This is a genomic window from Pseudomonas sp. GL-R-19, assembly GCF_019956375.1.
In the GTDB taxonomy this organism is placed as follows: domain Bacteria; phylum Pseudomonadota; class Gammaproteobacteria; order Pseudomonadales; family Pseudomonadaceae; genus Aquipseudomonas.
Genome location: NZ_JAHBDJ010000002.1, coordinates 115,343 through 157,253 on the forward strand (window position 1 = coordinate 115,343; position 41,911 = coordinate 157,253).

Consider the following 41,911-nt stretch of genomic DNA (forward strand, 5'->3'; position numbering starts at 1 on the left):
TGTCACGGCGCTCGCCCTTGGCCGAGCGCATGCCCGAGATCAACGCGCAATTGCAGCGCATGGTCGATGCCGGCGACATCGAGCGCTGGCTCAACGAAAGCGAAGTGACCTACCGCGACATGATCAACCTGCCGGTGGATGCGCAATGATTCGCGCCCGCCCCGGTGGACTGTTGCGACGCCTGTTGCTGTTCATTCTGTTGTTCAGCCTGTGCTTCACCGTACTGGCCAGCAGCGTGCAACTGTACATCGAGTATCGACGGGAAATGCGCGACATCGATTCGCGCATGGAGCTGATCCGCGCCGGCTACCTGGCCAGCCTGGAACGCAGCCTCTGGGATTTGAACCAGGAGCAGTTGAACGTGCAGTTGCGCGGGCTGGTGGACTTCTCCGACGTCGCGCGGGTGCACTTGACCAGCGCCGATTTCGACCTGGTACAAGGCAATCCGACCCCGGCGGGACCGCTGCGTATCGAGCGCTTTGCCCTGGACTATCAGCCGCCGTCCGGCCCGCTGCGCAACCTTGGCGAGCTGGAAGTGAGCACGGATCTGGGGGCGGTGTACCAGCGTCTCTATGCCACCGGTTTGACCAGCCTGTTGTGGATGGCGGTGTTCCTCTGCGGTCTGGCCGTTGCCTTGTCGGGGCTGTTTTATCGTCTGGTGACCCGTCACCTGAAAGTCATGGCCGAGTTCGCCCGGCGCATTGCCGCCGGTGAATGGCACGAGCCCCTGTATTTGGACAAGCGCCGCGGCAGCGACGAAATCGACACCGTGGCCCACGCACTGGACGACATGCGCCGGGCGATCCTGCGGGACATCGAGCGCCGGGAAACCGATCGCCTGGCCTTGCAGGACAACCGTGACGAGCTGCTGAAAATGGTTGAGCGCCGCACCGCCAGCCTGATGCGGGCCAAGGACGAGGCGGAAGCGGCCAACCTTGCCAAGTCGCGGTTTCTGGCGACCATGAGCCACGAACTGCGCACGCCCCTCAATGGCATCCTCGGCATGGCCGAACTGTTGCGCGGCGCGCGCCTGGATGCCCGGGACGGCAAACGCCTGGATGCCTTGCACAAGGCCGGTGAAGGCTTGCTGACGATCCTCAACGAAGTGCTGTATTTCGCCAAGCTGGAGGAGGGCGTCAGCCATCCCGAGCCGGTGGATTTCTCGCTGCGCCAGTTGCTCGACGAGGTGCTGACATTGTTGGAACCGCGAGCGCTGAACAACGACACGATCCTCACTTGCCGCATCGATCAGCGGGTTGCCGAGTATCACCACGGCGCCGAGCAGTTCCTGCGTCAGGTGCTGAGCAACCTGCTGGCGAACGCGATCAAGTTCACCGAAGGCGGCGAAGTCAGCGTCGAGGTGGCGCTTCTCAGCGAAACCGGCGAACAGACCGGGCAGCGGCTGCGGGTCAGTGTCACGGACGACGGCATCGGCATTGCCCCGGCGATGCAGGCGAAGATTTTCGAGCGTTTCACCCAGGCCAGCGAAGAAGTGGCCCAGCGTTTTGGTGGCACTGGATTGGGGTTGGCGATCTGCAAACATCTGGTGGAGCAGATGGGCGGCTGCATCGGCGTGGAGAGTGAAGTGGGGCGCGGCAGTTGTTTCTGGTTCGAGCTGTCCTTGCAGCCGGCCAGCGGCGTGGCTGAGGCTCCGCCGGTACGCGCGGTGGGGCCGGCACTGAACATCCTGGTGGTCGAAGACGTGGCGCTCAACCGCGAAGTGGCCAAGGGTTTATTGCAGCGGGACGGCCACCGGGTATGGCTCGCCGAAGAAGCGGATCAGGCGCTGGAACACTGCGCGGCGCGGGTTTTCGATCTGCTGCTGCTCGACGTGCATCTGCCGGGCATCAGCGGTGTCGAGTTATGCCGGCAGATCCGCAACAGCGACGGGCCGAATCGCCACACCCGGATTTTCGCCTTGACCGCCAGCGTGCAACCGGCGCTGGTGCGCGGTTATCTGGAGGCCGGCATGGACGGTGTCCTGGCCAAGCCCTTGAAGCTGGAAAACCTGCGCCAGGTGCTGGAAGGGCATGCGCCCGTCGCCGAGTCGCTGCTGAGCGATGAGGCAATGGACTGGCCGTTGCTGCAGACCCATCGCAACCTGCTCGGCGAGCAAAAGGTCCAGAGTCTGCTGGCGGTGCTGCGCGACTCGATTCTCCAGCACCGCGATGCACTGCATGAAGCCATGGCCGCCGATGACTGCACAGAGGTTGCGCAACTGGCGCACCGTCTGGCCGGCAGCTGCGACTCCCTGGGTTTTCGGGCCTTGGCCGCCACCCTAAGGGCGCTGGAGACCTTGGCGCTGGCAAACGATGAATCGGCGATCCAGCGGCTGAGCCCCACGCTCAATGAGCAATTGCTGCGCTCGCTTGATACCCTCAAAGGCCTGTTGCAGAGCTGACGTACAAGTTTGTTACGACTTTGTACAACTTCGATCTTTACGGTCAACGCGAACTTACATGGCTTTCCAATAATCGACGCAACCGCCGCAGCGCGGTCTTCGAAGCTTATTGGAGATAATAATAATGAATTGCCGTAAAGCCGATCCCACCCTGCGCCGCGACGTCCTGTCGCGCGCTGCACACCTCACCGATTGCTGAGGTGCCGACATGAACGAAAATACTGATCGTAAAGGCATACAGCTGACCCGCGCCCTGAAGAGCCGGCACATTTTCATGCTGTCTTTGGGCGGCGTCATCGGCACCGGGTTGTTCATGGGCTCCGGCGTTACCATCAACCAGGGCGGCCCGGTGGGGGCGATCCTGGCTTACCTGGTCGCGGGTTTCCTGATGTACCTGGTGATGGTCTGCCTGGGTGAACTGTCGGTACAGATGCCGGTCTCCGGTTCGTTCCAGGCCCACGCCACCAAATACATCGGCCCGGCCACCGGGTTCATGATCGGTTGGGTGTACTGGATGAGTTGGGCCACCACCGTGGGCCTGGAGTTCACCGCCGCTGGCATGCTGATGACCCGCTGGTTCCCGGCGGTGCCGATCTGGTACTGGTCGGCGCTGTTCGTGGTGGTGCTGTTCGGTATCAATGCCATGGCCACCCGCGCTTTCGGTGAGGCGGAATACTGGTTCTCGGGGATCAAGGTCGCGGCGATTCTCGGTTTCATCGTGGTCGGCGTGCTGGTGATCTTCGGTGTAATACCCCTGAGCAGTGGCGCACCGGCGCCGATGGCGACCAACCTGATCGGCGATACGCTGTTCCCCAACGGCCTGTCGGCGGTGTTCGCGGTGATGATGACCGTGGTCTATGCGTTCCAGGGTTGCGAGATCATGGGCGTGGCCGCCGGTGAAACCGATCAGCCGGAAAAGAGCATTCCCCGCGCCGTACGCAACGTGGTGTTCCGCGTGCTGATCTTCTACGTGCTGGCGATCATCGTGCTGTCGGCCATCGTGCCGTGGCAGCAGGCCGGCCTGATGGAAAGCCCGTTCGTGCAGGTGTTCGACATGGTCGGCATTCCCTACGCCGCCGACCTGATGAACTTCGTGATCCTCACGGCGATCCTGTCGGTGGGAAACTCCGGCCTGTATGCCTCGACACGCATCCTGTGGGCGATGTCGAAAACCGGCATGGCGCCGAAAAGTCTGTCGCCATTGAGCAAGCGTGGCGTGCCGCTGCGCGCCTTGAGCATCACCTTGTGCTTCGCGCTGGTGTCGCTGATGACCAGCTTCGTCGCCGCCGACACCTTGTTCATGGTGCTGATGGCGGTGAGCGGCATGTCCGGCACCGTGACCTGGATTGTCATTGCGCTGGCGCAGTACAAGTTCCGCAAGGCTTATCTGCGTGACGGCGGCAAACTCAGCGACCTGAAGTACCGCGCACCGTGGTTCCCGGTATTGCCGCTGATGTGCATCACGCTGTGCTGCTCGCTGTTCGTGTTCCTGGCCCTGGATGAGACCCAGCGTCCGTCGCTGTATTGGGGCTTTGGCTTCATTGCGCTGTGCTATGGCGCGTACTTCCTGATCCATCGCAAGCGTCAGGGCGCGTTGGCGCCGAGCTTGCCGACTGCCTGACACCTCCAGATAACCGTTTCCCCTGTAGGAGCGAGCCTGCTCGCGATGGTCGTCAACGATAACGCTGGGTACCTGACACTCCGCGGCGTTTTCAAGTTCATCGCGAGCAAGCTCGCTCCTACAGTTGTTTTGTGCTGGGCGTAGGCAGTTGTTCGAAGTTGTAACAGCGCCAACGGCTTACGCTCGCCCATCTATAAATAATTCAATAAAACCAATGTGTTACATGATTTTTGAGCTTGTTACAGCCCATTTCTCCGCCGATTGCCGCCTTACTGAACACTCGTTTAGTATGGCCTCAAGTCGCATCACCTCAGACCCATCAAAATAATTCGAGGATTCCCATGACCACTCAATCGTCGCTGCTCAGCCAGGTTGAAGCAGGCGTTGCCTGGATCACCCTCAACCGCACTGCCCAGCGCAATGCGCTGGACATTCCGACGCTGAAAAACCTGCACGGCTTGCTCGACGCTTTCAACGCCGATCCGGCGGTGCGCGTGGTGGTATTGACCGGTAGCGGCCGCAGTTTCTGCGCCGGCGCGGACCTCGATGAATGGGCCGATGCCGAAGCCCGGGGCGCCCTGGAAACCTACGGCTGGACCGAAACCGCCCACGCCTTGATGACCCGCCTGCACAGTCTGGAAAAACCCACCATCGCCGCCATCAACGGCACCGCCGTCGGTGCAGGGATGGACCTGACCCTGTGCTGCGACCTGCGCATCGCCGGGCAATCGGCACGCTTCAAGGCCGGCTACACCAGCATGGCGTACTCGCCGGACGCCGGCGCCAGTTGGCACCTGCCGCGCTTGATCGGCAGCGAACAGGCCAAGCGCCTGTTGTTCCTCGACGAAATGTGGGGCGCCGACCGTGCCCTGGCCGCCGGTCTGGTCGGCGAAGTGTGCGCCGACGATCAATTGCTGACCGTTACCAGTGAACTCGCTGCACGCCTGGCCAGTGGCCCGACCTTCGCCTTCGCCCAGACCAAAAAGCTCATGCGTGAAGGCGCGGAACGCAGCCTGGCGGAGCAACTGCAAGCCGAACTCGCCGCCGGCCTGCTCTGCGGTCGCAGCGAAGACGGCAACGAAGCCCTGCGCGCCGCCATGGAAAAACGCCCGGCAACTTTTATCGGCCGCTAATCCGCTAGCACACCCATCTGTAGGCGCTGGCTTGCCAGCGAAGGCTTTTAGCATCTCCCCATTTCGCCGTTAACGAACAACAGGTAGCACCATGAATTTCCAACTGACCCAAGAACAAGAAATGTTGGTGGACTCGGTACGCAGCTTCGTCGAGAAGGAACTGCTGCCCTATGAAGAGCAGGTCGACCGCGCCGACGAGGTGTCCCCGGAACTGGCGGCACAGATTCGCGGCAAGGCGATTGCCGCCGGTTTCTACGCCTTCAACATGCCTGAGGAAGTGGGCGGTGGTGGCCTGGACTATCTGTCCCAGGCGCTGATCGAACGTGAGCTGTCCAAGGTGTCCTGGGCGCTGCACGTGTTTGTCGCGCGGCCGTCGAAAATCCTCATGGCCTGTACCGGCGACCAGATCAACGACTACCTGTTGCCGTGCATCCAGGGTGAAAAGATCGACTGTTTCGCCCTGACCGAACCGGGTGCCGGCTCCGACGCCAATGCGATCAAGACCCGCGCCGTGCGTGAGGGCGACGACTTCATTCTCAACGGCAGCAAGCATTTCATCAGCCACGCCGGCCATGCCGATTTCGCCATCGTCTTCGCTGTGACCGACACTTACGAGCACAACGGCAAAAAGCGTAACGCCGTGACCTCGTTCCTGGTCGACCGCAACACCCCGGGCATGACCATTCGCCGTGGGCCCAAGTGCGTGAGCAACCGCGGTTACCACACCTTCGAAATGTTCTTCGACGACTGCCGGGTGCTGGCCAGCAAAGTGCTGGGCGAAGTCGGCAAGGGTTGGGAGGTGGCCAACGCCTGGCTGACTGCCGGGCGGGTGATGGTCGCGGCCAACTGCGTCGGTCAGGCCCAGCGCGCACTGGATGTGTCCTTGCAATGGGCGGCGGACCGCAAGCAATTCGGCCAGCCGATCGGCACCTACCAGGGCGTGTCGTTCAAGCTCGCGGACATGGCCACGCAAATCCGCGCCGCGGAACTGCTGACCCTGCACACGGCCTGGAAAATGGACCAGGGCACCATGACCGATGGCGAGGCCGGCATGGCCAAGCTGTTCGCCAGTGAAGTGCTCGGTCGTGCCGCCGACGAGGCGGTGCAGATTTTCGGCGGCATGGGCCTGATGGACGAAGGTCCGGTGGAGCGCATCTGGCGTAACGCGCGGATCGAGCGGATCTGGGAAGGCACCTCGGAAATCCAGCGCCACATCATTTCCCGCGAGCTGCTGCGGCCGCTGCTGCGCTGATCGGCCCGGAGAATTCCCATGTCCCAAACCATTCGTGACAACCTCAAACGCATGCTCGCGCCGCAACACGTGGCGTTCGTCGGCGGCCGTAGCATGGCGCGCGCCCTCAAGCGTTGCGCCGAGGGCGGCTACCAAGGGCAAATGTGGCTGGTCAATCCGCAGCACGACAGCCTCGAAGGCGTGCCGTGTGTACGCAACATCGCCGACCTGCCATGCGGGCCCGATGCGGTATTCATCGCCACCAACCGCGAACTGACCCTGACTTGCGTCGCCGAACTGGCCGCCATCGGCGCGGGCGGGGCGATCTGCTACGCCTCAGGCTTCGCCGAGACCGGTGCCGAAGGCCAGGCCCTGCAACAGCGACTGCTCAAGGCCGCTGGCGACATGGCCTTGCTCGGCCCCAACTGCTATGGCCTGCTCGACTACCTGCACAGCTGCGCGCTGTGGCCGGTGGCCCATGGCGGCAAAGCGGTGGAGAAGGGCGTGGCGGTGCTGACCCAGAGCGGCAACTTCGCCTACAACCTGTCCATGAGCGATCGTTCGCTGCCAGTGGCCTACATGGCCTCGGTCGGCAATCAGGCGCAACTGGGAATCGCTGAACTGATGGACGTGTTGCTCGACGAGCCGCGCGTCACCGCCATCGGCCTGCATCTGGAAGGCCTGAAGAACGTGCCGGGTTTTGCCCGCGCCGCGCACAAGGCACTGGAGAAGGGCGTCCCGATCATTGCCCTGAAAACCGGCGTGTCGCAGATCGGCGCCGAACTGGCCTTGAGTCACACCAGTTCGCTGTCCGGTTCCGATGCGCTGTACGACGCGTTGTTCGACCGTCTCGGGGTGATCCGCGTCAGCGGCCCGGTGAGCTTTGTCGAAACCCTGAAGGCCGCTGCCTGCGGCAACCTGCCGGCGGGTCACAGCCTGATTGCGCTGGCCTGTTCCGGCGGCGACGCCGGGCTGATTGCCGACTACGCCGAACGCAACGACCTGGGCCTGCCGAAACTCGATCAAGGGCAGGTCGGCGAACTCGCGCAAGTGCTGCCGACCTACGCCAACCTGGTCAACCCGCTGGATTTCACCACGGCGATCTGGGGCGACGGCGAAGCCTTGAACCGCATGCTCGACAGCGCGCTGCGCACCGAGGCCGACGCGGCGATGCTGGTGCTCGACTACCCGTCGGAGTTCACCGGCGAGCGCAAGGAATGCGACCTGCTGCTGGAGTTGTACTGCGCGGCACTGCAACGCCACGGCAAGACCGGTTTTGTCACCTCGGCCTTCCCCGAGTTGTTGCCGGCCCATGCCCGCGAGCGTCTCCACGCCCAAGGCGTCGCGGCCTTGCAAGGTGTCGAAGATGGCTTGGCCGCGTGGGGCCGCATTGCCGGTTATCAGCGCAACCGCCAGGCCTTGTTGGCTTTGGGTGAATCGGCACTGGTACCGCTGTGCCCGCACGCGCTGGAAGGTGAGGGGCGTTTGCTCAATGAGTGGAACTCCAAACAGGCGTTGAAAGCCTTTGGCCTGCCAACGCCCAACGGCGTATTGAGCACCCCGGACAAGGCCCTGAAGGACGCCGAAACCCTGGGCTATCCGCTGGTACTTAAAGCGGTCAGCGCACAGCTGCCGCACAAGACCGAGGCTGGCGCCGTGGCGCTCAATCTCAAGGATGGCGCGGCGCTAAGCGCTGCACTGGAGAAGATGCGCGGCAGCATTGCCGCTTACGCCCCGGGCGTACCCCTCGATCAATTGTTGCTCGAACCCATGGCCAAGCCGCCACTGGCTGAGCTGATCGTCGGCATCAAACGCGAAAACGATTTCGGCCTCGCGCTGGTGATCGGTGCCGGCGGCATTCTGGTGGAGTTGCTCAAGGACAGTCGCAGCCTGTTGCTGCCGACCACTGACGGCGCGATCCGCAATGCCTTGCTCAGCTTGCGCAGCGCCCCGTTGCTGCAAGGTTTCCGTGGTCGCGAGCCTGCTGACCTGGACGCCTTGGTGAGCGCGATCCGCGCCGTGGCCGACTACGCCTGCGAGAACGCCGCGCAACTGCTCGAACTCGATGTGAACCCTTTGTTGGTCGGTGCCCATGGCACAACTGCGGTCGATGCGTTGATTCGCCTCGGCCAGGAGTGAGGACATGAATATGCAAAGCAAAACCTTGACCGGTGGCCAGGCCCTGGTGCGTCTGTTGGCCAACTACGGCGTCGATACCGTGTTCGGCATCCCCGGCGTACACACCCTGGAGCTGTATCGCGGCTTGCCCGGCAGCGGTATTCGCCACGTGCTGACCCGCCATGAGCAGGGCGCCAGTTTCATGGCCGACGGCTATGCCCGGGTCAGCGGAAAACCCGGCGTGTGCTTCGTCATCACCGGCCCCGGCGTGACCAACGCCGCCACCGGCATTGGCCAGGCCTACGCTGACTCGATTCCGATGCTGGTGATTTCCAGCGTCAACCACAGCGCCAGCCTGGGCAACGGCTGGGGCAGCCTGCACGAGTGCCAGGATCAACGGGCGATGACCGCGCCGATCACCGCGTTCTCCGCCGTGGCGCTGACCGCCGAAGACCTGCCGGAACTGATCGCCCGTGCCTACGCGGTGTTCGACAGCGAACGGCCGCGCCCGGTGCACATCTCGGTGCCGCTGGACGTGTTGTCGGCGCCGATTGCCCGAGACTGGAGCAATGAGGTGGTGCGTCGCCCGGGTCGCGGCCCGGCGTCCGCCAACGCCATCGATCAAGCTGTGGCCAAACTGAAGGCTGCCAAGCGGCCGATGATCATCGCCGGTGGCGGTGCGCTCAATGCCACTTCAGAACTGCAAGCCATCAGCACCCGGCTCGCTGCGCCGCTATTCACCAGCGTCGCCGGCAAAGGCCTGCTGCCACCGGATGCGCCGCTCAACGCCGGTTCATCCCTGTGTGTGGAGCCGGGCTGGAAGCTGATCGCCGAGGCCGACGTGGTGCTGGCGGTCGGCACCGAAATGGCCGACACCGACTACTGGCGCGAACGCCTGCCGCTGACCGCCGAACTGCTGCGTGTCGACATCGATCCGCGCAAGTTCAACGACTTCTACCCGTGCGCGGTGGCATTGCATGGCGATGCACAACAAACCCTCAGTGGGTTGCTTGAGCGTTTGCCGACCGACGTGCGCGACGCTGGCGCCGCCACGGCCTCGGTCGCGGCCCTGCGCGAAGCGGTCAAGGCCAGCCATGGCCCATTGCAGTCGATCCATCAATCGATTCTCGACCGTATCGCCGTGGAGCTGCCGGAAAACGCCTTCATCAGCACCGACATGACCCAACTGGCCTACACCGGCAACTACGCCTTCGACAGCCTGGCCATCCGCAGTTGGCTGCACCCGACCGGCTACGGCACCTTGGGATACGGCCTGCCGGCAGGCATCGGCGCCAAGTTCGGCGCGCCGCAACGGCCTGGCCTGGTGTTGGTGGGTGACGGAGGTTTCCTCTACACCGCCCAGGAGTTGGCCACGGCTGTTGAAGAACTGGACAGCCCGCTGGTGGTGCTGCTGTGGAACAACGACGCACTGGGGCAGATTCGCGACGACATGCTCGGCCTGGATATCGAGCCCATCGGCGTGCTGCCACGCAACCCGGATTTCGCCGCCCTCGCGCGTGCCTTCGGTTGCACCGTGACCCAGCCGCAAAGCCTCGCCGAGTTGCAGACTGACTTGCACCAAGGCTTCAAGCGTAACGGCGTGACTTTGATCGAACTCAAGCATGCCTGCGCGCATTGATCTGCATTTCAAGGGGATGAAGCCATGCGCTTTTCCGATCTGACTCAACGAATCGCCGGTGACGGCGCCGCCGCGTGGGATATCCACTACCGCGCCCTGGCACTGCGCGAACAGGGTGAAGACATTCTGCTGTTGTCCGTGGGCGACCCGGATTTCGACACGCCACAGCCCATCGTGCAGGGCGCCATCGACAGCCTGCTGAGCGGCAACACCCACTACGCCGAGGTGCGCGGCAAGCGTGCCCTGCGTGAGGCCATTGCCAGGCGCCATCAACAACGCAGCGGCCAATCGGTTTCGGCGGATCAGGTCACCGTGCTCGCCGGGGCGCAATGTGCGCTGTTCAGCGTGGCCCAATGCGTGCTCAATCCCGGTGACGAGGTGATCGTCGCCGAACCGATGTACGTCACCTACGAAGCCGTGTTCGGGGCTTGCGGCGCCGTGGTGGTGCCGGTGCCGGTGCGCTCGGAAAACGGCTTCCGCGTGCTGCCCGAAGACGTCGCTGCGCGCATTACCCCGCGCACCCGGGCACTGGCCCTGAACAGCCCGCACAATCCGTCCGGCGCCAGTCTGCCGCGCAGCACCTGGGCTGCCTTGGCTGAGTTGTGCATCGGCCACGACCTGTGGCTGATTTCCGATGAGGTCTACAGCGAATTGCTGTTCGAAGGCGAGCACGTCAGCCCGGCGAGCCTGCCGGGCATGGCCGAGCGCACCGCGACCCTCAACAGCCTGTCGAAATCCCACGCCATGACCGGGTGGCGCGTCGGCTGGGTGGTGGCACCGCCATCCCTGGCCGCGCACCTGGAAAACCTCGCGCTGTGCATGCTCTACGGCTCGCCGGATTTCATTCAGGACGCCGCCGTGGTGGCCTTGGAAAGCAACTTGCCAGAGCTCGAAGCCATGCGCGAAGCCTATCGCCAGCGTCGCGACCTGGTGTGCGACAGCCTGGCCGATTGCCCCGGCGTGCGGGCGTTGAAACCCGATGGCGGGATGTTCGTGATGCTCGATATCCGCCAGACCGGGCTCAGCGCCCAGGCGTTTGCCGACCGTCTGCTGGATCGCCACGGCGTGTCGGTATTGGCTGGCGAGGCCTTTGGTCCGAGCGCGGCGGGGCATATTCGCCTCGGTCTGGTGGTCGGCGCCGAACCCCTGCGCGATGCCTGCCAGCGCATCGCCCGTTGTGCTCAAGAATTGATGGAGGCCCAGGTTCATGCTTAACCACAAGGCGTTGTTTATTGATGGTCGCTGGCAGAAACCTTCGGGGCAGGGCATCGCCGAGGTGATCAACCCAGCCACCGAGGAGGTGTGCGGCAGTGTTCCGCTGGGTGATGAGCTCGATGTCGAAAACGCGGTGGCGGCTGCACGTCGGGCCTTCGCCTCATGGTCGCGCACGCCGTCCAGCGTGCGGGCCGGTTACATCCGCGCACTGGCCGATCAACTGCGTAATCGTGCTGATGAAATGGCTTCTGTCATTACCACTGAATTGGGCATGCCGGTGCAATGGTGCCGCTCGGTGCAGGTCGACGGGCCGATCGCTGGCCTTGAGCAATACGTCGAATTGGCTCATCTCATGGACGAGGTGCGTGAAGTCGGCAATTCGCTGGTGATCCGCGAGGCCGTGGGTGTCTGCGCGTTCATCAACCCGTGGAATTACCCGCTGCACCAGTTGATCGGCAAACTCGCCCCGGCCCTGGCCGCCGGTTGCACAGTGGTGGTCAAACCGAGCCAGGAAACCCCGCTGCATGCCTTCCTGTTGGCGCAAATGATCGAGGACATCGGCCTGCCGGCCGGGGTGTTCAACCTGGTCAGCGGCCCGGGCTCGAAAGTCGGCGAAGCGCTGGCCAAACATCCGGACGTGGACATGGTGTCGTTCACCGGCTCCACCGGCGCCGGCGTTCGCGTTGCGCAAGCGGCGGCGCCTTCGGTGAAACGGGTGTGCCTGGAACTGGGCGGCAAGTCGCCGCTGCTGATCGCCGAAGATGCCGACCTGGCAGCGGCCGTGCGCTACGGCGTGCAGGACGTGATGATCAACTCCGGCCAGACCTGCACCGCGTTGACCCGCATGCTGCTGCCGGCCAGCCGTTACGCCGAGGCCGTGGAACTGGCGCTGGCGGAAACCCTGAGCCTGCGCATGGGCGATCCCCTCGACCCGCAAAGCTTCCTCGGTCCGATGTGTTCGGCCGGGCAAAAACGCACCGTGCTCGATTACATCAAGGTCGGCCAACAGGAAGGCGCACGACTGCTGTGCGGCGGTGACACGCCGTCAATGTTCGAGCGCGGCTTTTATGTCAGCCCGACGCTGTTCGCCGATGTCGACAACCGCATGCGCATTGCCCAGGAAGAAATCTTCGGCCCGGTGCTGTGCCTGATTCCCTACACCGATGAGGCACAAGCGATCCAGATCGCCAACGACTCGCCGTTCGGCCTGTCCAGCGGCGTCTGGGCCGGCAGTGCCGAGCGCGCCTTGCATTTGGGTCGCCAACTGCGTGCAGGCCAGTGCTTCCTCAACGGCGCGGCATTCAATTATCAGGCGCCGTTTGGTGGCTACAAACAGTCGGGTAACGGTCGCGAATGGGGTGAGGAGGGGTTGAACGAATTCGTCGAAGTGAAGGCGATCCAGGTGTGACGATTGGTGACTCGAACTGTTCATCAACCACTGCTCCACACCTTCAATCGATACGCTGGGAAAAGTCTAAGGAATCACCATGAAAGTACTGATCGTCCACGCCCACCCGGAACCGCAATCCTTCACCGCCGCCCTGCGGGACCAGGCCGTCGCGACCCTCGAAGCCCAGGGCCACGAAGTGCAGGTCAGCGACCTGTACAAAATGAACTGGAACCCGGTGGCCAGCGACGCGGACTTCTCGAATCGGGAAAACCCCGAGTACCTGGTCTATGCCCTGGAACAACGCCTGGGTGTGAAGAGCCAGTCGCTGGCGGCGGACATTCAGGCCGAACTGGACAAATTGTTGTGGGCCGACCTGCTGATCCTCAATTTCCCGATCTTCTGGTTCTCCGCCCCGGCGATGCTCAAGGGCTGGATCGACCGGGTGCTGGTGTCGGGCATCTGCTACGGCGGCAAGCGTTTCTATGATCAGGGCGGATTGGCTGGGAAGAAGGCACTGGTGACCGTGACCCTGGGCGGGCGCGAACACATGTTCGGCGAAGGCGCGATTCATGGCCCGCTGGAGGACATGCTGCGGCCGATCCTGCGTGGCACCCTGGCTTACGTCGGGTTCGATGTGCTGGAACCGTTCGTGGCCTGGCATGTGCCGTACATCAGTGACGAGGCGCGCCAGCAATTTCTGGTTGATTACAGCCAGCGTTTGCAGCACTTGAGCGACGACCAACCACTGGTATTTCCGAAGTTGGCGCAGTTCGATGACAAGCTCTATCCACTGACCACCAATGCCTGACTAACACCATATACCCTGTAGGAGCGAGCCTGCTCGCGATGGTGGCTCAGCCAACATGGATGTTGAAGCTGATACCCTCATCGCGAGCAGGCTCGCTCCTACAGTTCTTTGTATTGGCTGTCCTATTGGTGTGTGTTTAAGGGGGTTGCTTAGCGGCTGTCAGCGTTACTTCCCGCAAGCTACAACGGCTTGCGTCATTGCCTACAGCTACGCCAGAATCCGCCGGCTTGTGCGTCTTGGGGGCGGGTTCTATCGTTGACCGGTCGCTGCAAAACAGCAGCGATCGGGTTTGGTAGCCCGTTTTCCACATACGCGTAGCATCACCTATGGACAGGCGCCTTTTTGGCAATTGTTTTAATGGTGTCCATGCGTAGGGCGCTCTCGGGCGCGCCGGTTTTTCCATGTGGGCCGGTCTACCAACCTTCGTATGGCCACCACCCATCGTTTGGTAGCGAGAGTGATGGCTCCATTTATCACATATGGAGTTTCACTATGTTCAAAGTCACACCCAACCCGCCGGACACTGATCCGATATCCCCGCACGAAACCCTCGACTCCCAGAAACTCCACGAAGCCGCCGAGCGCGCCCTCGATCATTACCTCAACCCCGGCCCCGGCATCATGGCCACGCCGCGAAAGCCCAGCTCCATGTTCATCGTCAATCCCGAACTCAATGTCGAAACCTTACTGGTGCACGCCTGTGAATCGCTGGCGTCGGCCCATGTCATGGCCAACGACCTGGTGGATCACCTGCAAGGAACAAATCGCAATGCGCTGCTGGGCATTGCGCAAGTGATCATGCTCGGCGAACTGGCCGTGAACCGGGCGCTGGATCAGCTCGATCCGCCTGAATAACCACAAATCTCCAGATCACCGATAGACCTGTAGGAGCGAGCCTGCTCGCGATTGCGTAGTGTCAGTCGACGTCTATTTTGTCTGACACGCCGCCATCGCGAGCAGGCTCGCTCCTACACGACTCCAACCGCTTGTTCGGAAGTCTTTCTCTGAGGGGCCGTTGAACTACACTTTTCAGTTGCTCCACCCGATCGGCAGGCGACGCATGGCGTCGCTTGCCGCCGCCAGTCGACCCAAAGGCTTGCCCGTTGTGGCAAACCTGCCGGAGGTCATCATGAAAAGGTTTTCACCGGTCAGCCTGTGTATCGCATTGTCGATTTTGAGTAGCCCGGGATGGGCGCAATCGGTGGTGCCGATGAAAGGGCAGAGTTCGCAACAAACCCAGGCCGACATCAACGAATGCAACAGCATCGCCGCCAGCCAAAGCGCCTCGACGGCTTCCACGCCTACCGGCGGGAGGGTCAAGGGCGCCGCTGTAGGGGCCGCCGCCGGCGCAACGGCGGCCCAGGTGCGCGGCAACCAGCACGACGAGGCTTATGACCGCGTCGATAGTGATGTGCAACAGGACTATCGCCAGAACCGCGCCAAGTCGACGGCAGCGGCCGGCGCTGTGGTCGGTGGTTCACGTCAGCGCCAGGAGCGCCGGGCGGACGCGAAAACCACGCAGGCGAACACCACGACGGCTTACACCAGCTGTTTGCAGGGCAAGGGTTATCAGGTCAATCCTTGAGTCAGGTACGCAACACACTGTAGGAGCGAGCTTGCTCGCGAATAACCTGAGGGCGCCGCGGACTATCAGGTGCCCAGTGTCATCGTTTACGACCATCGCGAGCAAGCTTGCTCCTACAAGGATCTTCAGTGTTTCGAGAATTCGGTCAGGAGCACAATTTCAGAGGCTTGAGTTCGCTGTTTCAAGGAACGAGACGGGTAAGGAAACTGCCTGTAGCTCCAATCTGACAACCGTTCATCGGTGAACTACGCTGCGATACGTACCCTCGATCTGAATTTCGTGACGTAAGGATCCGACACATGCGGAGCAGGCTGCTCGCTGTAATGTTTACTGTCTTCGGGATGTTTGTGTCGGTGCAATTGTGGGCCGAAGACGCACCGAAAGTGGTCGATGCTCCCGTAGAATTGAAAGTGGCCAACCGCACCATCATGGCGTTTCACGCGACCACCCTCGGTGAAGCCCCGGCCTCGCGGGTCAAACGGGCGAAAGCGGTGATCGGTGAGGCGCTGGATGATGCCGACGATCTCAATGTCGCCATCGACCCGATCATGGAAAGCTACATGGTGCTGCTGGGTAGCCGGCGCGCCTTTATTGTTTCGCCCAAGGATATCGACGGGACCGAATACGACTCGGTACAGCAGGCCGCCGAAGCCGCGGCTGCCAAGCTGCGTCAGGTCATTGCCGAAACCCGGGAAGCCCGCAACCTGCAATTGATTCTGCGCTCCGCAGTCGCCGCGTTGATCGCCACCGGCGTTTATATAGGTTTGCTGTTCGGTATGTTGTTTGTGCGGCGCAAAGTGCTGAAGAAACTGCCCGAACTGATGCATCGGCACACCCAGGCCCTGAAGGTCGGACGGGTTCCGCTGGTCGACGCCAATTTCCTGTATCCGCTGGCCAGTCGCCTGTTGGAGCTGGTGCGCTGGATCGTCGTGATGCTGTTTACCTACGAATGGCTGGGCTTTGTCCTGTCACGCTTTCCCTATACCCGTCCCTGGGGCGAAAGCCTCAATAACTATCTGCTGGAGCTCGGCGGTTATCTGCTGCAAGGGATTGTCGGCGCCATACCCGGGCTGGGCGTGGCGCTGGCGATCTTCTTTATCGCCCGCGGCGCAACCGCCTTCATGCGGCGGATACTGCGGCGCATGGCTGTACCGGGAACCCTGAGCTGGCTGAACCATGAAACCCTGCAACCCACCCAACGCCTGACGTCCCTGGCGATCTGGCTGTTTGCCCTGGCCATGGCCTATCCGTACCTGCCGGGTGCGGGCACCGATGCCTTCAAAGGCTTGTCGGTGTTGATCGGCCTGATGATTTCCCTGGGCGCCACCAGCGTGGTGGGCCAGGCAGCGGCGGGTTTGATCCTGACCTACACCCGAACCCTGCGCCCCGGCGAATTCGTGCGCATTGGCGACTACGAAGGCACGGTGACCGAATTGGGCATGTTTACCACCAGCATTCGCACCGGCCTGGGTGAGGTGCTGACCCTGCCCAACTCGATGATCACCGGCACCGTCACCAAGAACTATTCGCGAGTGGTACAAGGCCCCGGCTACGTGGTCGACACCGTCGTGACCATCGGCTACGACACGCCGTGGCGGCAGGTGGAGGCGATGTTGCTGGAGGCCGCAAAACGCACGCCGGGAGTTCTCGAAGTGCCGCCGGCCCAGGTATTCCAGACAGCATTGTCGGACTTCTACCCGGAATACCGATTGGTGGCCCAGGCCATCCCCAGCCAGCCACGGCCGCGCGCTGTGCTGCTGAGCATGCTGCACGCCAACATCCAGGATGTGTTCAATGAGTATGGTGTGCAGATCATGTCGCCGCACTATCTGGGCGATCCACAACAGGAGAAATGGGTGCCCAGGGACAAGTGGTACCCGGCCCCCGCGCAGGAATCGAAGGAATCCTGATTACGTCTGAAAGGGAGTTCGCAACATGATCGAGCTTGGGCTGCATGCTATGCGCGATGACCACCTATCGTGCTTGACCACCCTGGGTTATCAGATGTGATTTAATCTGGTTCATATTGAAGCAATCTGAATAACGTTAACCGGTATCTGCTGCATCTCGCGGCACTGGAGCAAATGTCATGGCTACTACCGTCAAAACCCGCTCAGTGACGGCACACGTCCCGGTTGACCTGGCCGAACGGGTTGATCAGCTCGCTGAGCGTCTGGATCGCTCTAGAAACTGGATCGTGAAGCAGGCCCTGTCGGCGTGGCTGGATCAGGAAGAAGAACGCAGTCGCCTGACCCGTGAAGCCTTGGCCGATGTGGATGCCGGTCGTGTTATCGACCATCAGGCTGTCCAGGCATGGGCCGAAAGTCTCGGCACAGAATCTCCGTTACCGGTGCCGCGCTGATGGAGTTGAAGTGGACTGGCAAGGCGCTTTCTGATGTAGCCCGTTTGTACGAGTTTCTAGCCACCGTCAATCAACCTGCCGCTGCCCATACGGTTCAACAGCTGATTGCTGCTCCAGGCACTTTGCTGGCCAACCCGCGCATTGGAGAGCGTCTGGAGGAGTTCGACCCACGGGATGTGCGGCGAATTCTGATCGGCCACTATGAACTTCGATATGAAATTCAGCATTCAACGATCTATCTGCTGCGCTTGTGGTATACACGCGAGCATCGATAGCGCCTGCAAGCAAGGGGCGAATCTCAGGTCCAGCCTTCAAAATCCACTTTCCCTCATCAGTTGACTGGCGCGGGGGCTGCCGATCTCCAGTACTCGGTCATTGAGCGGGGTGATCTGTCAGGATGTCGGGTGCAAGAAGTCATCGCGGGAGCAGGCGGGGCGGGGAATGCGCGTTGCGCAGAGTGCGTTGAGCGACCGGCAAGGCCGCTCAGTTGTAGCGGTGTTAAAAAAGCATATAGGCGGATGCGGTCGTCTGGTTCAGGTCGATCTCGCCGACCTCCAGGACTTCGTATTCAGCGCGCAGGCCGATGTTGCGAAAGACATCGACCTCAAGGCCCACACCGTAGGTCAGGTCAACCCCGGTATCGTCGTCGGTGGCATTGCCGTCGGCGTCCCAGGCGTGAGCACCGACACTGCCGAATACCCGCATCCGATCGCCCAGGGGAAAGCCGACATGGGCGGCAGCCTGAGCCGATTTGCCTTCGAAATCGACATTCTTGTCCTTGAATTGACCCAGGTCGACGTAGGCCCCCTCGAAGGCCAGGTAACTATTGACGCGATACCCGGCATAAACCTTGTAGCTGGTGTCGTCGTCGTCCAGTCTGGATTCGTCGGTCTGTATGCTGCTTACTCCAGCGCCAAGATATAAACCTTTGTCATCGGCGAGCGCCTGAAAAGACAGCAACGATAGCAGTGAAGCGAAGCCAAGGTTTCGAAGTAGCATGTGTGGTGGAGTCCTTGTACAGGTTTGTCAGGTGTTAGGGTTCGGCGAGCATTTGAGGGGCCGTGAAGCGTTAATAGAAGTCATTGATTGATATTTTTGCGTCGTAAGGCGGGATGTTTGCCGGGCATTGAAAGTAGCGTCTTGCCAGTGCTTGAACAGGTAGCGCTTTGCAGAACAACCAGCCTTGCGCCAATACAACCCCCTCCGAAACCAGATGCGGCAGTTGCTCCTGAGTCTCGACACCTTCGGCCACGACCTTGAGTCTTAGCGATTTGGCCAACCGGGCAATGTGTCGCCACAAGGCATCCTCGGCAGCGATCTTGTCGTCTGCGATGAATGAGCGATCTATTTTCAGAATGTCGAAAGGCACCGAATCCAGAAGCGAGAGGTTGGAATAGCCGATACCGAAGTCGTCCACGGCAATGCGATGTCCACACGCACGAAGCCGTCGCAATTGCATGGCGGCAGGCTTCTGATCGAGCATCGTCCTTTCGGTGATTTCAAAGGCCATGGCGGACACAGGCATGTTGTAGGTTGCCAGCACGCTGGCCACATAGTCTGGGAAGCTCGGGTCCTGAATATCCTGGGCGCAAAGATTGACCGTAATGTAGAAGTCCTTGCACGCCCAAAGGTAGGTGCTGTAATCCTCAGCCACTTGTCGAATCACCGAGCGCGTCAGTTTGCGGATCAAGTCAGATTTTTCTGCCACTGGAATGAAAACATCCGCAGGCACGTGGGTGCCGTTGTCGCTCCAGTGAGAAAGTGCTTCGGCGCCCACCAGATAGCCCGTCGTCAAGTTAACGATAGGCTGGTAGTGAACACCCAGCGTGTTGGCTTTTATGGCATTGCGAAGCCGTACGGCGATAGAGGTGTAATGTCGTTGAATACACCTTGCAAGCAAGAGCAGCGCTGCGAACACGCACACAAGGCCAATGAATAATTTGAATTTGAGACTTGTCAGGTAGTTCAATGGAAGAGAAATGACCGAGATCAGTTCATTTCGGTTGCCCGCAAAGGCGATCAGGACCTTGTCTGCCGAGGTAACCAGTTCTTCAAGGTGAAACGGCTTCTGCATCGTCAGCGGCCGAGGGCCCGTGGAGGCAATGGGCACTGCGCCGCCGGGGCCGATCAGGTCCAGTTGCAGGTCCTCGGGAAACTTCAAGTTGTCGAGCAGGATCTTCTTGTTTGCCCAGACGTAGGTTGACTGTTCCGACACAATGATGAAGTCGGTGTCCGCAGAAGCTGCGTGGTCGGAACCTACCCAATAAGTTCGTCTTCCAATTGAGAACTTGCGCTTCTCATTGCCTGCCAGTACTGAAGGGAGTTCTTGTCCGTAGGAGGAACAGATCTTGCCATTGGGCAACTGAATTGCCGCTTGATCGACAAATCGCAGGTTCTTGACCAGGTCGGCCAGTTGTGAATATTGCTCGGCGGAGCATTCCTGGCCCGAACGATCGAGATCGCCGAGGGTTTCCAGTACTTTGTCGATCTGCGCATTAGGTTCTACTTGAGCCGCACGCAGATCGACATAAACGTTATTCAACTTCCGAGCGATGAATTGCTCAGCCAGTCCTCCAGCACAGAACCATGCAGCCCAGCACGTCGCAGCAATCAGGCATACAGTGACTGCGTGCCTTCCAGGTAACGCTTTATATGCGGCAATCATCGAAAAACCCCGAGGTATCAATATTTCACTGTGCACCCTGTAGTCGCGGATTAAACGTCTTCAGTACCAGTCAATTACCCCTGCCAATAAGATGCCGCTGGCATAGGCGGTAATGCACAGAATGATTTTCTGCTTGAGCGGCAGTGTGTTTATTCGATGATGCATGCTTATTTCCTTGAATGGGCAAATAAGCAATGGTGGGTCCCTGTGGTTAATCAAAGGAAATTATTAATCATCATTTGCAGGGCTTGGCTGAGTTGCGCCTGGCCGTTTCTGACGGAGTCTCTCCGTAAGCAATCTGATACGCCTTGGAAAATCGACCCAGATGGTGGAAATTCCAGAACATCGCGGTTTCTGTCACGGTGGGCCACGTTTTATTAATCAGATCGCGGCGGGCACTGGCGAGTCTCAGGTTTCTGATGTAAGCGATTGGCGACATCCCGAACGTTTCAATAAAGCCAAAATGCAGGGTGCGAGTGGTGGTATCAAGTTGCCTTACCAGCGATTTTATAGTGAGCGTTTTTTTTGTGTTTTCATGAATGTACTCTATGGCTTCTATCGCCACCTTTCTTCTTGTCGGGACTTTACGGCTGAAGCCACCAGCGGGTGTCAACGACTGCAATAGAGCAGCAAGCACGGCACGTTCAATCGCGGAACCCTCTGCTTCGCTGTGCTGTGAAGAATCAGAGTCGTTGATGTCGCCACAGCAAGCGCTGATGGCTTGAACGGCAGATTGTATGAATTGAAAGTTTTCAGCCTGGAAGCTGTGTTGTGTTCTGTTGGCAAGTATATCTATGACAGCGTGATGTTGGCGGCACCGGTCATAGTTTTCCAGTGTTGTGGTTATGCTGAAAAGTGTTTCATTCGGCTCGCAAGTGTAATGCACCGATTCATCGCTGTGCAGTACGATGATTTCGTCAGGCCGTAGTTTGTGATTGTTTACGACGGGGCGTCCAATCGGGGGCTGCGAGATGGCGAATGTCACGAATCCGGCAGGGACAGTACTGACCAGCGTCACGGATGAGTCGAACTCAAGGCGACTGCACTGCAGCTCCGGGCTGTGAAAGAGTTTATGTTGCCGAATGCGCGCCTCTTGCTCGGTCGGAATAAGGCTCATTTCCCATTTGCCTATTGTTCTGTTCAGTTGGCTCGGCAAGGCAGAAGACAAATGAAAGATCTCGTCGGGCGGTGCGATACTCATGAAATTGAAGGCTCATCTGTTAAATGATTAGGGTCAAGCCTGGCGGGCAGTCATGGAGAAGATACGCGATTCGGCGTCCTTGCTGTCGGTGAGATCGACCCCATTGCCATTGGCTTTGAACGGGTTGTCAGAGTCCCCGGATCAGTTCCAGCTCCGCCGAAAATGCATACTTGCTGCCCAACGGTGAATCGTCCATGTGTTGAACGTTGCGCGGGTCAATTTCCGAACTGAAGATCTGCGATTGGGGTTTCATCGGGTCAATGGCTGCAGCTGTAAAGGCGTAAAAGTTGTCAATACGATAACCGGTTTTTACCTGATAGCTGGTTTTCACTGCACTTGGGACCTTCTTGTTGGTTTCAACACTCGTCAATTTGGTACTGTAGACACCCTTGTCGTCGGCCATGGCCTTGAGAGAAAGCAATAAACCAAACGACACGGTGACGAAGTTTTTCAGTAGCATCGAGGCGATTTCCTTATGAACAGTTTATTCAGGCAGAGCAGAATGTCAGCTGCATCTCTGCCACGACCTGGCCTGAAAATAATCTCACCCCGATGGAGTCTGCCAAAGTCAATAACTCATATTTATGAGGTCGTCAGAATGGTCAAAACACTGCTTGCACCGGGTTACACCCTGCACGTCAGAGTAATATGAGCGAGCTGGCGTAACTCGTGCCGGTATCACCTTGTGGTGGGGTGGAGAGAGGAAAATCACTGTCCTGATCGTCCGTGTGATACTCATTCTCACTATGGATTTTCAGATGCGATAGTTTCTGGCGATCATCCGGGGTTGTTTCGATTTCGTAATATTCAATGGTCGTGCTTTCGACGGAGTGCTCGTCGTGAGCTAACGAATAAAGTGGCATGGCAGACAAAAATACAACCCCCAGGAATCCGAAAGTCGTCGAATGATGGGTTCGCAGGAAATGCATGGCGTTCACTTGATTCTCCTGTATAGGGCATTGTCCCGGACGAGAATCAAGCAGGCTCGACTCCAAGGATTATCGGCGAGGGATTTTTGGCAGGAGAGGCGTTTGATTCAAATCAATAAGTATTATTTTTGTTTGAGAATTCTTTGATGTGACGCTGTGCCAGGCGGGCATCGAGTCGCTGTGGCAGCCCGATTAATGGTTCATGCAGCGCAAGCGGCCAAGTTCATGGATGTAAAAACACACGGCGTTTTTATCCTGGGTCGGGATCAATTCGTAGTTTAGAATGGCGCCTTCTTGCAAGACATATTGACGTCTGAAAAACAGGTCAGGGGTCTTTTCAATGGCAAAAAGTTCATTGTCCTGGCTGAGTTTGATATTGCTGACTTTTATCTCGACGTGTGTATTGTTTTCTCCGATTATATTCGCCGAGATGGTCGCATTGCGGATTTTTCCATTCAGGCTTTCAAGCGTAGTCCCCGTGAGTCGACCATGCCCGATAGTGAGGTACTCTTCGGTGTTGAGTTGATTGAGATCCTCCAGCCATTGTCGGGATTTTGTCTGGTAACTGGTATTTTCCATGTAGTGCGAAGGTGAATAGACAAAAGAGAAAATGCACAATGCATTGATCAAGCCTATAAGGGGCCAGTGAACGGCTTGCGGAATTCCGAACTTCATAAGGTGACTTCCAGACATTGACGAATCATCAAGGCGAGGTCTCTTTCGCTGCTGTTCAATTGCAGATTTGCAGTGCTTAGATCCGGGCGAATGCACGAAACGGAATAATTGGCTTTATACAGGTTGATCCAGACCTGGCCCTTCAGGTTTGGCGGTAGCTGTTCAGTTTGTTTGACCGACAGATCCATGAGCGCTTGAGCCTCGGCAAGATCGCTGCCCACGGCGTGAATGACCAGTCCATTCTTGTCGACGCTGGAAATTTCAATTCTTGGCGTGTCGAAGTCGAATTGAAAAATAGTAAAGGCAACGACTGCCAGCGTAACCATATAAGCGATCAGCTGGGCCTTTGTAATGCGAGTGGATTTATTGGTTTTACCTGAGGGCGCAAGCAGCCCATCACTACCAGGTGGCGGTAGTTGTCCAGGGATGGGGGCGGGTGGCTGGACTGTTTGCTCTGAGGGTGCTGGTACATCTGCTGCTGCATCGACTACACAATGCCGGTTGAAGCAGTATCCGCGTCGAGGAACAGTCATCAGGATCTCGTGATCCCGACTGTCATTGAGAATATTGCGTAGCGAGAAAACCGTTTGGTTCAAACTGCCGGAGGCAACCACGCGGTCATTCCAGGTGTACTCGATGATTTCATCGCGGCTTTTAGTGACACCTGGCTCCGTGAGCAGCAGGTCCAACAGACGCGACTCAGCTCTACCTAACGTGGAATTTTGTACATCTCCATGGGGTGTTGTAATGGAAAGCATGGCGCTGTCCGGGTCGAATACCGCCACGGCGCCATTTTTCAACTTGAAGGTGTAGCTCATAGAAATCTTCCGTTCAGGCGGTACTGGCCTGAGTATAGGGGCCGGATTTGGCTCGATGCATTCTGGTCTGCGAGGTGAACGAAGATGAGGGCCAGGCGGAAGGTGCACTGTGTGTCACATTTACAATGCCGGACTGGCTCGTTTCAGAGGCGTGCCGTGCGGCAAGCAGCCCGGCCTGTCAGAGGTATCAGTTGAATCAAACAAGGGAAAAGCATTGCTGGATGACCCACGGCTTTTGATTTGGACACCGTGAATAATGCTTGGAATGGATTATCTGCGCTATCCGAAAACTGCAAGCTCGGGCGGGTGGGATTGCGCGGAGCCACGTCTGAATGAACTAACCTCGCTGTTGCGACAGGCTTCTATTTCAGCCTGAACTATCAGGATACAAATTAATGACTGTGTTTTTGTGCGCCAGGTTTGTGAAAGATTATTTTTGATTCTTATTAGCTTTGAACCAGGGGTTTTACCGATTTAAATGGATCTCGAGGAGCGTTGACGCACATCGCGTACAGGGCTTGTTTGTCGCGGCGTAAACGATCCTCACCTCTCGTTCTAAGGCTTTGCCCCGAGTCCTTCCATGAAGGGCCCGGGGCTTTTTTTTGGTTCTTTACGCAATCCCGGGAAACACATACACATACACAAACACTTCAGGCCATTGTCGTCGCCGATCAAGGCAAGACATCGTAGCCACGTTGTTGCAGGCAGCTGCTGTAGACGGAGTTGTTGGCGGTGATGCTTTGTTCGCTCGCACTCAGATTCTGCCGTCGCTCCTGGCGTTGCCTGGAAGCCCCCACGACGGCGCCGGCAGCTGCGGCACTGTGTGCGCGGTTCTGGCGATAATCTTGCTTGGTATCGTTGTCGATCTGGTCATAGAGGTTTTCATGTTGGCGACCGCGAATTTCCGCCGCGGTCGCCCCGGCTACCGCGGCGGTTGCGGCGCCCTTTACCCGCCCACCGGATGGCACAGTGCTTTGTACCGGATGTTGCGCGTTGGCCTGGGACTGGCAGGCACTGGTGTCCTGCTGGATGGTCTGGGAGGTCTGACCTTTGAGGGGAACCACGGTCGCAGCCAGGGCGCTGGTGCTCAGCAATATCGTAACGAGCGCTAAGGTATGGGCCAGTATTTTCATCATTGAGTCTCACGTCAGGCGTCGGTACGGTTAACGGTTTGTCAGAGGGAAAACACGGCAAGGTATCACATTGAAACCCCATGCAGGTCTGCTTGCGATGGGGTTTACCTGAGCGTCAACGCTTTAGGAGGAGGGCCTGCATATCGTCGGTCATGCCTTTGAGTGCAACCTTGAAATCATTGGCAACAATCGGCTGTTCGGCATTCTTGATGGTCTCGCCGAATACCTTGCGAACGATCTTCGCGACCGGCATACCGGTTTTGGCATCGATCAGGTTGGCTTCGATGTACATCTCGGCAGTCTGATCCCGATGCCCGGTGGCTGCTTGCGTTGCCCCGACAATGGCCCCGATTGGAACAGCCTCATACCAGTGCATGCCTTCGTTGTTGGCGCTGACGTGAGTGATCGCCGCTTGCAGGATTAGCGATCGCGAATCGGTCGGTACCAACTGCGCATAAGGGACGATCGTGTAGCGCTGGGCAAAGGCGGTCTTGACGCTGTTGCTGGCCATCAATTGCAGGTCTTGCAGGGTCTTCAGGCTGACGCGTGCGGTCGGCTGCGGCGCTGGATACAGCTCCATCTGCCTGAACACCACCGTGGAGTACGCGCGAGGATCGAACCCCGGCGATACCCAGCGCAATACCTTCTGCTCACTCGGCGTAGTTTGCTCCTCCAGGCCCTGGTAGTTGCCCAGGAAGCCCGAGTACTGCTCTTGCTGCGCCACTTTCGAGACACAGCCGACCTGGAATACACAACTCAAAGCTATACCCACAATCCATTTATTCGACATGCCCATGTATTTGGTTCTCAAGTGATGAAAGTTGTCATTCGGGTTCCGAGCTGGCTCCAGGCATTGGTCTGGGCGCCACATATTCGGGCACTGGTACTCGCCAGCCGGTTACGCAAAGCAGGTGCTTGCACGCCGGTCAATGCGGGCCGAATGCTGCCAGTAACGGCTGGATAATCCGAATCAATAACTCTCAAAAACTGATAAACGCACGATGGGAAATTGCACTGAGGTGACCACCGAATTGCATTGCCACTGACCAGGCATTCGCATTCGTATTGACCACCTGTTTGCATGTGGCTTGACCAATGACATGCCGCAGCGACGACCGGCTGCACACAACCCAATTTAGACGTTGGGGAAAGCAGACCGTGATTACAAACTCTCCGTTAATCCCCCATCTGCTCATCCAGCTGTTAGAGTTTTCCCGCCTGCTTATGCCGCGAGGAGGCGGACAGCTATGCTGAAGTCACTACTCGTTATCGCTATTGGCGCATCCCTCGGGGCCTGGTGACGCTGGCTACTGGGCATCAAACTCAATGCCCTGTTCCCGACTGTTCCGCCAGGAACCCTGATCGCCAACATGATCGGGGGGATACATCATCGGTTTTGCGATTGCCTTCCTGGCTGCAACGCCATCACTGAGTCCTGAATGGCGACTGATGATCATCACCGGCTTCTGTGGGGGCCTGACGACCTTTTCTACATTCTCAGCCGAAACTGTCACCTTGATTCAGGAAGGCAGGCTTCTTTGGGCAATTGGCGCCATTTTGCTACACGTGGCAGGCTCACTGGCGATGACCGTTGCAGGGCTTGTTTCGTTTCAATTGATTGGCACACGCTAGAGAGGTGATGAGTCATGAAAGGCTTTTTGGTGATTTTCTTTACCCAACAGAACCGTCGACATCGCGGAAAAATGCTGGGTGAATGGCTCGTCGATCTGGCCAAAGAGATGGGCTTGCGCGGTGCCACCTTGGCAACGGGTATCGAAGGCTTCGGGCATTCAGGGAAACTGCATTCCTCGCATTTTTTTGAGCTGGCCGATCAGCCTACCGAAATCCACCTGGCAATTACCGAAGAGGAGTACGTTCGCCTGTTTGAGCGACTTGATGTCGAAGATATCTCCTTGTTTTACATAAAGACCCCGATTGAATTCGGAGCCGTCGGTAGACAGGCCAACCAGCCCGATCACCAGCCTTGAAACATGAAGCATCGATTACTGCCAAGTCAGTAATGATCTGATTGACTACCTGTATTCCTGTGAGGGGGCAGGTCGCAGCTTTTCAAAACTTTAAAGGTTGCATCGCGCGCTACTCGTTTCTGGCGGTGTGAGCAGCTCCTCTCGCGCTGTTTCGGTCTGGGTTCTAGTCTCGATTGATTTGAGACGGGACTCGGAGAAGGGAGGTCCGGCCGCGGCCTCGTCAACGCTCGGCAGATGGCTGTTCTCCGAGGACGTGATGACGACAACGCCTGGCGTCGAGATGACCCGTTGCCTGAAGTGGACTTGAGTTCCAGCGAGCTGTGGAATCGAACCGTACATGCACTTTTATAAAGCGCTATGCGTAACAACGTGCACCAGTCGGATGCGCCGCAAAGAGCTTTCGCCTGCGGTAGCTCCAGCGTCTCGAATGGTTGCCCTTGACCATTCACCTTCCCTGGTAATCGGCTGACACTTGCCGAAACGCGCCTGGACAGCAGTCGCCGTGACAATCCCCCCGGCTCAAGAGTCAGTGTTTCCAGATAGTTGAAGTCTTTTTGCTACTGACTGGCACAAAGGCTGCAAGGCTGACATCAGGTCCACCTGGAGCGCATTCGTGTGGACAGCCCCCTCGGTCAACGACGATCGATTGGCCGGACAGGTCGTGGGCAGCATCGGTGGATCAGGCATAGACGTCTGGTTTCAACACCGCAAAAGAACAGGCAAAGACGCCTGGAACCGCAAGGTTTCAGGCGTTTTTTTTTGCTTTTAAAACTGTGATTGGCTCGGGCTGGGTGCTTTCTATGAATTCCAATGTTGCCACGTTGAACAAGATGCAGACGTTGATTGTGATCGGTAATGGCATGGTCGGACATCATTGTGTCGAACAGCTGATCGAGCGGGGAGCGCTTGACCATTACCGGCTGCACGTATTCAGTGAGGAGCCGATGCGTGCCTATGACCGTGTGCATCTTTCCGAGTACTTCTCCGGTCGTGATGCCGAGTCGCTGGCGCTGTCCGATGCGTCGCTTTACCAGACACCCGGCGTTACGCTGCATCTGGGTGTGCCGGTGTTGGAGATCGACCGCGTCCGTCGCCAGGTGGTCACCTCGCAAGGTTGCGTCACCTATGACAAATTGGTTCTGGCCACCGGGTCTTATCCGTTTGTTCCGCCAATCGAAGGCGCCGAAGGTGAATCGCGCCTGGTCTATCGCACCCTGGAAGACCTCGATGCCATTCGGGCTGCGGCGGCCAATGCCCGGCGCGGCGTGGTGGTCGGCGGTGGCTTGCTGGGTCTGGAAGCCGCCAACGCCTTGAAGAGCCTGGGCCTTGAAGCCCACGTGGTGGAATTCGCGCCGCGCTTGATGCCGGTACAACTCGATGAACTCGGTGGCCAGGCGCTCAAGGCGCAGATCGAACGGTTGGGCGTCGGCGTACACCTGTCCCGCGCCACTCAATCGATCAGCGCGGGCGAGCAGTACCGCTATCGCATGAATTTTGCCAACGACGAATTCCTCGAAACCGACCTGATCGTGTTTTCCGCCGGTATCCGCGCTCAAGACGCGCTGGCTCGTCAATGCGCGCTGGAGATCGGTCCGCGCGGTGGCGTGGTGATCGACGACACGTGCCTCAGTTGCGACCCGAACATCTACGCCATCGGTGAATGCGCTTCATGGAACGGCAGCCTGTTCGGCCTGGTCGCGCCGGGTTACCAGATGGCGCGCAGCGTCGCGGCCCGTCTGTGCAAGGAAGTCGCCGAGCCGTTCACCGGTGCCGACATGTCGACCAAGCTCAAGCTGCTGGGGGTGGATGTCGGCTCCATCGGCGACGCCCACGGCAATACCCCGGGCGCGCGCAGCTATCAATTCATCGACGAAACCAGCGCCAGCTATCGCCGCCTGGTGGTGGATGCAAGTGGCAAACATGTCCTCGGTGCAGTGCTGGTCGGTGACAACAGCTATTACGACACCCTGCTGCAATACATGCAGAACGCCATTGTCTTGCCAGCGGAACCCGCCAGCCTGATTCTGCCGTCCTCCGAAGGCGCGCCGACCCTGGGCCCGGGTGCGCTGCCCGAGTCGGCCACGGTGTGCTCCTGTCACAACGTCACCAAGGGCTCCATTTGTTCGGCCATCGACGGCGGCTGCACCGACCTGGGCCAGCTCAAGTCGCAGACCAAGGCCTGTACCGGCTGCGGCGGTTGCGCCGGTCTGCTCAAGCAAGTGTTCGAGCATGAACTGATTGCCCGTGGCGTCAGTGTCGACAAGAGCCTGTGCGAGCACTTCGCCTACACCCGCCAGGAGCTTTATGCGCTGGTACGGGTAGAGGGCGTGATCACTTTCGATGAACTGTTGGCCAAGCATGGCCGTGGCCACACCGGTTGCGACATCTGCAAACCGGCGGTGGGATCGATCCTCGCCTCGTGCTGGAACCAGCCGATCATGGACGCCTCGCTGGTGCCGTTGCAGGACACCAACGACACCTTCATGGCCAACATGCAAAAAAACGGCACCTATTCGGTGGTGCCACGCATCGCCGGGGGCGAGATCACGGCGGACAAACTGATCGCGATTGGCGTGGTGGCGAAGAAATACGACCTCTACACCAAAATCACCGGCGGGCAGCGCATCGACCTGTTCGGCGCTCAGTTGCATCAGTTGCCGGACATCTGGGCCGAGTTGATCGAGGCCGGTTTCGAAACCGGGCATGCCTATGGCAAATCGACCCGCACGGTGAAGTCTTGCGTGGGCAGCACCTGGTGCCGTTACGGCGTGCAGGACAGCGTGAAAATGGCCCTGACCCTCGAGGATCGCTACAAGGGCCTGCGCTCGCCGCACAAGCTCAAGTTCGCGGTCTCCGGTTGCACCCGTGAGTGCGCCGAGGCGCAGAGCAAGGACGTGGGCGTGATCGCCACCGAGAAAGGCTGGAACCTCTACGTGGCCGGTAACGGCGGCATGCGCCCGCGCCACGCCGAGTTGTTCGCCACCGACCTTGATGACGCCACCCTGATTCGCTACATCGACCGCTTCCTGATGTTCTACATCCGCACCGCCGACAAATTGCAGCGCACCTCGGTCTGGCGCGAGAGCCTGGAGGGCGGCCTGGATTACCTCAAGGACGTGATCATCAACGACAGCCTGGGGCTTGGCTTTGAGCTCGAATCGCAGATGCAATTGGTGGTCAACCGCTACGAATGCGAATGGGCCAACGCCCTGAAAGACCCGGAAAAGCTCAAGCGTTTCCGCACCTTCGTCAACGATCAACGCCCGGACCCGGACATCCACTTTGTCCAGGAACGCGGCCAGCGCCGGCCGATCATGGCCTCTGAACTCCACCTTATCCCTGTCATCGAGGAGATTGCCTGATGAGCCAGTCCGATACCCAGCGAGCCTATTCCAGTTCATCCCTGGTCAATCCCGATGCCTGGCAAGCGGTGTGCAGCCAGGAGGATCTGGTGAGTAACTCCGGCGTCGTGGTCTGGCTCGACGGTGCACAAGTGGCGCTGTTCTACCTGCCGGCTGCCGAAGGCAAGAGCCTCTATGCCATCGATAATCATGACCCGCAATCCGGGGCGAATGTCATTGGTCGCGGGCTGATCGGCAGCATCAAGGGCGATCTGGTGATTGCCTCGCCACTCTACAAACAGCATTTCCGCCTTGAGGACGGCAGTTGTCTGGAGTATCCCCAGCAGCGCCTGCGAGTCTGGCCGGTGCGCCTGAATGCAGGCCTGGTGGAGGTCGCAGTGGCTTGACCACATGGATTTCGCCGGGGTCTGAGCGCTCATTCAATTAATGATGTATGCCAGGCGCCAGCGGAGTCGATGATCAATGACAAACAGTATCGGAGGCTCATATGAAAACAGCCGCACAACTGCTGAAGCTCAAGGCCGTGCAGAACCGGCGGGTGCATAGCATCGCGCCAGACCAGACGGTGCTTGAAGCGTTGAAGATGATGGCGGAAAAAAATGTCGGTGCTCTACCCGTCATGGAGGAGGGGCAGGTGGTCGGCGTGATCAGCGAACGCGACTATGCGCGCAAGGTCGTTCTACAGGGGCGCTCCTCGGTCGGTACGCCGGTCCGGGCCATCATGAGCGCGCCCGTCGTGACAGCAGACAGCCAGCAGAGCATTGAGCGTTGCATGGCGGTCATGACTGACAGTCATTTGCGCCATCTACCGGTGGTGGAGGGCGACCAACTGATTGGCCTGTTGTCGATTGGTGATCTGGTTAAAGAAGCCATCGTCGAGCAGGCCGAGCTGATCCGGCAACTGGAACACTACATTCGCGGCCATTAAAACGACCGGGGGCAGGGTGGATCGAAGGCTTGTGAGTACATGCGGTTTTCAGATGTGCCGGGCGTCGGGCGGGAATTAATCAGGGAGCACAGGACATGGCCAGGTTGAGCACGGCACAACGTATCGTCATAGGTTTTGCAATTGCGCCAGTGGTACTGACAGGCCTGGTGTTCTATGCGTTGCGACGAGGTCGCACGCAATGCCGTCAGCACCAGCGAGGCGTCCCGGGTGTCCGAGCAAACCGCACAACGCGGCCGTGAGCAAGTTCAGGAAACGGTGGCCTCGATAGCTTGAGAAGGAACGACCGTTTTTGACGTAGTCAGTTGAAGAGGAAGTTACTGGTGGTCAGTCAGGTTGAGCGTGTCCTTCCAGAATCTCAAATCCATCATCAAGGGGGGTGTACCCCACAACTTTTCTGGTCTTCTCGATAGAAAGTCGCTTATATCTGTTATCTGAGACCCCGTGGATAACATGAAATCCGCTCAGCTCGGCCTCGACGCAATTTCTAAGTAGTGCGACAACATCCCTGATACTAATAAAAGCAGCTACATCCCTGTGACTGTGATTTTCCCCTTGGTGAAATATAGCTACGTTTGCAATACGGACTGCGATTGTCGTCATTTGACCATCGTTTGCATACATCGAAGCAAGAGCTTCCCCGAACGCTTTGCTGACCCCGTATAGATTGCCTGGCTTAGGTGCCATACATTCATGTATCTGGACATCCTCTGGATAACCTTCGATAGCCTGAGCGCTGCTCGCAAATATAAAGCGCTCGCAGCCTTGAGCCTTTGCGGCGGATAGCATGTTGTAGGTGCCCACAATATTCACAGGGAGCAGGGAGGTCATGAAATCGGCGTCTGGGCGAGGGTCAGCCGCTAGATGAATCACTGTATGTATGCCTTCGCAAGCTTCAAGGCAACTGGCTTGAACGCTGATGTCGAGAGCGAAACGTTGTGCCGATTGCGGAAGTGTTGATACATCTATGTCGGCTAAACGCAAATCTGATTTATCGTAATGCGCTTGCCAAAAAGCGCTGCCGATTCGGCCCGCAGCACCTGTGATTAAAATTTTTCGCGCGTTCATTTCAGCATGTCCTTATGGTAAACGTCACTGTAGCTTCCCAGCGTCGTGGTCGGTTGACAACCTCCAATGAGAGTAACAAGCGTCAACACGTCCGCTTCTGGCCCAGAGTGTGTAAAAAACGCTCATGGCCTCATCGCAATCGATCATCGACGCTCGTTGACTGAGCGATTGCGCAGTCAACGCCTCGGCGTCGCATCAGTCGCGACCTGGAACACGTCAACGCTGTTTTTACAGCTTTGGGGGATGGTCCAAAGTCAGCCTTTTTAGGCCGATGAATCGGCGGCCAACCGCTGACGGTGCAGGCCGGCCCGCGCTACTGGCTCGACAGCCCGGAAGACGGCCCGCAAGGCTGGGGCTTTCGCGCCGCCGTGACGTTCCTGTTTCCACGCTGATACGCCGTTTCGGACAGCCTGGAGGAGACACTGCATGGACCAATTCACCGGCGGTTGTTTGTGCGGCAACGTACGCCTTGTCGCAGTGGGGCGTCCATTCAGGGTTGGCGTTTGTCACTGTCTCGACTGCCGCAAGCATCACGGGGCGCTGTTTCATGCGTCCGCGATATTTCATCAGGATGCGGTGACGATCGAAGGCGAAACACGTGCCTACGCCGGGCGGCATTTCTGTCCGCACTGCGGTTCGTCCGTATTCGCGCGCAGCGCAGACGAAATCGAGGTGAACCTCGGGTCCCTCGATGCCCCAGACCAACTGACCCCAACCTACGAGAGCTGGATCGTGCGTCGCGAGGCCTGGTTGCCGCCGTTTGCGCTCACACACCACTACGAACGCGATCGGGATGCCACGGGGCGTTTTGAGGACTGGCGGCGATAGCCTTTGGCGTCGCCATAATTACCAGGACCCGCATCGATCTACGCAATAACGTGTGGTATCAGAAGTGTTATTGCTGCAATCTGTGCACTAATGATCTGCATTCAACCTGTCTTGTTCATTACAGGGTCAGTTCTCAAACTAGAAGCTCATATGTGAAGTCAGCTTCTGACTGAAGGGGAAATGACCATGGTATCTGCGATCCGGTTTAACCAGCCCGGCAATCCTGAAGTACTGAATGTGGAAACACTGAGCGAACAATCGCCAGGGCAAGGCGAGGTCTGGCTCGAGCAAGAAGCTATCGGTGTCAACTTCCTCGACGTCACCCAACGCAAGGGCGCGGTGCCCGTTGCGTTGCCATCCGGACTTGGGCTGGAAGGCGCTGGGCGTGTCGCCGTTGTGGGTGCCGGTGTCAGTAATGTGCAAGTTGGAGATCGCGTCGCCTATGCGACCGGCCCTATTGGCTCGTATGCTTCGGCCCGGCTTTATCCGGCAGAGCGGCTGGTGAGGATTGCGGATGCACTGTCGTTCGATGATGCCGCAGCTGTCATGTTCAAGGGCATCACTGCGCAGTACCTTTTGAAAACCACCTATCCCGTAGGGCATGGCACAACCATTCTGCTCTACGGTGTGGCTGGAGGGCTGGGGGAAATTATGGTGCCGTGGGCAAAACACTTGGGGGCCACCGTGATCGGCGTGGTATCAAAGCAGGCCAGTGTCGAAAAAGCTCAAGCGTCGGGATGTGATGAAGTCCTGGTGTTCGACGCTGACAGCCTGGCATCGAATGTCGCTCATATCACCAACGGGAAAAAGGTCGACGTCGTCTATGACCCGATAGGGCATGTTTCTTTCCAGGCCTCCCTGGATAGCTTGCGACCACGTGGTGTGATGGTATCGTTCGGCGCTTCATCGGGGGCGCCGTCAGCCGTGGAACTGTCGACACTCAACGCCAAAGGCTCGCTGTTCCTGACACGTCCTTCGTTGGCAGCCCATACGGCGAGTGTCACGGAATACCAGGAACGAGCGCAGGATGTGTTGGCCGCCATCGGTGCGGGTATCATCAAACCCCGGATCCAGGCGAGCTATTCACTGGCGGACGCAGCATTGGCGCATGCCGACCTGGAGTCGGGGCGTACATCGGGGGCGATCATTCTAAAACCATGAATCCTGATGTTCTGAACAATCAGCACAGTGACGAAATCGCTGCGTTCCTGGCCGTGGCCTCGCAAGGCTCATTTGTCGGCGCCGGCCGGCTATTGCAGCGACACCCAACCATCGTCTCAAAGCGGCTCGCGGCAATGGAAAAACGCCTTGGCGTTCGGCTCGTGGAGCGTTCGACCCGGCAGGTGCGAATTACTGAAGTCGGTGCCAAGCTGGAGCTGCGTCTTCGCTCAGCCATCGAGTTGATGAATGAAGCGCAGCAGCAAGCGGCCGAAGGTGCCAGCGAAATTCGGGGTACGTTGCGACTTGCATTGCCCGCAGCCATGGGACGGCTTTGGCTTGGCCCGATGCTGCCGGAGTTTCTCAAGGCTTATCCGCATGTCTCGATCCTTGCAGACTATAGCGAGCGTCTGGTCGACATCATTGATGAAGGTTTTGACGCTGCAATCCGAATCGGAGAATTGGAAGACAATCGGTTGATAGCCAGAAAACTGAGTGACCATCGCCGGATTCTGTGCGCCTCGCCTGCTTACATCAGAGAGTTCGGCATGCCCGAAACTCCACAGGCGTTGATCAATCACAATTGCCTTCGCTTCAGCGGTCTTGCGTCTTTTCCCCAGTGGAGACTCCATCGCGGCAGCGAACTTCAGACGGTTTCACCCAAAGGAAACCTGACGGCCAATGACAGTGAATCATTACTGGCAGCGGCCCGCGCGGGTGCGGGAATACTGGGCGCCGGTGACTGGTTGATGAGTCGTGATATTGCTGCCGGGCGGCTGTTGCATGTCCTGCCTGACTGGCAACTGGATGCCGCAGGCGGGGTTTATCTGGTCAGGCCATCGGCCAGATTTCCCAGTGCCGTGGTTGTCGCGTTCAAACAATGGATCGAGTCAAAGTTTATCCCTGCGCCCCCATGGACCATTTGATCGATGCTGTAACTGAGCATGGGGGGGCATATCCTGATTGGCAAGCTAACGCTCAAAAAAGCACGAATTCGATCGTCTGGCGATACAGTTCAGTTTTTCTTCTTGATGAGTTTGTTCATGTAGTACTTTAGGCTAAAACGATCTTTTGGCCTTGGTTTGTAGTGGGTTTTGTTTCTTTGTGCGGGATCGATCACCATGGTTCCTGCGGTGTAGTAATAAAGTGCGATAGACCTGCGGGTGATGTGCTCTGGAGTCGTTAAAGGCTCTGGGTGCCCATGATTACTGTCTTTGTCCGTGTTGAAAATGACACAACGATTGTAAATTGGCAGGATTTTTTTAAGGCAGGTCTTCATGTCGACATCCCAAAGTTCCAGGTTGCCGCCGTATTCCTCTCGCCAGTCTTCAGTCAGGTAAATGATGATATTCAGTCGGCGCTCGACATTAAGCTTTTTGTTTAGCCTGAAGTCCGAGTGCACCCCCAGGAAACCACCGCTTTTGGTTTCATGCAGGCCGCCACCGACAAAGTAGGGGTCGGGTATCAAACCTTCGATGCCTGTGAGCTTTTCAAGAAATTGCAACATGGGTGCCGAGTTGAAGATGTTGAAAACAGCCTTCAAATGGGGCGCGCATTCGTTGGGGCTGATTTGACGTTTTCGTTGACCTTTATAGCCTCGCTCGTAGAGCATTTCGTTGTTGGTTGGCTCGGTCGGGAAGTGCGAACAGATACTTGCAATCAGGTCTTCGTGCAAGAAATTGTCGATGACGATATGCGGAAATGGCGTAGCCTGAGTATAGCGACTGGTCAATGACTCACCAAAGGCGCTGGCGGCGTTTTGGTCGAAATCAAGCTCCGGGGACAAGGTGATAGGTAGTGCTTGAGTGATGGGGGCCATTACCGCTCCAATAACTTGATATAAAGACTTATTAAGTGACGTCAAACAGCGTTGAGCGCACGGCTCGTTGCGTCTATTCGTAGCTTAACTTTTTTTGTCGTCCTTGTTCAGACGCTTAAGGATGTTGTTGTACATTTTGGTGCGTCTATGACTCTTGTCATAACCACCAGCCGCGGCGACAGTGCCGGCCTGAATGTGATCCAGGTAACTGAAAATTTTACGCGGTGATAACATTTCAACGACATAGCCAAGTTCGGTCATGCGGTCTTGGAGAGTATAGCCTGGTACACGGTCATCCATCGAAAAATGCAAGTCGTGCTGTTTGATAAGTTTGCAGTTCCACAATGTGCAGAAACTTTTCAAGTAGACTTCTTTGTACGGTTTTGGCTCTCTGGAGCGCAACCCCATCGAGATTTTCAGACGCCGGAAATGATGTTTGAATAGTCGCGAGCTAAAACGCCAAAAAGTTCTGGTGGCACCGCGGTTTAATTGCTCAACACAACCGACGGCCACGACGTTCGGGTTTTTCAAGCATTTATTCAGCATCATCGGAAAAACATTTTTGTCGAAAACAAACGTATCAGTGTGCATCAAGAATAAATAATCAGTTTCAATCTGCTCCAGCACCAGGTCAAGTGCCTTGCCATGCGCGATGTGGCCCGGTTCTGGTTCAGTCACAGAACGCTCGATTAAATTGATCCAGTCAAGCGTGCGTAAATACTCAGTGCTTTCATCGGCGGAATAGTTGTCAACTACCCAGATTGGGACGCCTTTGCTGCCCACATGCTGGTGCAATAAGTCCAGGCATATCTTGGTGATTTCCGGTGTTTTGTAATTCACTATGACGATGCTGAAAGCGTTAGAGCTTTCGGGCGCAGAATCAGGGTTGTTCATTGTTCAGGTGCTCAATGGTATTGTATTTAGTTGTAGAAGTAGTTGAACCTGCATGCAGATTCTGCTTGGTTTTCTACGCAAAATTTTCGTGGCTATAGAGCACATTTTGTTAGATCGCTTTGTTATGCATAACAACCATAGCTTACTCAGATCTGATGGCGCGCAGTAGAACGGACTTCATCGTATAAGGATCTGCTCTACAGGTAAATATCCGTGACTTGATTCGTTGAATCAGGAGGCTGCTCAGGCGAGCGTCTTGGGAAGGTGTGAACTGAGCTCATTGATCATTCCAGTTCGTCATCCAGCACATGCCACCGCTACTTTTTCGCAGCGAGAAATGACTCGGAGCTACCCCATGCCAGCGCTTGAATGCCTGGGAAAAGCTCAAAAGGTCACTCAAAGTCAATCGCTCGGCAATCTCGGTGAGGCTCAAGCGTTCGGCATTGAGCATCTCGATGGCGCTGCGGCTGCGAGCCTTGGCCAGCAAGGCTAGGAAGGTGGTGCCTTCATCGTGCAGGCACTAGCGACGATAGTAGCGGTGATCGTCCTCGTAGCGGTGCCGCATGGCCCGATCCTGGTGGTATTCCCAATCACGATGGCGCAGGGCTTCTCGACGGGCTTGTTCTCTACGCCACTGTTCTCTGCGCCATTCGTCTCGGCGCCAATCGTCTCTACGATCATGCCAACGGCCGTCGTGCCAGTATCGGTCGTCATGGGCAAGCAACGGCCCAGGCTGCTTGCCGGCCATACTGGCCAGGGTTGGCCAAGGGTTGCCGGCAGCCTGGACCGGAACCTGAACGGCTGCGACTTCAGTTGCGAAAACAGAGGTTGAGGCCTTCATCTGTGTTGCTGATGCCGAGCCCATTGCCGCGAGCGCGAACAGGCCGAAGAGCACCATCCGTGGATCATGGAATTTCATGAGCGAAGAAAACCTCTGGTTGACATTTGGGGGTATGGCCATCTGGCTGCGGGAAGCCTGCGAGCTCGCGCTTACCGAGCGGATGTGCCTACCCACATAGACCGATAAATAAGGAAAAGTTCTAGGGACCCGCTGCAAACGACACGTCGCAGATGTTCAGCCAGACGAAATCAGACCAGTCCCTTTCTCACGAAATGCCCGCTCTGCAATTCACAGCTTGTAGCCAATTTGCCGCAACAGGTTCTTGCGCCACTGGATGTCTTCATCGCCTTCAATGTCATGGGCACATAAGCCATCCACTACGCCCAGGATTGCTCGCCCTTGTTGCGTCTCAGCGAGAATCACTTCGACTGGATTGGCGGTTGCACAAAAAATACGGCATACCTCTGGAACCATTTTGATGCTGTTCAACACGTTTAGCGGGTAGAAGCCGTCGCCCAGGAAAATGATGAAGCTATGGCCTGCGGCGATGGCTTTGGCATTCTTCTGTGCAAGTTCAATCATTGAGGTATCGGTGCCAGACCATCGCACCAGGCACTTGCCAGAGGCTTCACAAAAGGCCACGCCAAACTGGATACCCGGCACGGCATTAACCAACGCTTCGTGGATGTCCTCGACGGATTTGATGAAGTGCGTCTGACCCAAAATGAAATTCGTCACATCCGGTTTATCGATTTTCAAGGTGATGAGTTGCATCTCAAACGCCTCCTTTCACGATGTTGCTAACAGAGTCTGTCAACAATCCAAGCATAGCTACTCATTGGTTATCGCTGCGTCCACTGAAGGAACTCGAGGAGACCCTGGCTGGGCCACGCTGGCCCTCAGCGCTCTGGCTACCTGGGTCTGGATCGCGTAGGCAGGCGTTTCGACGGCTGAGTAATCACGGGTATAGCGAGTGGCGAACTCGCTGACGCCCCATTGCTGGTACTGCTGCACGTGCTTCAGTTCGTGCGCCCACAGCGCGACATTGTTCAGTGCATCATCGGGACTGCGAAAGACGATGATGTCGACAAGGGTGACTGCATTGACATCGGGATTCTGCAGCATGGTGTTTGCGGCGTTCAATTCCGCATCGTCGCCAACCTTGTAGCGAGCCGAATCGAGCACTCCAATGTCATAGTAGGGTTCGAGCTGGGCCCGGATATTCAGCGGGACTGGCCGGATATCACCCGTTGCCAGGGTATTGCGCGATTGCACGATCCAGCTCTGTAAACCGGCGGCCGCTATCTGGTTCATGTTATCGAAGATTTCCCCAACGTCCCCTTTGGCGCCTGGAGCACAAAAACAAGCGCCCATGCAGACCTGGTACTGTCCTTGCGGGCAGGCGAAAGCAGAGGACGAAGTAGCCACGCAGAAAAGCGCTATCGCCAAGCGGACAAGTTGACGCATAAAGGCAGGTGACAATTGGTTCTCCCAGAGGCAATGGCGGTCGGCAGGCGATCATTCGGGCAGCTTGCGCACGTGTTGGACCGCTTTGGGTACCGTTCGATTCCCTGGTGTCCAAATATTATTCAGGCCATTGCCCCTATCGTTCTGGAGCTTGCATGAAAGTTGGCGTGATTTCCGATACCCACGGCTTGCTCCGTCCCGAAGCGCTTGCCGCCCTGGCGGGGTGCGAGCAGATCATTCATGCCGGCGACATCGGTAGCCCGGAAATTCTTGAGCGACTGGCGTCCATCGCTACGCTGCACGTCGTGCGCGGGAACAATGATCAAAACCAGGCATGGGCAGCAAATCTCCCTGATTTTCTGCGATTGGACCTCAACGGTTGGCAGACGCTGTTAGTGCATGACATTGCCGATGTTCCGGTCGATCTGGACCCAGGCATAAAGTTGGTGATCACCGGCCACTCCCACATGCCACGCATGGAATGGCGTGGGGAGCGATTGTTTGTCAATCCAGGCAGTGCGGGGCGACGACGCTTCAAGCTGCCTGTCACGCTGGCCCTGCTCGAGGTAACAGCGACTTCGATTGAGCCTCGGTTGCTTGACCTGTTGGCGCAGCCCCCGGATTGATTGAACCCTTGACGATTTGAAACAGCAGTATTCAGAAAATACAAATGAGAATTTGTATTAAATGCTGGTGATACGTCATCAGAGTCGTTTCAGGAAGCCCAGTAGCCGTTCATTGACCTCTGTCGCGCGCTCTCGCTGTATCCAGTGGCCGGCATCTTCGAGGATATGGCACCCGCGCAGGCCCGGCAGTGTCTGCGCGAAGGCTTCGATCTGCTGCGGGGAGCCCGGAAACTTCAGCACGGCGTCGCGGCTCCCGGCAATGAACATCGACGGCTGCCGGATAATGCAACCGCGCCAGGGTGCCAACAGTGCCCATGAGCGCATCATGTTGCGGTACCAGTTCAAGCCGCCACGAAATCCGCTGCGGGTGAATTCGCCGGTGTAGTAGGCAATATCCGCAAGGCTTAGCCAGGCTGGCAGGGTTTCGGGCTCGATCATCCCACCCAGGAAGCCCTGGCCCGGCTGCAGCCGGCCGAACACCGGCCCATCGGGCCCGTCACCCGAGCCACTGAAGTAGATGCGCCGGATCGACGACTCGACATCTCTTTCCAGCTCGGCCTCGGCCACACCCGGCGTCTGGAAGTACTGGATATAAAAGTCGCTGATACCCCGCGAGGCAAGCGCGCTCAGGAGCTCCACGCGACCTGGTGGCGAGAAGGGAACGCTCATGCCAACCACTGCGCGGAACAGATCGGGGCGCATCATTGCTGCGCTCCATGCCACCAGCGCGCCCCAGTCATGACCGACGATCACGGCTTGTTGTTCGCCGAGTGCGTGGACCAACGCCACCATGTCGCCTACCAGGTGGAGCATGGTGTAGGCGTCGGGTTCGGCCGGCGCATCGGTGCCGCCATAGCCACGCATGTCAGGCGCGACCGCTCTATAGCCAGCGGTCGCCAACGCCGCAAGCTGGTTGCGCCACGAGTACCACAGCTCCGGAAAACCATGGCATAGCAAGACCAACGGGCCGCAACCTTGCGTTGCTACCTGCATGCGGATGCCATTGATATCAAGCATTTCCAGGTGTGGCTCGTTCATGTGCGCTTCCTGCTTTTCAAACGATGGACTCCAGCAACCGCGGCAGATTCGCCTGAGCCTTCTGCCTGCTGACCGAGAGCCGATACAGTTGTGCCATTTTCTCGGTGTCGGATTCTTGCAGGCCCCTGAGCACCGCCGTCAGAAAGAACAAGCGCGACTGCCTGATCCAGCGCGACAGGCCTTCATGCTCTGCCCAGCGTAGTTGGTTACCCAGGTAGACCGCCCACATTCTGATCCAGTCCGTGGGGACGTGAGGCGGGGGGACCATCGTGCAAAGCGCGTTCATTTGCGCTCGATCGGTCAGGTGGCTTTCCACGTAAGCGATCAAGGCCGCGCTGAACACGGGTTGGCAACTGCTGACCATCAACAGGTTAATCTTGCCGCCGTCGAACACCTTCATTTCAGGCAGTGAAGGGATGGCACTGGCGCTGCAATCAATGTGCAGAGTGCCTGGGTTCGTGGCGATGCTGCCCCGGTCCAGCACGATGCGCGTTGGCTCGATAGCTCGCACCCTGCCCAGGCGCACAATGTTGCCGATGCGTCGAAGCTCGCGTAATTCCGCCTGTGTGACGGTGGCGCAGCGATAAGCAGTGGGTTCGACTGACTTGTCCATACGCAGGAGTTGGCCCGCGGCCTCAAGTCTTGCGAACAGGTCCGGGATCGAGTCTGCGGCTGCGATGGCTTCGAATTGTGCCATGAGGCCGCCGATTGTTCGTTCGAAGCTGTCGGGGCCGGGTTGCAGGTTGGCCCGGTCGATCAACCACGGATCGTTCGGCATGATCCAGCAGATTTTTGCGGGCGCAACACCGTTTTGCAGACACCACAGGCAAGCGTCGATCCCGGTCTTGCCCGATCCCACCACTACGTAGCCAGAGGGGGGGTGGCGGATCTTCGGCAGGTCGTTCAGTGGCACGCATTGCACGTCGGGCTCCACCCTGTACCTGGGCGGGTG

At 58.1% G+C, this 41,911-nt stretch carries 41 protein-coding genes and 3 pseudogenes (1 of these 44 only partly in view); 25 read left to right on the forward strand and 19 right to left on the reverse strand.

From position 1 onward, the window contains the following. The 12 genes from KGA83_RS01195 to KGA83_RS01250 form a co-directional block, all read left to right on the forward strand. Positions 1 to 149, forward strand: partial view of a substrate-binding periplasmic protein gene (locus KGA83_RS01195; protein WP_223527731.1) — the end only. It extends 625 nt beyond the left edge of the window; the window shows 149 of its 774 coding nt (coding positions 626-774); its start codon lies beyond the left edge, outside the window; its stop codon occupies positions 147 to 149. Further along, the gene (locus KGA83_RS01200) at positions 146 to 2,401 is read left to right on the forward strand and encodes an ATP-binding protein (protein WP_223527733.1); all 2,256 of its coding nucleotides are present in this window, start codon (positions 146 to 148) and stop codon (positions 2,399 to 2,401) included. The genes KGA83_RS01195 and KGA83_RS01200 overlap by 4 nt, the downstream gene beginning before the upstream one ends. A gap of 208 nt (positions 2,402 to 2,609) precedes the next feature. Continuing rightward, positions 2,610 to 4,022: an amino acid permease gene (locus KGA83_RS01205; protein WP_223527735.1), complete on the forward strand. Its 1,413-nt coding sequence runs from the start codon at positions 2,610 to 2,612 to the stop codon at positions 4,020 to 4,022. Between the two features lie 341 nt (positions 4,023 to 4,363). Further along, positions 4,364 to 5,155: an enoyl-CoA hydratase/isomerase family protein gene (locus KGA83_RS01210; RefSeq protein WP_108215772.1), complete on the forward strand. Its 792-nt coding sequence runs from the start codon at positions 4,364 to 4,366 to the stop codon at positions 5,153 to 5,155. A 91-nt stretch (positions 5,156 to 5,246) separates the two neighbouring features. After that, a complete protein-coding gene (locus tag KGA83_RS01215) occupies positions 5,247 to 6,407 on the forward strand; it encodes an acyl-CoA dehydrogenase family protein (protein ID WP_223527737.1) in 1,161 nt (386 codons plus the stop codon). An 18-nt stretch (positions 6,408 to 6,425) separates the two neighbouring features. Continuing rightward, on the forward strand, positions 6,426 to 8,525 hold the full coding sequence (locus KGA83_RS01220) for an acetate--CoA ligase family protein (protein ID WP_223527739.1): 2,100 nt from the start codon (positions 6,426 to 6,428) through the stop codon (positions 8,523 to 8,525). A 10-nt stretch (positions 8,526 to 8,535) separates the two neighbouring features. Then, on the forward strand, positions 8,536 to 10,143 hold the full coding sequence (locus KGA83_RS01225) for a 5-guanidino-2-oxopentanoate decarboxylase (RefSeq protein WP_223527787.1): 1,608 nt from the start codon (positions 8,536 to 8,538) through the stop codon (positions 10,141 to 10,143). A gap of 24 nt (positions 10,144 to 10,167) precedes the next feature. Next, positions 10,168 to 11,358: a pyridoxal phosphate-dependent aminotransferase gene (locus KGA83_RS01230; protein ID WP_223527745.1), complete on the forward strand. Its 1,191-nt coding sequence runs from the start codon at positions 10,168 to 10,170 to the stop codon at positions 11,356 to 11,358. Next, positions 11,351 to 12,766, forward strand: a complete 1,416-nt coding sequence (locus KGA83_RS01235; RefSeq protein WP_223527748.1) for an aldehyde dehydrogenase family protein — start codon at positions 11,351 to 11,353, stop codon at positions 12,764 to 12,766. Before KGA83_RS01230 ends, KGA83_RS01235 begins: the two co-directional genes overlap by 8 nt. Before the next feature lie 79 nt (positions 12,767 to 12,845). Continuing rightward, entirely contained in the window at positions 12,846 to 13,556 is a 711-nt protein-coding gene (locus KGA83_RS01240; RefSeq protein WP_223527751.1) for an NAD(P)H-dependent oxidoreductase, read from the forward strand. A 492-nt stretch (positions 13,557 to 14,048) separates the two neighbouring features. Then, positions 14,049 to 14,411: a DUF6124 family protein gene (locus tag KGA83_RS01245; RefSeq protein ID WP_223527755.1), complete on the forward strand. Its 363-nt coding sequence runs from the start codon at positions 14,049 to 14,051 to the stop codon at positions 14,409 to 14,411. 274 nt (positions 14,412 to 14,685) lie between these two features. Continuing rightward, entirely contained in the window at positions 14,686 to 15,141 is a 456-nt protein-coding gene (locus KGA83_RS01250; protein WP_223527758.1) for a YMGG-like glycine zipper-containing protein, read from the forward strand. Positions 15,142 to 15,147: 6 nt separating this feature from the next. Here the strand turns inward: KGA83_RS01250 and KGA83_RS01255 are convergent. Continuing rightward, a pseudogene (locus KGA83_RS01255) lies at positions 15,148 to 15,237 on the reverse strand (outer membrane lipoprotein carrier protein LolA); the annotation flags it as partial. A gap of 203 nt (positions 15,238 to 15,440) precedes the next feature. Between KGA83_RS01255 and KGA83_RS01260 the strand changes: the two are divergent. The 3 genes from KGA83_RS01260 to KGA83_RS01270 all read left to right on the forward strand — a co-directional run bounded on the left by KGA83_RS01260 (position 15,441) and on the right by KGA83_RS01270 (position 17,778). Continuing rightward, positions 15,441 to 17,051, forward strand: a complete 1,611-nt coding sequence (locus KGA83_RS01260; protein WP_108215764.1) for a mechanosensitive ion channel family protein — start codon at positions 15,441 to 15,443, stop codon at positions 17,049 to 17,051. 179 nt (positions 17,052 to 17,230) lie between these two features. Beyond that, entirely contained in the window at positions 17,231 to 17,503 is a 273-nt protein-coding gene (locus KGA83_RS01265) for a CopG family ribbon-helix-helix protein (RefSeq protein WP_223527764.1), read from the forward strand. Beyond that, complete coding sequence (locus tag KGA83_RS01270; RefSeq protein WP_223527767.1) at positions 17,503 to 17,778, forward strand: type II toxin-antitoxin system RelE/ParE family toxin; 276 nt, start codon at positions 17,503 to 17,505, stop codon at positions 17,776 to 17,778. The genes KGA83_RS01265 and KGA83_RS01270 overlap by 1 nt, the downstream gene beginning before the upstream one ends. 223 nt (positions 17,779 to 18,001) lie before the next feature. Here KGA83_RS01270 and KGA83_RS01275 read toward each other — a convergent pair whose 3' ends face one another. From KGA83_RS01275 to KGA83_RS01315, 9 genes are all read right to left on the reverse strand, one after another. Further along, positions 18,002 to 18,502: an outer membrane beta-barrel protein gene (locus KGA83_RS01275; protein ID WP_046037049.1), complete on the reverse strand. Its 501-nt coding sequence runs from the start codon at positions 18,500 to 18,502 to the stop codon at positions 18,002 to 18,004. A 70-nt stretch (positions 18,503 to 18,572) separates the two neighbouring features. Continuing rightward, positions 18,573 to 20,168, reverse strand: a complete 1,596-nt coding sequence (locus KGA83_RS01280; RefSeq protein WP_223527770.1) for an EAL domain-containing protein — start codon at positions 20,166 to 20,168, stop codon at positions 18,573 to 18,575. A 235-nt stretch (positions 20,169 to 20,403) separates the two neighbouring features. After that, on the reverse strand, positions 20,404 to 21,369 hold the full coding sequence (locus KGA83_RS01285) for a helix-turn-helix domain-containing protein (protein ID WP_108215760.1): 966 nt from the start codon (positions 21,367 to 21,369) through the stop codon (positions 20,404 to 20,406). A gap of 127 nt (positions 21,370 to 21,496) precedes the next feature. After that, entirely contained in the window at positions 21,497 to 21,829 is a 333-nt protein-coding gene (locus tag KGA83_RS01290; RefSeq protein ID WP_108215759.1) for a hypothetical protein, read from the reverse strand. A gap of 178 nt (positions 21,830 to 22,007) precedes the next feature. Beyond that, positions 22,008 to 22,298 (reverse strand): hypothetical protein, encoded by a 291-nt coding sequence (locus tag KGA83_RS01295; RefSeq protein WP_108216079.1) that lies wholly within the window; start codon positions 22,296 to 22,298, stop codon positions 22,008 to 22,010. Positions 22,299 to 22,490: 192 nt separating this feature from the next. After that, the gene (locus KGA83_RS01300; RefSeq protein ID WP_108215758.1) at positions 22,491 to 22,973 is read right to left on the reverse strand and encodes a hypothetical protein; all 483 of its coding nucleotides are present in this window, start codon (positions 22,971 to 22,973) and stop codon (positions 22,491 to 22,493) included. Next, positions 22,970 to 23,791, reverse strand: coding sequence for a transcriptional regulator (locus KGA83_RS01305; RefSeq protein ID WP_108215757.1), 822 nt, complete (start codon positions 23,789 to 23,791; stop codon positions 22,970 to 22,972). Before KGA83_RS01305 ends, KGA83_RS01300 begins: the two co-directional genes overlap by 4 nt. Positions 23,792 to 24,462: 671 nt before the next feature. Further along, positions 24,463 to 24,924, reverse strand: a complete 462-nt coding sequence (locus KGA83_RS01310; RefSeq protein WP_108216078.1) for a YMGG-like glycine zipper-containing protein — start codon at positions 24,922 to 24,924, stop codon at positions 24,463 to 24,465. 115 nt (positions 24,925 to 25,039) lie between these two features. Then, positions 25,040 to 25,720: a DUF3313 domain-containing protein gene (locus KGA83_RS01315; protein ID WP_108215756.1), complete on the reverse strand. Its 681-nt coding sequence runs from the start codon at positions 25,718 to 25,720 to the stop codon at positions 25,040 to 25,042. A 451-nt stretch (positions 25,721 to 26,171) separates the two neighbouring features. Here KGA83_RS01315 and crcB point away from each other — a divergent pair. The 5 genes and pseudogenes from crcB (at position 26,172) to KGA83_RS01340 (ending at position 31,202) form a co-directional block, all read left to right on the forward strand. Next, positions 26,172 to 26,556, forward strand: a pseudogene (crcB, locus tag KGA83_RS01320) (fluoride efflux transporter CrcB). Positions 26,557 to 26,570: 14 nt separating this feature from the next. Beyond that, positions 26,571 to 26,912, forward strand: coding sequence for a DUF190 domain-containing protein (locus KGA83_RS01325; RefSeq protein ID WP_108215755.1), 342 nt, complete (start codon positions 26,571 to 26,573; stop codon positions 26,910 to 26,912). Positions 26,913 to 27,712: 800 nt separating this feature from the next. Then, positions 27,713 to 30,274 carry a nitrite reductase large subunit NirB gene (gene nirB / locus KGA83_RS01330; protein ID WP_108216077.1) on the forward strand — a complete coding sequence of 854 codons (2,562 nt, stop codon included), beginning with the start codon at positions 27,713 to 27,715 and terminating at the stop codon, positions 30,272 to 30,274. Then, positions 30,274 to 30,660, forward strand: a complete 387-nt coding sequence (gene nirD / locus KGA83_RS01335) for a nitrite reductase small subunit NirD (protein ID WP_108215754.1) — start codon at positions 30,274 to 30,276, stop codon at positions 30,658 to 30,660. Before nirB ends, nirD begins: the two co-directional genes overlap by 1 nt. A 101-nt stretch (positions 30,661 to 30,761) precedes the next feature. Beyond that, a complete protein-coding gene (locus KGA83_RS01340; RefSeq protein ID WP_090456003.1) occupies positions 30,762 to 31,202 on the forward strand; it encodes a CBS domain-containing protein in 441 nt (146 codons plus the stop codon). 345 nt (positions 31,203 to 31,547) lie between these two features. Here the strand turns inward: KGA83_RS01340 and KGA83_RS01345 are convergent, their stop codons facing one another. Beyond that, positions 31,548 to 32,288, reverse strand: coding sequence for an NAD-dependent epimerase/dehydratase family protein (locus tag KGA83_RS01345; protein ID WP_108215753.1), 741 nt, complete (start codon positions 32,286 to 32,288; stop codon positions 31,548 to 31,550). A gap of 275 nt (positions 32,289 to 32,563) precedes the next feature. On the opposite strand from KGA83_RS01345, the pseudogene KGA83_RS01350 reads away from it, so the two are divergent. The 4 genes and pseudogenes from KGA83_RS01350 to KGA83_RS01365 all read left to right on the forward strand — a co-directional run. After that, a pseudogene (locus tag KGA83_RS01350) lies at positions 32,564 to 32,680 on the forward strand (transporter); the annotation flags it as partial. Between the two features lie 34 nt (positions 32,681 to 32,714). Next, complete coding sequence (locus KGA83_RS01355; protein ID WP_223527772.1) at positions 32,715 to 33,116, forward strand: GFA family protein; 402 nt, start codon at positions 32,715 to 32,717, stop codon at positions 33,114 to 33,116. Between the two features lie 186 nt (positions 33,117 to 33,302). Beyond that, positions 33,303 to 34,277 carry a quinone oxidoreductase family protein gene (locus tag KGA83_RS01360; RefSeq protein ID WP_223527790.1) on the forward strand — a complete coding sequence of 325 codons (975 nt, stop codon included), beginning with the start codon at positions 33,303 to 33,305 and terminating at the stop codon, positions 34,275 to 34,277. Beyond that, a complete protein-coding gene (locus KGA83_RS01365) occupies positions 34,274 to 35,200 on the forward strand; it encodes a LysR family transcriptional regulator (RefSeq protein WP_108215751.1) in 927 nt (308 codons plus the stop codon). The genes KGA83_RS01360 and KGA83_RS01365 overlap by 4 nt, the downstream gene beginning before the upstream one ends. A gap of 89 nt (positions 35,201 to 35,289) precedes the next feature. On the opposite strand, the gene KGA83_RS01370 is transcribed toward KGA83_RS01365, so the two are convergent. The 6 genes from KGA83_RS01370 to KGA83_RS01395 all read right to left on the reverse strand — a co-directional run bounded on the left by KGA83_RS01370 (position 35,290) and on the right by KGA83_RS01395 (position 39,295). After that, positions 35,290 to 36,093 carry a 2OG-Fe(II) oxygenase gene (locus KGA83_RS01370; RefSeq protein WP_108215750.1) on the reverse strand — a complete coding sequence of 268 codons (804 nt, stop codon included), beginning with the start codon at positions 36,091 to 36,093 and terminating at the stop codon, positions 35,290 to 35,292. Positions 36,094 to 36,177: 84 nt separating this feature from the next. After that, positions 36,178 to 36,987 carry a glycosyltransferase gene (locus KGA83_RS01375; protein ID WP_223527774.1) on the reverse strand — a complete coding sequence of 270 codons (810 nt, stop codon included), beginning with the start codon at positions 36,985 to 36,987 and terminating at the stop codon, positions 36,178 to 36,180. A 277-nt stretch (positions 36,988 to 37,264) separates the two neighbouring features. After that, positions 37,265 to 37,504: a helix-turn-helix domain-containing protein gene (locus tag KGA83_RS01380; RefSeq protein WP_223527793.1), complete on the reverse strand. Its 240-nt coding sequence runs from the start codon at positions 37,502 to 37,504 to the stop codon at positions 37,265 to 37,267. Positions 37,505 to 37,507: 3 nt separating this feature from the next. Continuing rightward, positions 37,508 to 37,906: a hypothetical protein gene (locus tag KGA83_RS01385; protein WP_108216075.1), complete on the reverse strand. Its 399-nt coding sequence runs from the start codon at positions 37,904 to 37,906 to the stop codon at positions 37,508 to 37,510. 210 nt (positions 37,907 to 38,116) lie between these two features. After that, positions 38,117 to 38,602 carry an adenosine-specific kinase gene (locus KGA83_RS01390; protein ID WP_223527776.1) on the reverse strand — a complete coding sequence of 162 codons (486 nt, stop codon included), beginning with the start codon at positions 38,600 to 38,602 and terminating at the stop codon, positions 38,117 to 38,119. A gap of 57 nt (positions 38,603 to 38,659) precedes the next feature. After that, positions 38,660 to 39,295 (reverse strand): DUF4157 domain-containing protein, encoded by a 636-nt coding sequence (locus tag KGA83_RS01395; protein WP_411741893.1) that lies wholly within the window; start codon positions 39,293 to 39,295, stop codon positions 38,660 to 38,662. A gap of 155 nt (positions 39,296 to 39,450) precedes the next feature. On the opposite strand from KGA83_RS01395, the gene KGA83_RS01400 reads away from it, so the two are divergent. Then, the gene (locus tag KGA83_RS01400) at positions 39,451 to 39,921 is read left to right on the forward strand and encodes a metallophosphoesterase family protein (protein ID WP_223527779.1); all 471 of its coding nucleotides are present in this window, start codon (positions 39,451 to 39,453) and stop codon (positions 39,919 to 39,921) included. Positions 39,922 to 39,999: 78 nt separating this feature from the next. On the opposite strand, the gene KGA83_RS01405 is transcribed toward KGA83_RS01400, so the two are convergent. Beyond that, positions 40,000 to 40,959, reverse strand: coding sequence for an alpha/beta fold hydrolase (locus tag KGA83_RS01405; RefSeq protein ID WP_223527781.1), 960 nt, complete (start codon positions 40,957 to 40,959; stop codon positions 40,000 to 40,002). A gap of 16 nt (positions 40,960 to 40,975) precedes the next feature. Next, positions 40,976 to 41,911 (reverse strand): NAD(P)/FAD-dependent oxidoreductase (locus KGA83_RS01410; RefSeq protein WP_223527784.1); only part of this gene is annotated, 936 nt, incomplete at its 5' end.

What these genes read in the sequence shown, in the direction of transcription:
- KGA83_RS01280 (WP_223527770.1), bottom strand. Translation starts at nt 20,168, where the DNA reads ATGATTGCCGCATATAAAGCGTTACCTGGAAGGCACGCAGTCACTGTA.
- KGA83_RS01395 (WP_411741893.1), bottom strand. Translation starts at nt 39,295, where the DNA reads ATGCGTCAACTTGTCCGCTTGGCGATAGCGCTTTTCTGCGTGGCTACT.
- KGA83_RS01225 (WP_223527787.1), top strand. Translation starts at nt 8,536, where the DNA reads ATGCAAAGCAAAACCTTGACCGGTGGCCAGGCCCTGGTGCGTCTGTTG.
- KGA83_RS01270 (WP_223527767.1), top strand. Translation starts at nt 17,503, where the DNA reads ATGGAGTTGAAGTGGACTGGCAAGGCGCTTTCTGATGTAGCCCGTTTG.
- KGA83_RS01390 (WP_223527776.1), bottom strand. Translation starts at nt 38,602, where the DNA reads ATGCAACTCATCACCTTGAAAATCGATAAACCGGATGTGACGAATTTC.
- KGA83_RS01355 (WP_223527772.1), top strand. Translation starts at nt 32,715, where the DNA reads ATGGACCAATTCACCGGCGGTTGTTTGTGCGGCAACGTACGCCTTGTC.
- KGA83_RS01345 (WP_108215753.1), bottom strand. Translation starts at nt 32,288, where the DNA reads ATGAACGCGCGAAAAATTTTAATCACAGGTGCTGCGGGCCGAATCGGC.
- KGA83_RS01305 (WP_108215757.1), bottom strand. Translation starts at nt 23,791, where the DNA reads ATGAGCTACACCTTCAAGTTGAAAAATGGCGCCGTGGCGGTATTCGAC.
- KGA83_RS01400 (WP_223527779.1), top strand. Translation starts at nt 39,451, where the DNA reads ATGAAAGTTGGCGTGATTTCCGATACCCACGGCTTGCTCCGTCCCGAA.
- nirB (WP_108216077.1), top strand. Translation starts at nt 27,713, where the DNA reads ATGAATTCCAATGTTGCCACGTTGAACAAGATGCAGACGTTGATTGTG.
- KGA83_RS01405 (WP_223527781.1), bottom strand. Translation starts at nt 40,959, where the DNA reads ATGAACGAGCCACACCTGGAAATGCTTGATATCAATGGCATCCGCATG.
- KGA83_RS01220 (WP_223527739.1), top strand. Translation starts at nt 6,426, where the DNA reads ATGTCCCAAACCATTCGTGACAACCTCAAACGCATGCTCGCGCCGCAA.
- nirD (WP_108215754.1), top strand. Translation starts at nt 30,274, where the DNA reads ATGAGCCAGTCCGATACCCAGCGAGCCTATTCCAGTTCATCCCTGGTC.
- KGA83_RS01275 (WP_046037049.1), bottom strand. Translation starts at nt 18,502, where the DNA reads ATGCTACTTCGAAACCTTGGCTTCGCTTCACTGCTATCGTTGCTGTCT.
- KGA83_RS01385 (WP_108216075.1), bottom strand. Translation starts at nt 37,906, where the DNA reads ATGAAATTCCATGATCCACGGATGGTGCTCTTCGGCCTGTTCGCGCTC.
- KGA83_RS01240 (WP_223527751.1), top strand. Translation starts at nt 12,846, where the DNA reads ATGAAAGTACTGATCGTCCACGCCCACCCGGAACCGCAATCCTTCACC.
- KGA83_RS01340 (WP_090456003.1), top strand. Translation starts at nt 30,762, where the DNA reads ATGAAAACAGCCGCACAACTGCTGAAGCTCAAGGCCGTGCAGAACCGG.
- KGA83_RS01375 (WP_223527774.1), bottom strand. Translation starts at nt 36,987, where the DNA reads ATGAACAACCCTGATTCTGCGCCCGAAAGCTCTAACGCTTTCAGCATC.
- KGA83_RS01215 (WP_223527737.1), top strand. Translation starts at nt 5,247, where the DNA reads ATGAATTTCCAACTGACCCAAGAACAAGAAATGTTGGTGGACTCGGTA.
- KGA83_RS01250 (WP_223527758.1), top strand. Translation starts at nt 14,686, where the DNA reads ATGAAAAGGTTTTCACCGGTCAGCCTGTGTATCGCATTGTCGATTTTG.
- KGA83_RS01230 (WP_223527745.1), top strand. Translation starts at nt 10,168, where the DNA reads ATGCGCTTTTCCGATCTGACTCAACGAATCGCCGGTGACGGCGCCGCC.
- KGA83_RS01310 (WP_108216078.1), bottom strand. Translation starts at nt 24,924, where the DNA reads ATGAAAATACTGGCCCATACCTTAGCGCTCGTTACGATATTGCTGAGC.
- KGA83_RS01325 (WP_108215755.1), top strand. Translation starts at nt 26,571, where the DNA reads ATGAAAGGCTTTTTGGTGATTTTCTTTACCCAACAGAACCGTCGACAT.
- KGA83_RS01360 (WP_223527790.1), top strand. Translation starts at nt 33,303, where the DNA reads ATGGTATCTGCGATCCGGTTTAACCAGCCCGGCAATCCTGAAGTACTG.
- KGA83_RS01290 (WP_108215759.1), bottom strand. Translation starts at nt 21,829, where the DNA reads ATGCTACTGAAAAACTTCGTCACCGTGTCGTTTGGTTTATTGCTTTCT.
- KGA83_RS01245 (WP_223527755.1), top strand. Translation starts at nt 14,049, where the DNA reads ATGTTCAAAGTCACACCCAACCCGCCGGACACTGATCCGATATCCCCG.
- KGA83_RS01285 (WP_108215760.1), bottom strand. Translation starts at nt 21,369, where the DNA reads ATGAGTATCGCACCGCCCGACGAGATCTTTCATTTGTCTTCTGCCTTG.
- KGA83_RS01300 (WP_108215758.1), bottom strand. Translation starts at nt 22,973, where the DNA reads ATGAAGTTCGGAATTCCGCAAGCCGTTCACTGGCCCCTTATAGGCTTG.
- KGA83_RS01365 (WP_108215751.1), top strand. Translation starts at nt 34,274, where the DNA reads ATGAATCCTGATGTTCTGAACAATCAGCACAGTGACGAAATCGCTGCG.
- KGA83_RS01205 (WP_223527735.1), top strand. Translation starts at nt 2,610, where the DNA reads ATGAACGAAAATACTGATCGTAAAGGCATACAGCTGACCCGCGCCCTG.
- KGA83_RS01265 (WP_223527764.1), top strand. Translation starts at nt 17,231, where the DNA reads ATGGCTACTACCGTCAAAACCCGCTCAGTGACGGCACACGTCCCGGTT.
- KGA83_RS01260 (WP_108215764.1), top strand. Translation starts at nt 15,441, where the DNA reads ATGCGGAGCAGGCTGCTCGCTGTAATGTTTACTGTCTTCGGGATGTTT.
- KGA83_RS01370 (WP_108215750.1), bottom strand. Translation starts at nt 36,093, where the DNA reads ATGGCCCCCATCACTCAAGCACTACCTATCACCTTGTCCCCGGAGCTT.
- KGA83_RS01200 (WP_223527733.1), top strand. Translation starts at nt 146, where the DNA reads ATGATTCGCGCCCGCCCCGGTGGACTGTTGCGACGCCTGTTGCTGTTC.
- KGA83_RS01235 (WP_223527748.1), top strand. Translation starts at nt 11,351, where the DNA reads ATGCTTAACCACAAGGCGTTGTTTATTGATGGTCGCTGGCAGAAACCT.
- KGA83_RS01295 (WP_108216079.1), bottom strand. Translation starts at nt 22,298, where the DNA reads ATGCATTTCCTGCGAACCCATCATTCGACGACTTTCGGATTCCTGGGG.
- KGA83_RS01315 (WP_108215756.1), bottom strand. Translation starts at nt 25,720, where the DNA reads ATGGGCATGTCGAATAAATGGATTGTGGGTATAGCTTTGAGTTGTGTA.
- KGA83_RS01210 (WP_108215772.1), top strand. Translation starts at nt 4,364, where the DNA reads ATGACCACTCAATCGTCGCTGCTCAGCCAGGTTGAAGCAGGCGTTGCC.